The organism is Polynucleobacter necessarius (genome assembly GCF_900095215.1).
In the GTDB taxonomy this organism is placed as follows: Bacteria; Pseudomonadota; Gammaproteobacteria; order Burkholderiales; family Burkholderiaceae; genus Polynucleobacter; species Polynucleobacter necessarius_H.
Window position 1 is genome coordinate 507609 of the sequence record NZ_LT606949.1, and the last position, 53351, is coordinate 560959.

At 46.3% G+C, this 53351-nt stretch carries 67 protein-coding genes and 15 pseudogenes (1 of these 82 only partly in view); 41 read left to right on the top strand and 41 right to left on the bottom strand.

What is annotated here, in order from left to right; translation table 11 throughout:
• Positions 1–152 precede the first annotated feature (152 nt).
• The 3 genes from DXE35_RS10155 to DXE35_RS02845 form a co-directional block, all read right to left on the bottom strand.
• Positions 153–416: a VOC family protein gene (locus DXE35_RS10155; protein WP_231969952.1), complete on the bottom strand. Its 264-nt coding sequence runs from the start codon at positions 414–416 to the stop codon at positions 153–155.
• Positions 417–430: 14 nt separating this feature from the next.
• The gene (locus DXE35_RS09215) at positions 431–583 is read right to left on the bottom strand and encodes a hypothetical protein (protein WP_162784946.1); all 153 of its coding nucleotides are present in this window, start codon (positions 581–583) and stop codon (positions 431–433) included.
• 63 nt (positions 584–646) lie between these two features.
• Positions 647–1123, bottom strand: coding sequence for a TetR/AcrR family transcriptional regulator (locus tag DXE35_RS02845; RefSeq protein WP_114689508.1), 477 nt, complete (start codon positions 1121–1123; stop codon positions 647–649).
• Between the two features lie 93 nt (positions 1124–1216).
• On the opposite strand from DXE35_RS02845, the gene DXE35_RS02850 reads away from it, so the two are divergent.
• From DXE35_RS02850 to DXE35_RS02875, 10 genes and pseudogenes are all read left to right on the top strand, one after another.
• Complete coding sequence (locus tag DXE35_RS02850; protein WP_114689509.1) at positions 1217–1567, top strand: CoxG family protein; 351 nt, start codon at positions 1217–1219, stop codon at positions 1565–1567.
• Positions 1568–1795: 228 nt separating this feature from the next.
• A complete protein-coding gene (locus tag DXE35_RS10160; protein WP_231969953.1) occupies positions 1796–2284 on the top strand; it encodes an FAD binding domain-containing protein in 489 nt (162 codons plus the stop codon).
• Entirely contained in the window at positions 2211–2564 is a 354-nt protein-coding gene (locus DXE35_RS10165) for a hypothetical protein (RefSeq protein WP_231969954.1), read from the top strand. Before DXE35_RS10160 ends, DXE35_RS10165 begins: the two co-directional genes overlap by 74 nt.
• A 43-nt stretch (positions 2565–2607) precedes the next feature.
• Entirely contained in the window at positions 2608–2844 is a 237-nt protein-coding gene (locus DXE35_RS11145) for a (2Fe-2S)-binding protein (protein WP_331851924.1), read from the top strand.
• A gap of 12 nt (positions 2845–2856) precedes the next feature.
• A pseudogene (locus DXE35_RS11150) lies at positions 2857–3117 on the top strand ((2Fe-2S)-binding protein); the annotation flags it as partial.
• A 20-nt stretch (positions 3118–3137) separates the two neighbouring features.
• Complete coding sequence (locus tag DXE35_RS10170) at positions 3138–3410, top strand: hypothetical protein (protein WP_231969955.1); 273 nt, start codon at positions 3138–3140, stop codon at positions 3408–3410.
• Positions 3334–3936 carry a xanthine dehydrogenase family protein molybdopterin-binding subunit gene (locus DXE35_RS10915; RefSeq protein WP_269459855.1) on the top strand — a complete coding sequence of 201 codons (603 nt, stop codon included), beginning with the start codon at positions 3334–3336 and terminating at the stop codon, positions 3934–3936. Before DXE35_RS10170 ends, DXE35_RS10915 begins: the two co-directional genes overlap by 77 nt.
• Before the next feature lie 46 nt (positions 3937–3982).
• A pseudogene (locus DXE35_RS02865) lies at positions 3983–5511 on the top strand (xanthine dehydrogenase family protein molybdopterin-binding subunit).
• Between the two features lie 207 nt (positions 5512–5718).
• Positions 5719–6432: a 3-hydroxybutyrate dehydrogenase gene (locus DXE35_RS02870; RefSeq protein WP_231969956.1), complete on the top strand. Its 714-nt coding sequence runs from the start codon at positions 5719–5721 to the stop codon at positions 6430–6432.
• 199 nt (positions 6433–6631) lie between these two features.
• On the top strand, positions 6632–7225 hold the full coding sequence (locus DXE35_RS02875; protein ID WP_114689510.1) for a urate hydroxylase PuuD: 594 nt from the start codon (positions 6632–6634) through the stop codon (positions 7223–7225).
• A gap of 64 nt (positions 7226–7289) precedes the next feature.
• On the opposite strand, the gene DXE35_RS02880 is transcribed toward DXE35_RS02875, so the two are convergent.
• From DXE35_RS02880 to DXE35_RS10175, 3 genes are all read right to left on the bottom strand, one after another.
• On the bottom strand, positions 7290–8459 hold the full coding sequence (locus DXE35_RS02880; protein ID WP_114690359.1) for an NAD(P)/FAD-dependent oxidoreductase: 1170 nt from the start codon (positions 8457–8459) through the stop codon (positions 7290–7292).
• A 63-nt stretch (positions 8460–8522) separates the two neighbouring features.
• The gene (locus DXE35_RS02885) at positions 8523–8690 is read right to left on the bottom strand and encodes a rubredoxin (RefSeq protein ID WP_114689511.1); all 168 of its coding nucleotides are present in this window, start codon (positions 8688–8690) and stop codon (positions 8523–8525) included.
• Between the two features lie 217 nt (positions 8691–8907).
• Complete coding sequence (locus tag DXE35_RS10175) at positions 8908–9240, bottom strand: rubrerythrin family protein (RefSeq protein WP_231969957.1); 333 nt, start codon at positions 9238–9240, stop codon at positions 8908–8910.
• Positions 9241–9301: 61 nt separating this feature from the next.
• Between DXE35_RS10175 and DXE35_RS02895 the strand changes: the two genes are divergently transcribed.
• A complete protein-coding gene (locus DXE35_RS02895) occupies positions 9302–10201 on the top strand; it encodes a hydrogen peroxide-inducible genes activator (protein ID WP_114689512.1) in 900 nt (299 codons plus the stop codon).
• Positions 10202–10217: 16 nt separating this feature from the next.
• Here DXE35_RS02895 and DXE35_RS09355 read toward each other — a convergent pair whose 3' ends face one another.
• The 4 genes and pseudogenes from DXE35_RS09355 to DXE35_RS02910 all read right to left on the bottom strand — a co-directional run bounded on the left by DXE35_RS09355 (position 10218) and on the right by DXE35_RS02910 (position 13027).
• Complete coding sequence (locus tag DXE35_RS09355; protein ID WP_174220936.1) at positions 10218–10391, bottom strand: hypothetical protein; 174 nt, start codon at positions 10389–10391, stop codon at positions 10218–10220.
• 24 nt (positions 10392–10415) lie between these two features.
• Positions 10416–10988 (bottom strand): cytochrome b, encoded by a 573-nt coding sequence (locus tag DXE35_RS02900; protein WP_231969958.1) that lies wholly within the window; start codon positions 10986–10988, stop codon positions 10416–10418.
• A 289-nt stretch (positions 10989–11277) separates the two neighbouring features.
• On the bottom strand, positions 11278–11955 hold the full coding sequence (locus DXE35_RS02905; protein WP_231969959.1) for a bestrophin-like domain: 678 nt from the start codon (positions 11953–11955) through the stop codon (positions 11278–11280).
• 84 nt (positions 11956–12039) lie between these two features.
• Positions 12040–13027, bottom strand: a pseudogene (locus DXE35_RS02910) (alpha-hydroxy acid oxidase).
• Between the two features lie 291 nt (positions 13028–13318).
• Between DXE35_RS02910 and DXE35_RS11155 the strand changes: the two are divergent.
• The 3 genes and pseudogenes from DXE35_RS11155 (at position 13319) to DXE35_RS02920 (ending at position 15394) form a co-directional block, all read left to right on the top strand.
• Positions 13319–13651, top strand: a complete 333-nt coding sequence (locus tag DXE35_RS11155) for a DMT family transporter (RefSeq protein ID WP_331851925.1) — start codon at positions 13319–13321, stop codon at positions 13649–13651.
• Between the two features lie 60 nt (positions 13652–13711).
• Positions 13712–14008, top strand: a complete 297-nt coding sequence (locus DXE35_RS11160; protein ID WP_331851926.1) for a hypothetical protein — start codon at positions 13712–13714, stop codon at positions 14006–14008.
• A gap of 240 nt (positions 14009–14248) precedes the next feature.
• Positions 14249–15394 (top strand): annotated as a pseudogene (locus DXE35_RS02920) (alanine--glyoxylate aminotransferase family protein).
• A 91-nt stretch (positions 15395–15485) separates the two neighbouring features.
• Here the strand turns inward: DXE35_RS02920 and DXE35_RS02925 are convergent.
• Positions 15486–16115, bottom strand: a pseudogene (locus tag DXE35_RS02925) (FABP family protein).
• A gap of 80 nt (positions 16116–16195) precedes the next feature.
• On the opposite strand from DXE35_RS02925, the gene DXE35_RS02930 reads away from it, so the two are divergent.
• Entirely contained in the window at positions 16196–16456 is a 261-nt protein-coding gene (locus DXE35_RS02930; RefSeq protein WP_114689514.1) for a protein tyrosine phosphatase, read from the top strand.
• Positions 16457–16467: 11 nt separating this feature from the next.
• Here DXE35_RS02930 and DXE35_RS10180 read toward each other — a convergent pair whose 3' ends face one another.
• Genes DXE35_RS10180 through DXE35_RS02940 form a run of 4 tightly spaced genes read right to left on the bottom strand, consistent with a single transcriptional unit; the run spans position 16468 to position 18234 of the window.
• Complete coding sequence (locus DXE35_RS10180; RefSeq protein WP_231969960.1) at positions 16468–16734, bottom strand: DMT family transporter; 267 nt, start codon at positions 16732–16734, stop codon at positions 16468–16470.
• Positions 16709–17086 (bottom strand): hypothetical protein, encoded by a 378-nt coding sequence (locus tag DXE35_RS10185; RefSeq protein ID WP_231969961.1) that lies wholly within the window; start codon positions 17084–17086, stop codon positions 16709–16711. The genes DXE35_RS10180 and DXE35_RS10185 overlap by 26 nt, the downstream gene beginning before the upstream one ends.
• Before the next feature lie 32 nt (positions 17087–17118).
• Positions 17119–17445, bottom strand: a complete 327-nt coding sequence (locus DXE35_RS10190) for a hypothetical protein (protein ID WP_231969962.1) — start codon at positions 17443–17445, stop codon at positions 17119–17121.
• 6 nt (positions 17446–17451) lie between these two features.
• Positions 17452–18234, bottom strand: coding sequence for an ADP-dependent NAD(P)H-hydrate dehydratase (locus tag DXE35_RS02940; protein ID WP_231969963.1), 783 nt, complete (start codon positions 18232–18234; stop codon positions 17452–17454).
• 167 nt (positions 18235–18401) lie between these two features.
• Between DXE35_RS02940 and DXE35_RS09520 the strand changes: the two genes are divergently transcribed.
• The 4 genes and pseudogenes from DXE35_RS09520 to DXE35_RS02955 all read left to right on the top strand — a co-directional run bounded on the left by DXE35_RS09520 (position 18402) and on the right by DXE35_RS02955 (position 21069).
• Positions 18402–18590 carry an MBL fold metallo-hydrolase gene (locus DXE35_RS09520; protein ID WP_197713939.1) on the top strand — a complete coding sequence of 63 codons (189 nt, stop codon included), beginning with the start codon at positions 18402–18404 and terminating at the stop codon, positions 18588–18590.
• Positions 18584–19315 carry an LOG family protein gene (locus DXE35_RS02945; protein WP_231970139.1) on the top strand — a complete coding sequence of 244 codons (732 nt, stop codon included), beginning with the start codon at positions 18584–18586 and terminating at the stop codon, positions 19313–19315. The genes DXE35_RS09520 and DXE35_RS02945 overlap by 7 nt, the downstream gene beginning before the upstream one ends.
• Before the next feature lie 255 nt (positions 19316–19570).
• Positions 19571–19852, top strand: a complete 282-nt coding sequence (locus tag DXE35_RS10195) for a hypothetical protein (RefSeq protein WP_231969964.1) — start codon at positions 19571–19573, stop codon at positions 19850–19852.
• 26 nt (positions 19853–19878) lie between these two features.
• A pseudogene (locus DXE35_RS02955) lies at positions 19879–21069 on the top strand (BaiN/RdsA family NAD(P)/FAD-dependent oxidoreductase).
• A 20-nt stretch (positions 21070–21089) separates the two neighbouring features.
• Here the strand turns inward: DXE35_RS02955 and DXE35_RS02960 are convergent.
• On the bottom strand, positions 21090–21812 hold the full coding sequence (locus DXE35_RS02960; RefSeq protein WP_331851927.1) for a TerC family protein: 723 nt from the start codon (positions 21810–21812) through the stop codon (positions 21090–21092).
• Positions 21813–21916: 104 nt separating this feature from the next.
• Here DXE35_RS02960 and DXE35_RS02965 point away from each other — a divergent pair, with 104 nt between their 5' ends.
• Complete coding sequence (locus tag DXE35_RS02965; protein ID WP_114689515.1) at positions 21917–22894, top strand: Bug family tripartite tricarboxylate transporter substrate binding protein; 978 nt, start codon at positions 21917–21919, stop codon at positions 22892–22894.
• A 5-nt stretch (positions 22895–22899) separates the two neighbouring features.
• Here the strand turns inward: DXE35_RS02965 and DXE35_RS02970 are convergent, their stop codons facing one another.
• The gene (locus tag DXE35_RS02970; RefSeq protein ID WP_114689516.1) at positions 22900–23289 is read right to left on the bottom strand and encodes a group II truncated hemoglobin; all 390 of its coding nucleotides are present in this window, start codon (positions 23287–23289) and stop codon (positions 22900–22902) included.
• A 127-nt stretch (positions 23290–23416) separates the two neighbouring features.
• Between DXE35_RS02970 and DXE35_RS02975 the strand changes: the two genes are divergently transcribed.
• Complete coding sequence (locus tag DXE35_RS02975; RefSeq protein ID WP_114689517.1) at positions 23417–23941, top strand: hypothetical protein; 525 nt, start codon at positions 23417–23419, stop codon at positions 23939–23941.
• A gap of 54 nt (positions 23942–23995) precedes the next feature.
• On the opposite strand, the gene DXE35_RS02980 is transcribed toward DXE35_RS02975, so the two are convergent.
• Positions 23996–24220: a TIGR02450 family Trp-rich protein gene (locus DXE35_RS02980; RefSeq protein WP_114690361.1), complete on the bottom strand. Its 225-nt coding sequence runs from the start codon at positions 24218–24220 to the stop codon at positions 23996–23998.
• A gap of 299 nt (positions 24221–24519) precedes the next feature.
• Here DXE35_RS02980 and DXE35_RS10200 point away from each other — a divergent pair, with 299 nt between their 5' ends.
• A complete protein-coding gene (locus DXE35_RS10200) occupies positions 24520–24747 on the top strand; it encodes a hypothetical protein (protein WP_231969966.1) in 228 nt (75 codons plus the stop codon).
• 2 nt (positions 24748–24749) lie between these two features.
• A pseudogene (locus DXE35_RS02985) lies at positions 24750–25429 on the top strand (fumarylacetoacetate hydrolase family protein).
• Positions 25430–25471: 42 nt separating this feature from the next.
• Here DXE35_RS02985 and DXE35_RS02990 read toward each other — a convergent pair.
• The 4 genes and pseudogenes from DXE35_RS02990 to DXE35_RS10215 all read right to left on the bottom strand — a co-directional run.
• A pseudogene (locus DXE35_RS02990) lies at positions 25472–27066 on the bottom strand (rhodanese homology domain-containing protein); the annotation flags it as partial.
• Between the two features lie 56 nt (positions 27067–27122).
• Positions 27123–27281, bottom strand: coding sequence for a hypothetical protein (locus tag DXE35_RS10205; protein ID WP_231969967.1), 159 nt, complete (start codon positions 27279–27281; stop codon positions 27123–27125).
• An 8-nt stretch (positions 27282–27289) separates the two neighbouring features.
• Positions 27290–27484, bottom strand: coding sequence for a tripartite tricarboxylate transporter substrate-binding protein (locus DXE35_RS10210; RefSeq protein ID WP_231970140.1), 195 nt, complete (start codon positions 27482–27484; stop codon positions 27290–27292).
• A complete protein-coding gene (locus tag DXE35_RS10215; protein WP_231969968.1) occupies positions 27481–27900 on the bottom strand; it encodes a tripartite tricarboxylate transporter substrate-binding protein in 420 nt (139 codons plus the stop codon). Before DXE35_RS10215 ends, DXE35_RS10210 begins: the two co-directional genes overlap by 4 nt.
• Before the next feature lie 355 nt (positions 27901–28255).
• On the opposite strand from DXE35_RS10215, the gene DXE35_RS03000 reads away from it, so the two are divergent.
• A complete protein-coding gene (locus DXE35_RS03000) occupies positions 28256–28444 on the top strand; it encodes a hypothetical protein (RefSeq protein ID WP_114689518.1) in 189 nt (62 codons plus the stop codon).
• 80 nt (positions 28445–28524) lie between these two features.
• On the opposite strand, the pseudogene DXE35_RS03005 reads toward DXE35_RS03000, so the two are convergent.
• Positions 28525–28773, bottom strand: a pseudogene (locus DXE35_RS03005) (DUF1330 domain-containing protein); the annotation flags it as partial.
• 426 nt (positions 28774–29199) lie between these two features.
• Here DXE35_RS03005 and mmsB point away from each other — a divergent pair.
• Positions 29200–30045 (top strand): annotated as a pseudogene (gene mmsB / locus DXE35_RS03015) (3-hydroxyisobutyrate dehydrogenase).
• Position 30046: 1 nt separating this feature from the next.
• Here mmsB and selD read toward each other — a convergent pair.
• The 9 genes and pseudogenes from selD to DXE35_RS09530 form a co-directional block, all read right to left on the bottom strand.
• Positions 30047–31120, bottom strand: coding sequence for a selenide, water dikinase SelD (selD, locus tag DXE35_RS03020; protein WP_114689520.1), 1074 nt, complete (start codon positions 31118–31120; stop codon positions 30047–30049).
• Positions 31121–31154: 34 nt separating this feature from the next.
• Positions 31155–31325, bottom strand: a complete 171-nt coding sequence (locus DXE35_RS09220; RefSeq protein WP_162784948.1) for a TlpA family protein disulfide reductase — start codon at positions 31323–31325, stop codon at positions 31155–31157.
• Positions 31326–31347: 22 nt separating this feature from the next.
• A complete protein-coding gene (locus DXE35_RS03025) occupies positions 31348–31698 on the bottom strand; it encodes a TlpA disulfide reductase family protein (protein ID WP_114689521.1) in 351 nt (116 codons plus the stop codon).
• 28 nt (positions 31699–31726) lie between these two features.
• The gene (locus tag DXE35_RS10220; RefSeq protein WP_231970141.1) at positions 31727–32332 is read right to left on the bottom strand and encodes a transglutaminase-like domain-containing protein; all 606 of its coding nucleotides are present in this window, start codon (positions 32330–32332) and stop codon (positions 31727–31729) included.
• A pseudogene (locus DXE35_RS10225) lies at positions 32312–33394 on the bottom strand (DEAD/DEAH box helicase); the annotation flags it as partial. The pseudogene DXE35_RS10225 and the gene DXE35_RS10220, both read right to left, overlap by 21 nt.
• A gap of 101 nt (positions 33395–33495) precedes the next feature.
• Positions 33496–34117: pseudogene (locus DXE35_RS10920) on the bottom strand (cysteine dioxygenase family protein).
• A 19-nt stretch (positions 34118–34136) separates the two neighbouring features.
• Entirely contained in the window at positions 34137–34571 is a 435-nt protein-coding gene (locus tag DXE35_RS03040; RefSeq protein WP_114689523.1) for a YbgC/FadM family acyl-CoA thioesterase, read from the bottom strand.
• Between the two features lie 11 nt (positions 34572–34582).
• Positions 34583–34810, bottom strand: a complete 228-nt coding sequence (locus DXE35_RS09525; RefSeq protein ID WP_269459896.1) for a GNAT family N-acetyltransferase — start codon at positions 34808–34810, stop codon at positions 34583–34585.
• Positions 34811–34825: 15 nt separating this feature from the next.
• Complete coding sequence (locus DXE35_RS09530; RefSeq protein ID WP_231969972.1) at positions 34826–34963, bottom strand: GNAT family N-acetyltransferase; 138 nt, start codon at positions 34961–34963, stop codon at positions 34826–34828.
• Between the two features lie 215 nt (positions 34964–35178).
• Between DXE35_RS09530 and DXE35_RS03050 the strand changes: the two genes are divergently transcribed.
• Positions 35179–35760: a hypothetical protein gene (locus DXE35_RS03050; RefSeq protein WP_114689524.1), complete on the top strand. Its 582-nt coding sequence runs from the start codon at positions 35179–35181 to the stop codon at positions 35758–35760.
• A gap of 66 nt (positions 35761–35826) precedes the next feature.
• Here DXE35_RS03050 and DXE35_RS03055 read toward each other — a convergent pair.
• Positions 35827–36641 (bottom strand): annotated as a pseudogene (locus DXE35_RS03055) (ABC transporter substrate-binding protein).
• A 169-nt stretch (positions 36642–36810) separates the two neighbouring features.
• Between DXE35_RS03055 and DXE35_RS03060 the strand changes: the two are divergent.
• Entirely contained in the window at positions 36811–37746 is a 936-nt protein-coding gene (locus DXE35_RS03060; RefSeq protein WP_231969973.1) for a substrate-binding domain-containing protein, read from the top strand.
• 54 nt (positions 37747–37800) lie between these two features.
• A pseudogene (gene modA, locus DXE35_RS10240) lies at positions 37801–38538 on the top strand (molybdate ABC transporter substrate-binding protein).
• A gap of 24 nt (positions 38539–38562) precedes the next feature.
• Here the strand turns inward: modA and DXE35_RS03070 are convergent.
• A complete protein-coding gene (locus DXE35_RS03070; protein WP_114689526.1) occupies positions 38563–39189 on the bottom strand; it encodes an FMN-binding negative transcriptional regulator in 627 nt (208 codons plus the stop codon).
• A gap of 181 nt (positions 39190–39370) precedes the next feature.
• Here DXE35_RS03070 and DXE35_RS03075 point away from each other — a divergent pair, with 181 nt between their 5' ends.
• The 3 genes from DXE35_RS03075 to DXE35_RS03085 all read left to right on the top strand — a co-directional run bounded on the left by DXE35_RS03075 (position 39371) and on the right by DXE35_RS03085 (position 41987).
• Positions 39371–39616, top strand: a complete 246-nt coding sequence (locus DXE35_RS03075) for a FeoA family protein (protein WP_114689527.1) — start codon at positions 39371–39373, stop codon at positions 39614–39616.
• Entirely contained in the window at positions 39609–41522 is a 1914-nt protein-coding gene (feoB, locus tag DXE35_RS03080) for a ferrous iron transporter B (protein WP_114689528.1), read from the top strand. The genes DXE35_RS03075 and feoB overlap by 8 nt, the downstream gene beginning before the upstream one ends.
• A 147-nt stretch (positions 41523–41669) precedes the next feature.
• Positions 41670–41987 (top strand): c-type cytochrome, encoded by a 318-nt coding sequence (locus DXE35_RS03085; RefSeq protein ID WP_162784949.1) that lies wholly within the window; start codon positions 41670–41672, stop codon positions 41985–41987.
• Between the two features lie 184 nt (positions 41988–42171).
• On the opposite strand, the gene DXE35_RS10245 is transcribed toward DXE35_RS03085, so the two are convergent.
• Together DXE35_RS10245 and DXE35_RS11315 are read right to left on the bottom strand one after the other, a co-directional pair.
• Positions 42172–42321 (bottom strand): tripartite tricarboxylate transporter substrate-binding protein, encoded by a 150-nt coding sequence (locus tag DXE35_RS10245; RefSeq protein ID WP_231969974.1) that lies wholly within the window; start codon positions 42319–42321, stop codon positions 42172–42174.
• Positions 42273–42728, bottom strand: a pseudogene (locus tag DXE35_RS11315) (tripartite tricarboxylate transporter substrate-binding protein). Before DXE35_RS11315 ends, DXE35_RS10245 begins: the two are co-directional and overlap by 49 nt.
• A gap of 12 nt (positions 42729–42740) precedes the next feature.
• On the opposite strand from DXE35_RS11315, the gene DXE35_RS03095 reads away from it, so the two are divergent.
• The 3 genes from DXE35_RS03095 (at position 42741) to DXE35_RS03105 (ending at position 44783) form a co-directional block, all read left to right on the top strand.
• On the top strand, positions 42741–42992 hold the full coding sequence (locus DXE35_RS03095; protein ID WP_415070274.1) for a SemiSWEET transporter: 252 nt from the start codon (positions 42741–42743) through the stop codon (positions 42990–42992).
• A gap of 35 nt (positions 42993–43027) precedes the next feature.
• Complete coding sequence (locus DXE35_RS03100) at positions 43028–43720, top strand: fumarylacetoacetate hydrolase family protein (protein WP_114689530.1); 693 nt, start codon at positions 43028–43030, stop codon at positions 43718–43720.
• 226 nt (positions 43721–43946) lie between these two features.
• Positions 43947–44783: an alpha/beta fold hydrolase gene (locus tag DXE35_RS03105; protein WP_197713944.1), complete on the top strand. Its 837-nt coding sequence runs from the start codon at positions 43947–43949 to the stop codon at positions 44781–44783.
• Between the two features lie 17 nt (positions 44784–44800).
• On the opposite strand, the gene DXE35_RS03110 is transcribed toward DXE35_RS03105, so the two are convergent.
• Positions 44801–45580: an enoyl-CoA hydratase/isomerase family protein gene (locus DXE35_RS03110; protein ID WP_114689531.1), complete on the bottom strand. Its 780-nt coding sequence runs from the start codon at positions 45578–45580 to the stop codon at positions 44801–44803.
• A gap of 117 nt (positions 45581–45697) precedes the next feature.
• Between DXE35_RS03110 and DXE35_RS10260 the strand changes: the two genes are divergently transcribed.
• From DXE35_RS10260 to DXE35_RS03130, 7 genes are all read left to right on the top strand, one after another.
• Positions 45698–45850, top strand: coding sequence for a DUF5993 family protein (locus tag DXE35_RS10260; RefSeq protein WP_231970143.1), 153 nt, complete (start codon positions 45698–45700; stop codon positions 45848–45850).
• Between the two features lie 75 nt (positions 45851–45925).
• Positions 45926–46225 (top strand): disulfide bond formation protein B, encoded by a 300-nt coding sequence (locus DXE35_RS11320; protein ID WP_415070276.1) that lies wholly within the window; start codon positions 45926–45928, stop codon positions 46223–46225.
• A gap of 11 nt (positions 46226–46236) precedes the next feature.
• Positions 46237–46425 carry a hypothetical protein gene (locus DXE35_RS11325; protein ID WP_415069892.1) on the top strand — a complete coding sequence of 63 codons (189 nt, stop codon included), beginning with the start codon at positions 46237–46239 and terminating at the stop codon, positions 46423–46425.
• Between the two features lie 31 nt (positions 46426–46456).
• Positions 46457–46747, top strand: a complete 291-nt coding sequence (locus tag DXE35_RS10925; protein ID WP_269459856.1) for a Bug family tripartite tricarboxylate transporter substrate binding protein — start codon at positions 46457–46459, stop codon at positions 46745–46747.
• A 119-nt stretch (positions 46748–46866) separates the two neighbouring features.
• The gene (locus tag DXE35_RS10930) at positions 46867–47451 is read left to right on the top strand and encodes a tripartite tricarboxylate transporter substrate-binding protein (protein WP_269459857.1); all 585 of its coding nucleotides are present in this window, start codon (positions 46867–46869) and stop codon (positions 47449–47451) included.
• A gap of 133 nt (positions 47452–47584) precedes the next feature.
• Entirely contained in the window at positions 47585–48031 is a 447-nt protein-coding gene (locus tag DXE35_RS03125; protein ID WP_114689532.1) for a hypothetical protein, read from the top strand.
• 36 nt (positions 48032–48067) lie between these two features.
• Complete coding sequence (locus DXE35_RS03130) at positions 48068–48529, top strand: glycine zipper family protein (RefSeq protein WP_114689533.1); 462 nt, start codon at positions 48068–48070, stop codon at positions 48527–48529.
• A gap of 20 nt (positions 48530–48549) precedes the next feature.
• Here the strand turns inward: DXE35_RS03130 and DXE35_RS03135 are convergent, their stop codons facing one another.
• The 4 genes from DXE35_RS03135 to rho all read right to left on the bottom strand — a co-directional run.
• Complete coding sequence (locus DXE35_RS03135) at positions 48550–49941, bottom strand: MATE family efflux transporter (RefSeq protein WP_114689534.1); 1392 nt, start codon at positions 49939–49941, stop codon at positions 48550–48552.
• A gap of 3 nt (positions 49942–49944) precedes the next feature.
• On the bottom strand, positions 49945–51663 hold the full coding sequence (locus DXE35_RS03140; RefSeq protein WP_114689535.1) for an ArnT family glycosyltransferase: 1719 nt from the start codon (positions 51661–51663) through the stop codon (positions 49945–49947).
• 89 nt (positions 51664–51752) lie between these two features.
• Positions 51753–52100 (bottom strand): type B 50S ribosomal protein L31, encoded by a 348-nt coding sequence (locus DXE35_RS03145; protein WP_114689536.1) that lies wholly within the window; start codon positions 52098–52100, stop codon positions 51753–51755.
• 170 nt (positions 52101–52270) lie between these two features.
• Positions 52271–53351, bottom strand: partial view of a transcription termination factor Rho gene (gene rho, locus DXE35_RS03150; protein WP_114689537.1) — the 3' portion only. The gene runs 176 nt beyond the window's last position; the window shows 1081 of its 1257 coding nt (coding positions 177–1257); its start codon lies off the right edge, out of view; its stop codon occupies positions 52271–52273.

Consider the following 53351-nt stretch of genomic DNA (forward strand, 5'->3'; position numbering starts at 1 on the left):
GTAGTTTAGTTCAATAACGACACCATTGGGATCATCTAGAAATATTTTGTGAAGCTTTAAAACTGGTACTGTGCGTTCGCGATAAGGAATCTTGAGCTCTTTTAAAAGCGCAATTTTTTCCTCAAGCCCATTTGCGAAGAAGGCGATGTGATCTACCGCGCCGGATCCATGTAGAGAGCTAGGAGCACGATCTCCAAAATATTTCTTAAGTCCGCTAGGATCATTTTATCGATGGCAATTAAGTGCAGCACTGCGTTTGCCAAGCTGCTTTCATCACCGTTATAGAGCCAGACCCCTGGAAATGGAAATTCTGGCCTTGGACCAACAGTTAAGCCTAATACCTTGCTAAAAAATTCAGTGGTTTTTTCGATTTCCAGACTGCGAATGGAACAGTGATTTAGGCTTAAGTTAGACATGATGATCCTTTGAATTAAGCGAATAATGATTTTGCGGAATGGAGGTAAGACTGCACTCGATCACGAATGATTTCTTGTTCTGTATTGTGGCTTTCAGCGCCATATATGGCTTGGCCATAGATCCAACGGCGTATGCCGATGTAAAAGATGCCGCCATGTAAGCCCATTAAAAATTCAAGCTCGCGTTGCGTTGGTTTGGAGGTATCCGCTCTGCCGCAATACTTGCGTGTTTAGCGAATAAGTCTCGGCAATAAACGCGTACGCAAAAGCTCAAAGAAGCGATCGCTAATTGAGTGATCACTTAAGCCAGAGAAAATCAGGATGCGAACAAAGTCATAAGCCAATACTGTGTTGGAATAGTCCAGGTAAAATGCATTGAATTTTTCTTCGGGTGTCAGTGATTCGTCATCCAGCAACTCTTCCCATTCTGGTTTCCAGCGAGATTCAAAAACTTCTTTGTAGACTTCTTGAATCAAAGCATCTTTAGTGTGGAAGTAGTGATAGAGCAGGGTATGGGTGATTTCCAGCTCTTTAGATAAATTTCTGAGTTGGTCATCAATGCCATTTCTGGCAAAGAATTGAATGGCGCTATCGAGGATTTGACGCTTACGTTCGGCTGTGCCCATTCGCTTTCTGGTTGGCATTGATCCGCCTGCTGAAATTTCAGCATTATTTTCGCTGGAAACGTGATCTTTAGTAAAACGCATGGGTTCTCAGAGTTGATCCGAATTTGGACTTATTGACCAAAAGTTAAAAATTGGTAGATAAGACTCTATTCGTACAAACCCCAAGGAGATCGTATGGAACTGAATGGCGAACAATTGATATCCGCTTCAATCCCTGATATTTGGAGGGGTGTGAACGATATTGACGTTTTAGCCAGGTCTATTCCAGGTTGCGAGGAGATCAGCAGAATCTCACCGGAGGAGGTTCATGCCAAGGTGATGTTCAAGATTGGGCCTTTTAGAGCCCGTTTTGCCGGGAAATTGCTCCTGAGTGACATCATTCCAGATCAGTCTTGCTCGATGGCCTTTGAGGGTTCTGGTGGTGCGGCCGGGTTTGCTAAAGGTAAGTCCCGGGTTGATCTGAAGCAAGCTGAAGTGGGCGCATTAGTTTCATGCACAACCGAGGCGTCCATTGGCGGTAAGTGAGCGCAAATTGGTGGACGTTTGATCAGTGCGTCAGCAAAAAAGATCGCGGATGATTTTTTTCAAAAGTTCGCAAAAGAATTAGGCGGGGAGACAGTGGCGTTGGAATCAGACGTCAGTAGTAACTAAAAAAGCAGCATCAAAACTAAAAAAGTAGTTGCAGTAAAAAAATAAAGTAGTGAAAAATAAAAAGCTACAAAAGCTTATTACCTTGGTTGTGGAGGAGACGTAATGCAAGCCGCAGCATTTGAGTATGTAAAGCCGAAGGCATTGCAAGAGGCTTTATCTTTGCTTGAAGAAGCTGGCGAAGATGCCCGCTTAATCGCGGGTGGACAAACATTATTAGCAACACTCAATATGCGTTTGTCTGAACCTAGTGTGTTGATTGATATCTCTGATGTCGCAGAGCTAAAAGGTATCTCGATTGTTGGCGATAGTTTGCGTATTGGCGCTTTGGTTACGCATACTGAAATTGAAGATTCGGAATTGGTAGCAAAACACGCGCCATTGTTAAAGGCCGCTGCGCCGCATATTGCACATCGCGCGATTCGCAATCTCGGGACATGGGGCGGCTCTTTAGCCTATGACTATCCTGCCGCCGAATGGCCAGCCTGCAGGCTGGCATTGCGGGCTACGATGATTATTCATGGTCCAACAGGTGAGCGCCGCATCTCCGAAAAAGATTTTTTATTTTCACGAGCTAGCCAGACGTCATGGTGATTATGCCGTTTCTGGGCTTGCAGCGGTTGCGCAAACACAAGGTGATGTTTTAACTAATTGCGCTTTCACATTCTTCTCGGTTGGCGCCACACCAGTGATGGCTATAAAAGCACAAGATTTGGTCGACGGCCAAAAGTTAAATAACGAATTGATTGCTCAAGCTGTTGCTGCTGCGCGTAATGAAATTGAAGCTATCGCGGATATTACTAGTGGCGCGGAAGCCAAGCAACACCTCATTGGTGTTTTGCTTGAGTGCGGCCTTAAACACATGATTGCTTAATGTTCAGCATAAAAATTAGCCGCGGAAGAATTTGGAGATCAGAATGACTTTGAAGAAGAAAATTGCAATGACCGTGAATGGTCAACTCGTCAACGCCGAAGTTGAGCCACGCAGACATCTGGTCGATTTTTTGCGTGAAGACCTTCATCTAAAAGGCCCTCATTTGGGTTGCGAACAGGGCGCTTGCGGTGGTTGCACAGTCGAGGTGGATGGGCAAATTATTCGCGGCTGTCTCTTTTTGGCCGTTCAGGCCGATGGTAGCGTGGTTGAGACGGTCTAGGGGCTTACAAAAAGCGGTGTTTTAACCGACCTGCAAGAATCTTTTATGCGGCATAACGCAATGCAATGCGGCTTCTGTTCTTCGGGCATGTTGTTGGCTGCGGCGGAATTAATAGAGAAGCAGCCGAAAGCAACGCGCGAACAAGTGCGCGAATGGATTTCTGGAAACTACTGCCGTTGCACTGGTTCCCACTCTATTGTGGATGCCATTCTCGATGTATTGGATGCTCGCGCTAAGGGTCAAAAAATTAAACCTGTCCTTGCTAACGCTTAAGGTATTAAGGAACACGCATTATGAATAAGTCAAGTGATTTGAAGGAAATGGTTCTGGATCCCGTAACAAACGATCAGCGCTATATTGGCCATAGCGAACCAAGACATGGCGCACGTCGCCTGCTCGAGGGTCAAGGAACTTATATTGATGACATTCAGTTGCCACGTATGGGGCATGTTGTGTATTGGTGCTCACCTGTAGATGAAGATCGGAAACATGCATACAGAGCACGCAAGCAAGATGCCAGGGGTATTGGCGGTGGTAGATGGCGTGCAAATGGCAAAGATTTGTAAACCTTGGGTGGCTACGTTAGGTCACTTGGCCGGTATGAAGTCTGCGCCTCAATATGCTTTAGCAATTGATCGTGCTTGCTGGCAGGGTGAGCCGGTAGTTGCGGTTGTTGCGGAAACTAGGGCGCAAACAGAAGACGCGCTTCAGCATATTGAGGTTGAATTGGAGGAGTTGCCTGCGGTGGTTTCCATGGAGACAGCGCTCGATGCAGAAACACCATTCATTCACCCAGAGCTTGGTGACAATTTATGTTTTACGCGAAGCTTAGATGTTGGTAATATAGATGAAGTATTTGCGACGGCTGATGTAGTGGCGGAGGCCGTATTTGGGTTCGGTCGTCATACTGGTGTCACGCTGGAACCTCGTTGTCAGATTGCCGATTACAACCCAGGTGATCGTCGCCTAACCGTGTATCACTCACAGCAAGCGCCCCACATGATGCAGGATTTATATTGTCGTCAGTTCGGATTATCCGAGTCTGATGTGCATGTCATCTGTAAAGATGTTGGCGGTTCTTTTGGCAATTAAGGTTCACGCATATCCAGATGATTGCGCGACTGTGGGTCTGGCAATGATGTTGCAGCGCCCAGTGAAATTTGCTGCTGATCGCTTAGAGTCATTTACGAGCGATATCCATGCACGCGAGCATCGTATTAAGGGCCGTATTTCTGCCAATACAGTAGGGGATATCTTGGCATTTGAGATTGATGAAGTAACTGCTATTGGTCCTTATTCTATGTTTTCTCGAACAAGCGCAATTGCAGGAAATCAGGTGGTGAACTTGGTTGGTGGCCCTTATAAGCATCAAAACTATCGCGCTCATCTAAACGTCGTCTTCCAAAATAAAACCTCAACCTGTCAGTATCGCGGGGTTGGTCACCCAATTGCTTGCGCGGTAACCGAAGGTTTGGTTGATTTAGATTCCAAGAAATTGCAGATGGATCCGCTGGAGTTTCGTAGGCGAAACGTCATTCCTGACGACGCTTATCCATGCTCCGGAATTTCTGGTATCAAGCTAGCTGTTCTTTCCAATGAGCAATGCTTGCAGGCAATTGAAAAGATGATGGACTACCCAGCTTTGCGTAAAGAGCAGATGGAATTACGCAAGAAGGGTATTTATCGCGGCATTGGATTTGCAACATTGATTGAGTTAACAAATCCAAGTCCTGCATTCTATGGCGTGGGTGGCGCGCGAATTGCTTCTCAGGATGGCGCCACTGTTCGCATGGATCCTAGCTGGGTCATTTCAGTATTAAGTGGCGTTGGCGAACAATGCCAAGGAACGGAAGGCATCTACACCCAAATTGCCGCTGATGCAGTAGGTGTTTCAATCGATCAAGTACGCATTGTCACTGGTGATACAGATGTCACTCCATACGGCGGAGGTACTTTGGCATCACGCGGTGCTGGCGTAGGGGGGAAGCGGTTCTTTTAGCTTCTCAAGCCTTGCAAGAAAATATTCTGAAGCTTGCTGGAGCGATTTTGAATCGCCCAGATGCTGAATTGATCGCGCGTCGTGGCCATGTTTTAGATAAGGCGACTGGTGAGCAGTTATTGCCATTTAGAGAAGTAGGCAGGGTTTGGTATTTCCGCACGGATACTTTGCCTGCAGGTTTTTCCGCTGACTTAATGGTGACGCGTCATTACACGCAAAAAGATGATCCATTTATCTTGACGAATGGAGTTCAAGCTTCTTACGTTGAGGTGGATCCAGAAACCGGATTCGTCAAATTATTAAAACATTGGGCGGTTGAGGATTGTGGACGAGTGATCAATCCCACGTTGGTAAATGAGCAAGTTCGCGGCGCAAGCGTGCAGGGTATTGGCGGTGTCTTATTTGAAGAGTGTCTCTACGATGAGAGTGGCTTGCTGCGTAACGGCAGTATGGCCGATTATTTGGTACCGATGGCCAATGAGATGCCTGATATCGAAGTAGCTCACGTAGAGACTCCTACACAGTCATCTAAATTAGGCGCCAAGGGCGCGGGCGCACCAGGCGCGGTTCAAAATGCGATCAATGATGCTTTGGCGCCATTTGATGCCACTGTTTTTGATCAGCCAATCACCTGCGAAAAGATTTTGCGCGCCCTCAAAAAGATTTAATAAAGACCAACTAGACCTCATTTTTAGTGGATTTAAGCTGCCATGGATGATGCTCCCCCGGGGCGGTTCACCACATCCTGTAACATCAAGTTTTGGGGTAAATCGTGATGAAAACCATCTGGTTAATTTGATACGGTAAAAGAAATGTCTACATTAAAAGGTAAAACTGCCCTAGTCACTGGCTCTACCAGCGGGATTGGTTGAGGAATGGCCATTGCGTTAGCAAAGCAAGGTGTCAATATTATGGTGAATCGTTTTGGTGAGAAGGAGGAAGCAATTGCCAACATTAAAGCATGTGGGGTAGAAGTCGATTATCATGGCGTTGATATGAGTAAGCCTGCTGAAATCGAAGATCTCATCAAGCAAACAGAAAAGCGTTTTGGTTCGTTAGATATTCTGATTAATAATGCCGGCATTCAATACACTGCGAATATTGAAGAGTTTCCGACGGATAAATGGGATGCCATCATTGCCATTAATTTGAGTTCTGCGTTTCATACAACGCATCACGCGTTGCCTGGTATGAAAAAGCGCAACTGGGGTCGCATCATCAATATTGCCTCAGTACATGGATTGGTGTCTTCAACTCAGCAGGCCGCCTATGTCGCTGCTAAGCACGGTATTGTTGGTTTGACTAAAGTGACTGCCTTAGACAACGTACGTACTGGTATTACCTGTAACGCAATCTGCCCAGGCTGGGTTTTAACGCCGCTTGTTCAAAAACAGGTGGATGCTCGTGCGGAGCGTGAAGGCATTTCTAACGAAGCCGCTAAGACCGCCTTGGTGTCGGAAAAACAACCGTCTGGGGAGTTTGTTACGCCCGAACAATTGGCGACCCTAGCGGTATTCCTTTGCGGGCCAGATGCTTCCGAAGTTCGTGGTGTGGCTTGGAATATGGATGGTGGCTGGACTGCTCAATAAGCCAAAAAGCCCTCTGGTATTCAATGCCGGCAAGCTTCTTGCCGGCATTTTTTTATTTGATCTCAGCAAACAAGAATAAGAGGCGCAATGAAGGCTAAGTCTCTATTTTCAGTAAGAATTCTTAATTTTGGCGCGTACAAACAAAATTGACAGAATCGTTTATAGTTAGACCCATTATTTACTCATAGGAGATCCTTCCATGGCATCAATTTTGACATCTTTAGGGCGCACCGTTTTTGCGGGTTTCGTTCTTCTCGTTTTAATTATTTTGGCTTTGGGCGGTAACTTTAGTTCTGTCGAGCTCCCATTTGTTTTCCGTTGGTTGCACGTGATGTTTGGCGTAATGTGGATTGGTTTGCTCTGGTACTTCAACTTTGTGCAAATTCCTTCTATGCCAAAGATTCCTGATGAGCAAAAACCAGCGATTGGTAAAATAATCGCACCAACAGCATTGTTCTGGTTCCGTTATGCCGCTTTGTGTACTGTAGTGACTGGTTTGATCGTTGCTGGTTTGAGTGGCTACTTGCACCAAGCTTTCACATTACAAGCCCCATTCCGCGCAATCGGCTTAGGTATGTGGATTGCTTTGGTGATGGCGTTTAACGTTTGGTTCATTATTTGGCCCAATCAAAAACGCGCTCTTGGCATCGTTGCTGTTGAGGCTGATGTAAAAGCAAAATCAGCTCGCGTTGCAATGTTGACATCACGCTTGAACACCTTGTTATCTGTACCAATGTTGTTCTTGATGGTTGTGCAATCGCACAACACTACTTGGTTTGTGATTGTTTCTTAATCACCACGGTTTGTATACAGAAAAGGCCCGCAATGCGGGCCTTTTTGTTTCCAGGGAGGGCTGCTTAAGCCAGAATTGCTGGGAGTTCCTTGGTAAGGGCGCCACGTTGCGTGGTGGCTGTGCCCATTAGTGCAAAACCCAACAACTTACCATCCGCAGATTCAAAACGAGCCGCTAGGCCACCTTCAATGGCGGTAGTTAACCATTTGCCTTCGGCGCCTTTCGCTGGTGGAGAAACTACAGTAGCTAAAGCGGGGGTCTTCACCATTACTGGCATGGCGGGATAGCTTAATGACGTAGTTTGTCCAATCAAGGTTGGCGCTAATGCTCTTGCTGCCTGCATGATCGGCATGACGTAAGGCAAAACCAAACCCTCAACTTCTGCGCAATCACCAATGGCAAAGATATTTTTAATATTGGTTTCAAGCTCGCGATTTACTTGTATGCCTATACCAGTATTGATGCCGGTTGATTTAGCTAAATCTATTCTCGGATTTAAACCAACGGCGGACAAAAATACATCACTAACAATCGTATTGCCATTTGCTAGTGTTATCGGTAAAGATTCGCCTTCGCGGTCAATTGCTTCTACGGTGGTGGAAAGATGCCAGCGCACTCCTGCGTTACTTAACTTTTGTTGTAGCTCTAGAGCTGCGGCTTCCGGTAAAAGACGTCCTAAGGCTTGAGGTGCCAAGTCTATTACGTCAACCTCATACCCGCCGAGTGCAAGATCGTTGGCGAATTCACAGCCAATTAAGCCTGCGCCTAGAATAACAATTTTCTTTTTCCCGGCAATGGCATTTCGAAAATGCGCATAGTCCTCAAGATCATTCACGGCAATAACTTCATTGGCTGCGTTGCCTTGTAGCGGTAGGCGAATCTGATCCGCACCCAGAGCCATCACTAGTTTTCCGTATGACACTTCACCGTTGCTAGTTTGAATAGTTTGCGCGTCAGGGTTGATTGAGTTGACATCGCAATTACCAAAAATGGTCAGCTCTAGTTGTGCTGCCATACCATCCGCGGGGGTGGATATTAACTGCGCCGCTTCTTTCTTGCTAGCGAGCGCAGTGGAGAGCATTGGTTTGGAATAGAAATAGCCAGGCTCCCGCGTTATCAGTGTGATGGGAGCTGTTTTATTTAGCTTGCGCATTTCTCGTATCACGGTATAACCAGCCAATCCACTGCCAATAATGACAATTGAGGATTGGGATTGAGGGGTGGTCTGATCCAAGGCTGGGTTCTCCAAAATAACGAGCAGTTAAATAGTTAAGCGGTAAAAGATGGTGTGGGAGTATTAGCTTATCTGAACCATTTCAAAGTCAGCCTTTGCGACGCCGCAGTCTGGACATTCCCAGTCTTCAGGCACATCAGTCCAGAGCGTTCCTGCGGGAATGCCATCTTCTGGAACACCCTTAGCTTCGTCATAAATATATCCACACACGATACATTGGTAGGTTTTCATAATAATTCCTGAAATAGATTGTTAATTTTAAATTTAATTGTGAATTGTTTCTGTGTATGACTTATTGGGCGGCAAATGCCTTGCTTTTTCCAAAGCTTGTTTATAGTGATTTGCATGACGCTCTTCAACATTTGCCAAGGCTGTGAAACGCTTTGCTGCTTTAGCCAATACCGCCTGAAATTGTTCTGCATGCTCTTTTGATTCCGCGATTTGCTCATCAATCTCTTTCTTGTATTCCGGCAGTATTGCCTGCTTCTATTGCCGTTTTACGGAATGATGGATACATTTCGGTATATTCATATGTTTCCCCTTCAATCGCAATCTCTAGGGCGCGTGTAGGAGTAATGGTGTTAGCGGGGTATAGTAAGTCTAAGTGGCCAAAGGCGTGCATGACTTCTTGATCGGCCGTAGCTTCAAATATCTTCGCCGTTTCTTCATCGACAGCAGCGCGCGCTAATTTAGCGAAATAGCGATACTTGATGTGAGCCATGGATTCCCCAGCAAAAGCTAACTCCAGGTTATGGATGGTTTTAATTTCTGGACGTGTCATTTTGATCCCTTTCAATTTGCATTCAATTTGTTGAGTCATATAAATCGATAATGAGGGAGATATGGCTTATTTACCGTCTTTAAGGCAGTTGGGTTATTTCGTTGCTTTGGCCAAGGAACTCAACTTCACACGGGCGGCCCAAGCCTGTTTTGTCGGGCAGTCCACTTTGAGCGCAGGCTTAAAAGAGTTGGAGGATGCGCTGGGGATTCATTTGGTAGAGCGCGATCGCCAGAATGTATCTATCACCCCGATTGGATTGGAGGTGCTTGAGCGCGCTAAGCTGATTTTGGCCGCCTCTGAGGATTTAGTCGAATATGCAGACGCCACTGGTAAGCCAATGACTGCGACGATTCGGCTGGGCGTCATACCAACGATCGCCCCATTTTTACTACCAACAGTCTTACCAGAAATTCGGCGGCGTTTTCCGGAGCTCAAAATTACTCTAAGAGAAGATCTGACTGCACACCTACTTTCAAGATTGGCTGAACATACGCTGGACTTTGCTTTAATTGCGTTGCCATATGATGTGAGCGGCCTTCTGGTCGAAGAGTTATTTGATGATCATTTTTGGCTTGTTGCAACAGAGGGAGATCCAGCTTTAAAGGGTAAGGAGGTTACCTTGCCGGCCAAGATGGCTGAGCGACTCTTATTGCTAGAAGAGGGGCATTGCTTGCGGGAACATAGTCTCCAAGCCTGCAAGCGTGCTGATATTCGTAAGGCTGAAGGCTTGGAAGCGACTAGTTTATTAACCTTGTTGCAAATGGTTGAGTCTGGCTTTGGTATCGCATTGCTCACCGGCATGGCGGTAAAAAGTAGCTTATTAAATAATTCTGAATTAGTGGCCAAGGAATTGGCGGCGCCAGCCCCAAAAAGAGTTATCGCCTTGGTTGCGCGTGCTGCTACCGCGCACACTCAGGAGTTTCAGGCCTTATCTAGCTGTATTCGCGAGCGGTATTCTTAAAACGGTAACGAGTTGCTTATTTATCTTCTGGGTCTTTTAAAAGATCGTATTGATTAGCTACGAGCAAAAGAGTAAGGGATGCAAAACCCATGGCAAAAAATTGCCACTGATGCAACATGGCGGTCCCCACCACAGTCATCAAGACAGTCCAGCCGATAGCCATCTTGGCTTTTTTGGAAAGTGGCTTCATTTATTTTTTTACTCCAGATTTAGTTTAGCTAGGAATTTTATTCAACATGCGACGCGGTGTATCGTCCTTTAAGGCGTAATGTTGCCATAAGCCCGCCAAAGCATGAAGCCCGATAAGGAAATAGAGTGAGTTTCCTAACAATTCATGAATGCCTGTAACCATTTTTTTCATTTCTGGATTGGGGGTCACTAATTGAGGCCATATCCAGCCAAAGAAATGGAGTTCTTTTCCACCATACTGAAAATACAGAATGCCAAAGCTGGGCGATATCAGGAGTAAGGCATGCAGCAACCAATGCATCGACTTGGCTAGAGTCACAAAAACGGGTTTGGGATTTGTGGGGGTGGGTACATCGAATATGAAGCGCGCACCTAAACGCAATCCCATCAGCAGACCAAAGAGGCCATGAATAGTTTTGCACGATTCTCTTGTTTCACTACCTTTGGGGTATTGGCCTTTTAGTTCGATGGTTACAAAAGCTGAAACTACCAGCCAAAAGATCAACCGATGAAAAAAGATAGAAATCCGGTGGTATTGAGTTTTCGACATGGAGATAGGTTGTTGAATGAATTCAAAATAAATGATAATGAATCTCATTAACATTATCCACGTTATGGGCAATTTCCTCGACCAGCTGCTAAGCCTTAATTATTGAGTCTGACTTTCGCGCTCAGCTCGTTGACTGCACCTCGTTTATCTACTTGAGAGAGTCTACGGGTTTCAACCTCAAAGTCGAATTGTCCCGGGTGAAATTCTTCATCATTCTGCAGGTGAATGGCATAGGTCCAGACCAGTTCCCGGCCTCGGTTTTTTAAATACATCAACTACACGCTTCATCTGAGTTGCCTTTGTGGTGATGCTTATTTGCTACTGATGGATGGGGTGGCTATATTTGTTTGTTGGGTAAGACTATTTTTTTTAATGCCACCAAGTTTCTAGATTCAATGCGAATCGCTCCGCTCCTTGGGCTATCAATATCGGCAATCAAAAAGAAGGATACCGAGATCACGAAGGGAAAGATCATGAAGAGACCGGTGCTCTTCTTAAAATTCCGGGCGCCAAAACCCACCACTGCAATCGCTGCCATTAAAGCCCATGCCGTATAGGGGATGCGATTCCACCAAGAAGCCTGCACGTAGCCTTGGGAGTTGATGACATCATGCATGCCGGATGCAACCAGTGCGATCGTTGGAGAGGGTTGTGTGCGAACGGTCGGAAGAATTTCATTCCAAAGGGCTGTTTGCAGCTTATCCATTTGATTGCGTATCTCCTGAATCTTGTCCGGACTTTGCTTGGAGTAAAACAGAATGCGTTGATCTATATATTGAAGCAAAAGATCCTTGGTTGCGGCAGCCGCCTTAGGAGGTAAAAAGTCGGCGCGTAAGTATTCGATTCCAATAGCATTTGCTTCGGCTTCCTCATATCTCTCTCGTTGATCATGGCGATCAATGGCCCTTGAGAATGTGAAGCCAATAATTAGGCCGAGCAAAGTTAAGGTGGCCGTCTGGATGATGCCTAAATCTTGAGAGGTCTCCGTGTCTTTAGAGCGGAAAGGACTGAGCACGGCGAACCCAAACCAAACGGCAAGGGCGAGCGTTAGGAACGTTACCCCAAATAGGATAAGAGGGTGGTTTAGAAGGTGAAAAATTTAAAAAGTTCCCGGATACAAAATATCTTTAGTTATATTCTGAATGTCACGATGACCTGTAAATGCCATGGCGATATCTAGCTCGTTATGAATGAGTTCTATGCACTTGGTTACACCGGCTTCACCCATAGCCCCTAAACCATATAAAAATGGGCGACCAAGCATCGTGCCACGCGCACCCAAAGCCCATGCCTTGAGAACATCTGGACCGGAGCGAATGTCGCCATCCATCCAGACTTCAATATTTTGGCCAACAGCATTGACGATCCCAGGTAAAGCATTGATGCTAGATACCGCACCATCTAATTGACGTACACCATGGTTAGAAACAATTAATGCATCTGCGCCAGAATTTGCCGCTAAGCGTGTATCACCTTCATCCAAGATGCCCTTGATAATCAACTTGCCGCCCCAGATTTTTTCATCCACTCCACATCGCCCCAATTGCGGCCTGGCTCAAATTGTTCCGCAGTCCAGGAGGAGAGAGGACATATTGATCATATTGGCAATAGTCAGTTTGGGAGGGGCTGAAAGACCATTCTTTCACTCTTTGTGGCGTTGGCCCAGAATTTGTAAATCTAAGGTGAGAACAAGCGCGGAGCATTTAGCTGCTTTGGCACGTTCAATAAGACGTTCAATAAAGCCGTGATCTTTCATGACAGAGCTGAAACCAAAATGGTTTCGTAGTGCGCTCCGCCACATCCTCAATGGCACAAATACTCATAGTGGATAGGCAGAATGGCACACCAAACTTCTCAGCGGCCTTAGCGGCCAAAATTTCACCATCAGCATGCTGCATTCCAGTGAGGCCAGTGGGTGCGAGCGCTACCGGCATTGCAACCTCTTGACCAACCATGGTGGTCTTGGTAGTGCGGTTTGTCATATCCACCGCTACACGTTGGCGCAATTTAATTTTTTGAAAGTCAGATTCGTTGGCGCGGTATGTAAACTCCGTCCAAGAGCCCGATTCTGCATAGTCATAGAACATCTTGGGGGTACGCTTTTGGTGGAGGACCCGCAAGTCTTCTATATTGGTAATGATTGCCACAATGTATCCTTCTATTAACGCTATTTAGTTAAAGCAAATGCTTCATTTAAGCGCTATCTTAGCAATACCAGGCATTTGTTTCTACAATGCTAGGGTATCCCTTGTCTGGGGACCTCAAATAACTACTTCCCGCTAAGCCGCTGAATGCAACAACTGAATTTCGCCACTATTGCCTACTGAATCACCGCCACCGCTTTATGGGCGGGTAATGCGATTGCAGGCCATGTATTAGTGGGCAGCATCTCTCCAATTACCTTAAGTGCAGTTCGCTTGGGATTGGCTGCCTTGCTCCTGCTTCCTTTGGGATGGTGTGTGTTCATGCCCAGCAGCGCGTTGTGGCTGAGCAAAAAGCGCTTTTTGCTCTTGGGCTTGTTTGGTGTGTGTAGTTATAACGTGCTCTTGTATCTTGCTTTGCAAACTTCTACCGTAATCAATGTCACCTTGATTGGCGCAAGTATGCCTATTTGGATGCTCTTTATTGGTGGCGTTTTTTATCAAGTAAAGCCAAGTCTATTGCAAATGATTGGCGCAATCGTCAGTTTGCTTGGCGTGGGAATAGTCTGAACGCGCGGTGATCTCGCAGTATTGCTATCCATGCAAATGGTTATTGGAGGTCTTTTGATCATGCTGGCCACGATTTTGTGGGCTTTTTACAGCTGGATGTTAAGTCGCCCAGGTACGAGTACGGAGCGTCAATGGCCATGGGCAGAGTTTTTGATAGCTCAAGTCATGGTTGGTCTTTTGTGGACAGGATTTTTTGATGGCTTTGAAATTGCCACCGGCCATGCTTTTATTGAACTTAACTGGTGGACAGCCTCTTTGATTTTGTTTGTTGCGATTAGCCCATCTCTGATTGCTTATCGTTGCTGGGGTTTGGGTGTAAGTGGGGCGGGGCCAACGGTTGCCGCTTTTTGTTGCTAATTTCATCCCTTTGTTTACCGCGCTCCTATCGGCCGCGATGCTGGGTGAACCCCCGCAATTCTTCCATGGTCTTGCATTCGCGCTGATTGTTGCCGGCATCGCCATTTCCTCTAAAACGGGACAATAAATTCACAAAGCACCAAAAAAGCCCTTTTCAATAGGGTTTTGACGTGATTCGCCCAAAATACCCTTAAATCAGTATCATTTAGGCCTTATTACAGAAATTCCTAGGCAATTACTATGCCAGGCTTACTCCCTAATGTTGATCCAGACGGTTTATTGGAGTTCTCGGTCGTTTACACGGACCGATCTTTAAATCACATGTCTGAAGAGTTCAAGCGCGTGATGGTGGATATTTCTGGTGTGCTCAAAGATGCCTATAACGCAAGTTCTGCAGTGATCGTTCCCGGTAGCGGCACTTTTGGTATGGAGGCTGTTGCCCGTCAGTTTGCCAATAATGAAAAATGCTTAGTTTTGCGTAATGGTTGGTTTAGTTATCGCTGGACACAAATTTTTGATTTAGCTCACATCACTAATGACGTCACTGTTCGGAAAGGCCATCAGTGAGAGGATTCGGCGCAGGGTGTTTTTGCTCCAGCTCCAATTGAAGAGGTGGTGGCGTTTATTAAGAAAGCAAAACCAGCCGTAGTATTTTCGCCGTATGTGGAAAGTTCCGCTGGCATCATTCTTCCGGACGATTACCTTAAGGCGGTTGGTGAATCGGTTCGCTCTGTTAACGGCTTGTTTGTATTGGATTTTATTGCTTCTGGGGCAATGTGGGTTGATATGAAGTCCTGCAATGTGGATGTTCTTATTACAGCGCCACAAAAAGGCTGGAGTAGTTCTCCATGCTGCGCATTGATTGCCCTCGGCGATCGCGCGCGTGAGCGTATTGACGCAACGCAAAGCAGCAGCTTTTCTATGGATCTGAAAAAGTGGCTACAGATTATGGAAGCTTACGAAAATGGTGGTCACGTGTATCACACCACGATGCTTACGAATGCCCTCAAGATTTTGCGTAACGTCATGAAAGAAACTCAGGCCCTTGGTTTTGCCGTGCTAAAAGACAAGCAAATAGAGCTCGGTACAAAAGTGCGTAACCTCTTGGTTTCAAAAGGATATAACTCTGTATCGGCTAAGGGGTTTCACGCTCCAGGCGTAGTTAGCTACACCAAAGATCCTGATATTCAATCTGGCAAGAAGTTTATTGCGCTTGGTTTGCAGACTGCTGCTGGGGTGCCCTTGCAAGGCGACGAGAGACCAGACTTCCGCACTTTCCGCATCGGTTTATTCGGCTTAGAAAAATTGGCGCATGTGGATCGCACCGTGGGACACCTTGCCGCCGCTTTAGAAAAAATTACAGAGACTGAAGCGCAACCCGCGTAAGGGCTCCGGTAGTTAAGCGATAAAGATAAAGGCCATCAGATGATGGCCTTTATTACTTTGCCCGCAATCCATTTTGCATTGATCTAGTGGCTTACCTCGCCAAGGGATTGGGGGTCGCCTCTCCAATTTTAATCAAAGTATTTTTATCTACGTGATGAAACAATTCAGCCTAACCTTTAATTTTCATGACGCTATCTTGTTCGTAAGACCAGATGCCGTCATTGTGTATGGATACCTGAATACGAAACTCGACCGTCTTAAATGCGTAATCCAAGAAAGGGTTTGAGGAGATTCACGCGCAACGATCGTCTTCTTTTGCGATCAGCTCAAATTGTTTTGCATCTGGCGCGGCGTTACCGGTTGCCATCGTAATCATGCCTCGAGGAATCGTTAGGGTGTGAATGATATTGCCGGTTGCGGGTTCCCAAAGCCAGTATCCCACCTGGTCGTGATAGGTCTTTACTTGATCTGGTTTGGTAATGTGGGAGTGATACCGTAGGCCATAAAACAATTGAGGCCCATGGGTTTGAGTGTCGATAGGTTGGAGTTCAATGCGCTCAACATAGGCTTGTGTTTTTGGGCCGTCGGCTTTAGGTTTGACATCCAAGCCCCTCACACCTTCCAAGATGCCGGCCATGCCCGTCAAGGGCCCAAGCTGCTCCAAGGTATTCAGTGAATAACCCTTGAGTTCGGTAAAGATGTCGCTCGGAAAATCACTCATAGCCTACTTTTTAAAAAGAAGTATTTATCTCAATTTTTTGAGTATTATTAAATAATCCACAAACCATCTTGGAGAATTACATGATTTCTCGTATCGCACGCCTTAGCCTAGCATCTCTTATTTCTGCCGCTATCGGTATGACTCCAATCTCTGTAATGGCTGCTGATCCAGCCCCCGCTCCAGCGCCAGCTGCCGTACCAGCTCCGGCTGCCGCTCCTGTCGCCACCACGACTGAGAAGGCTACTGAGAAGCAAGCTAAGAAAAAAATCAAGAAAGAAAAGCAAGCCGAGAAACAAGCGAAAAAGAAATCCAAAGCAGCCGCTGATTCTGCGGTTCAGTAATTCAGCACCCCTTAATTGAGGGGTGCTGCGCCATCAAAGTCATCAGCTCTTTTTTGGGCTGGTGACTTTTTTCTTGGAGCATCGTGACGCACTAAGAGCCACATTGCTGTAATCACTAAAGTCATGCCACTGATTTGTGGCCAAGTAATAGGCTCTGCCAGAATGAAGTAACCCATCAAGATGGTGGAAACTGGGCCCAGTATTCCAGCCTGTGCCACCAGTGGTGAGCCAATTTGATTGAGGCGATCATAATCAGCAGCATTGGTATTGCTGTGCATAAGCTTGCATTGAGCAGGCTATACCAATAGAGATTTGCGGCAGTTGCTCAAAGATTGCTTTCGGACTATGAATGGTGGATTGCAATATGCTTAAAACCGCAGAGGCTGAGCTGGCATAGACAACAAGACGTACGCTGCCAATCCGTTTGACCATCTCACCAGCGCCAAGCATATAGGCGGCATAAGAGCATACGCTTCCAAAAACGAGAAACATACCCAGCCATGCGCTGATCCCTGTTGAGCTGGCATCTTGAATAAAGACAATAAAAACCCCGATGTAGCCAACGACCAGCGAATAGCGTTGCAATTGAGAAACAGGCTTTCTCAAAACAAAGTAAGAAATAATGAGCACGATGGTTGGCGTGAGATAGAGAACGATGCGTTCTAGACCAACGAGATATGTTGAAGTCCTAACAAATCAATATAGCTTGATAGGAAATAGCCTAAAAATCCTAGGAAACATAATTTACCGCGATCAAGCCAGGAAATAGGACTCATTGCTTTACGGCGAGATTCCCACCAGAAAATTCCCCAAAATAAGGGGAGCGCCATGAGCATGCGTAGAGCCACAAGCGTTTCCGCATTAGCGCCGTAACCAAAAGCCAGTTTTACTAGAATCGCTTTTCCTGAAAACAGCATCGATCCGATCCCGGCCATGAGGATGCCGTAGAGATAGCGTTGACAATGATGTGCTGCGCTTACTGAATGCATAACGATTTATGGCAGCTTATTTGACAGGGATCGCATCTCTAAAATAGTCTCTGACGGTGTAGGGCCAATAGGGCAAATGCCTTTATCAATCAGGCTGTCGGCTGCTCTGGCATGAAACTCAACTGCAATTCCGTTCGCCTCCCATAGATCTAGATGGTGCCGAACTCCCTGACCAGCAATGGCTGCAATGCTTCCCGTCAGCACATCACCCATGCCTCTCGTTCCAATGCAGGGGGTTCCCGCCATGCATTGCACTGGGGGATGTTGTGGAGAGGCGATGAGGGTGTGTTGCCCTTTCAGGACTATGATCGATTGGGTTAATTCCACTAACTGTTGAATGGCTTTTAAGCGATTGGATTGCACTTGTTCAGTTGTGGTTTTTAAAAGTTTCGCCGCTTCACCGGGATGAGGGGTGAGTGTGGTAAGGCCTGGGTATGTTGTATTGCGTTCTCTGAGTTGCTCAAGTAACTCAGGTGATTCACTAATCAGGTTAAGGGCATCGGCATCAATGATCAATGGAATCTGCGGATAGGAGAGTGATGCGCACAAACACTGGTATGCAAGTTCGGATTTTCCGGGGCCAGGGCAAATCGCAATGAGATCGGGTTGGGTGGCAATCCATGTTTTCTGGATATTCTTTTCCGCAAGACGAATCATCAGTTCAGGATGATGAATGTCGACACGAGTCGATGCGGGATCTAGAGTTTCTAAGATGGTCCAAGCCTGCGCCTCAATGCAAACACGCGTTGCCTGCCAATAGGAGTGCGCCAGCCATGCCAGGCGCACCACCAATTAAAACCACCTTGCCTGCATTGCCTTTATACTCTGCGGTTTCGCGCTTAAGAAGCTTTGCTAGCCCAAGCGTATTTAGGTTTGCTGGTGGAGAGTTCATCGGAATAGTATCGCTCTGATTTCGGGGGTATTGAGTCAATTATAGGAAAGAGTATGCTAAACACATGAAGATCCAATTTCTTGGCGCTGCAGGTGAGGTTACCGGATCACGCCATTCGGTTGAGGTGATGTTGGCTGGAAAGCCAAGACATTTCATGGTTGATTATGGAATGTTTCAAGGCGGTCGCGAGGCGACCAATAAGAATCTTGAGCTCTGCTATTCCCACCAAAAGACCTTGATTTTGTGGTGCTAACGCATGCCCATATCGACCATAGTGGGTTACTACCGCGTTTATGCGCTCAAGGCTGTACTGGGCTCATTTACTGCACAAATGCTACTTTTGAGCTGTTGAAAATTCTTTTATTAGATAGCGCCCATTTGCAGCGTGCGGATGTCGAGAGGGCGGAAAGAAAGAAGAAGGCGGGCAAATGGCGCGGAGAAATGCCCGTGGCTTTGTATTCTAAAGAAGAGGTCGAGGTCACTCTTAATCAGTTTGAGCCAATTGAATATGGGCAACGTGTAGAGTTGGCTTCGGGTATTCAATTGGAGTTTCGTAATGCTGGACATATTTTGGGTTCAGCAATTGCCGTACTTGATATTACTGAAGATGGGCACCAGAAAAAACGTTGCGTCTTTTCTGGTGACGTTGGCATGAAGGGCAAAGTCTTAATGCCGGATCCTGATTTAATTAAAGATGCTGATGTGGTTGTGGTGGAGTCCACTTACGGCGGTCACCTACACCGTAGCTTGCAAGATACCGAAGATGAGTTGTTTGAGGTGTTAACTTTGATACAAACCAAGAAGGTGGTGCGTATCCCGGTGATGCTGGTAGGTAAGGATTGTTGGAGCGAGATGGTGAATGTCAATCACATGATGGAGTTTGGCGTGATTGATGAGGAGGATATGCGGAGCATTCATTGTTCAGAGACAGCGGTAGAGGCCTGGCAAGTGATACAGAATTGGTATCAATTGGGCTAACCGCCCCTGTAAAATGGGCGGATGAACCCTACGCAACCTAGCCTCAGTGTCTCGCTTGATATTCCCCAGCTACCTCTTGGGTGGGATTATGCTCTTATTGGTAATGGTGTTTCATGGGGTGATGTTGTTGCAGATTGCGAAACGCTATGAGGTAAAGACCTTTTTATATTTGGCCGAGAAAAAATACTCCGCTATTGCAGTCTGTTTCTACATTAGTGTGTTTCTCCTGTTTTTTTAACGCATATCGCTGAAATCTTGATTTGGGGTATTGCTTTATATGTTTTTAAGTTGCTGCCGGCGCTAGGTCAAAGCATTTTATTTGGCGGGAGTACCTATACCGCAATGGGATTTCTTGAGGACATTCTTCCAGACGGTTGGCAAATGTTTGCGGTGATTATCGCTTTTTCGGGAATGTTCGCTTTTGCATGGACTGCTTCAGTCATGATCTCGATGACTAAAAACTTTCGTCAAGCCTACATCAAACTGCATATGGGAAAACTTAAAATCCCATCCGAAATTATTGATCGCTTCGAGTAATTCATGAGTAAAGGGATTCCGTCATTATCGGCGGCGGCGCGGCGGGTTTATTTTGTGCTGGAGTAGCTGGCAAGCTGGGCAAGAGAGTGCTTGTGCTTGATCACGCAGAAGTATTGGGTGAAACAATACGTATTAGCGGTGGTGGGCATTGTAACTTTACCAACAATCACAGCAACCCATCTAATTTCCTTTCGCTTAATCCACATTTTGTTAAGAGCGCGCTTGCTCGGCATCCCTCTGCAGAATTTATCAAGCTCGTTATCTTATCCGGCATTGATTATCACGAGAAACACCAGGGGCAATTGTTTTGCGATGACTCCGCGAAACAAATCATTGACATGCTTTTTGATGAATGCGCTAAAGGGAGGGTGGCTGTGCGCAATCCAGTTTCTGTCCAATCTATTAAGCGGGATGCCAATCAATGGATGGTGCATACCGATACCGGCATTGAAATATCGAAAGCAGTTGTAATGGCCACTGGTGGGTTGCCAGTGCCTGCGATCGGAGCTAGCGCTTATTCTTTAGATATTGCAAAGCAGTTTGGTGTAAATGTAATTGACCCAAGACCAGCTCTGGTGCCACTTTCATTTACTGCGGATACTTTTGGCAGTCTGAATGAGCTTGCTGGCCTAAGTGTCCCCGTTAGGATTGCGGCGGGTTCAAAAGGTCGTCATTATGGCGCCTGTAGATTTACTGAAGACCTACTGCTCACGCACAAAGGACTATCTGGTCCGGCAGTGTGACAAGCAAGCAGCTATTGGGAAGAGGGCGAACCCATTCATATTGATTGGCTTGTGGCTATAGAGCGCCCCGGTGGTTTTAATTGTGACGAGTTATTTAATAACGAAGAGAATCGTTTAAAGCTGACCGAAACCATTTTGGGCTCAGTCCTGCCGCAGCGCTTAGCCAAGGCATTCTCGGATCAAAGAAATTTAACGGGTCGTAAGTGGGCGGAGGTGTCCAAAAAAGATCGTCAAGCCCTCAAGGAATTAGTGACAAACTGGTCGGTAAAGCCCGCAGGCACTGTAGTCTGGAAAAAGGCTGAAGTGATGTTGGGCGGCGTTGATACTGAAGAGCTCGATGGGCGGACAATGATGTCACGCAAGTACCCAGGACTATTCTTTATTGGTGAGTCCGTAGATGTCACTGGCCATTTAGGTGGACATAATTTTCAATGGGCTTTGGAAAGCGGCTTTGCTTGCGCACAGACCTTATAAGTCATTTATTAAGTTAAAGATTAGTTCAACCTTTTTCTTTTTTCACGCGAGCGAATATTGAGAAGCTCAACTGATAGTGAAAAAGCCATAGCTAGATACACATATCCTTTTGGAATGTGAGCTCCCATGCCTTCCGCGATTAAAAGGACCCATACTACCGTGAGAAAAGACAGTGCCAACGCTTTAATCGATGGATGGCGATGAACAAAATCTCCAATCGGTTTTGCGGCGATTAGCATAATGAGTACTGAGGCTAAAACTGCCGCAATCATTACGCTAATTTGAGCAACCATACCTACCGCAGTGATCACGCTATCCAGTGAGAAGATGATATCGAGTAGGCCGATTTGCACGACTGAGCCAATAAATAGAGCCATCATAGATTTGCCACCATTTTGACTGCTGGCATTGCCCTGTTCATCGCTATGATCGCCAACTTCCACCTCAACATAAATTTCTTTTGAGGCTTTCCAGATGAGGAAGAAGCCGCCTAGCAAGAGAATTAAATCTCTTCCGCTAATGGCTTTTTCAGCTATGCTAAACAGAGGGGCTGTAAGACCCATAACCCAAGACAAGCTCAGAAGTAACAAAATGCGCGTGACTAACGCAAAGATCAACCCAAAGCGGCAGACTCTTTCCCGAATTTCTGCGGGGAGCCTGTTGGCGATGACGCTGATGAAAATAATATTGTCTATTCCTAGAATAATTGCTAGAGCAGAGAGTGTTAAAAGAATGCGATCCAAGCGTTAGGGTTGCTGAGAAGTTGCAAGAGGCTGTCGATCATTTTTTACTTTGCGATTAAGGGCTTAAGGTAAAGTGTATCCAAGTAAATTTAATATTGCCTTTTATGTATAAGCCCACACAAATTTTCAGGATATTTTTGCTTTACACGCTGTTATTTATTGCATTTGGCCCTGTAGAAGCGGCCAATCCTGATAAACCTATCAAAATCATCATTGGTTTTCCAGCGGGCGGGCCCTTAGATGCGCATATTCGTCTTTTGGTCGAAAAACTGCAATCCTCATTGGGTCAAACGGTAATTGTTGATTACAAAGCAGGCGCGGGTGGTGCGGTTGGCGCTCAATATGTGATGCAATCCCCGGCTGATGGATATACAGTACTGTTGGCCAATACAGGAACGATGGTGATTAATCCTGCGATTTACACTAAATCACCTTACGATACCTTGAAAGATTTTCAACCTGTTGCTAGAACGGCGCAGCAGCCGATTGCATTAATAGTGAATAAGGACGTGCAGGCCAATACTTTGAAAGAATTTGTGGCTTACGCAAAGGCAAACCCGGGAAAATTAAATTATGGTTCAGCGGGCAATGGTGGGGTTTCTCATTTAGTTCCAGAAATGCTCAAGAGTGAGACATGGATATTGATGGTGCATATTCCATTTAAAGGAAGCGCGCCAGCATTAACAGATTTAATTGTGGGTCATGTGCAATTTATGGCGGAGTCTGTTCCACAGGCAGCAAACTACGCGAAACAAGGCAAAGTTAAAGCTCTGGCTGTTACTAGCGCTAAACGTAATCCCGCCTTACCAAACACACCGACCGTCCTGGAAACTGGAGTTGCTACTTTAGATGTGGTTGGGTTTTATGGAATTTTGGCTCCCAAGGGGACGCCACCTGAGGCTGTTAATAAATTAAGCCAAGCCTTTAAGAAAACGCTAGAGTCACCGGAGATTCAGAAAAAAATGATTGATCAAGGTGCTGATCCCGCCTATTTAAATGCGGATCAATTTTCCACGTGTCTCGCTGCGGAAATGCCACGCTGGGCTAAAGCGGTTAAGCAGGCTGGTGCCCAGTTTGACTAAGAAGGCTAGTTGGGTTGGTTTCTCATCCAATCCGCGGTATTGAAAAAAGATTCCTCTAGCTGCTTGGCAGCGTTGCCATCAATGTTGCATTCTTCCATTGCTTTATATATGCAGGCAAGCCACTGATTGCGTTCTTTTAAACCAATTTTGAATGGTAAGTGGCGGGCTCTAAGCATAGGGTGTCCATACTTAGGTGAGTAAATATCCGGGACACCCATCCATCCGGTTAGGAAAAACTTGAGTTTTTCTCGGGAGCTCGCTAGGTCTTGTGGGTGCATTGCACGCAAATCGCTAAAAATGGGCTCCAGGGCCATTAAATCGTAAAAACGGTCCACTAATTCATCGATTTTATCGATTCCACCTATGGCGTCGTAAATAGAGTTGCTTTGGGTTATTACCGTATTTTAATGCTGGAAATTAGGGTGATTGGCAGCCCTTCTAATTCGGTATAGATTTGAACTTGGAAGTCTTATCAATCTGTTGTGAACCCTGAATGAATACTTGCTAAGTAGTAGAGTTGGAATGGACGCAAAAGATCTGCAAAAGCGGCAACAAGAAAAAGCAAACGAGTTATTTGATTACTCACATAAGCTATTAGATGCGGCTAAGCAATTAAGCGAGCACCACATTGCTGAAATGGAGTGGGACATGAAGAATGCTCTCGATAGTGCGAAGTCAACAGCTAAAAATGACTTGGCCAAATTGAAAGGTTTGCAGGAAGAGGCGGCAAAAGAGGCTGCGAAGCGCGCTGCCGTTTACCAAAAGAAGGTCAAATCGGTTCTGAAAGATATTGGCGAGAGCGTTGCCGATGAAACAGAGAAGCATCTTGAAAAGGTTCGCAGCTCGCTGGTAAGTTGGCTAGAGGATACTGAAAATAAAATGCCGTCCCATGCCGACAAACTTTGTAAGGTAGTTAATGAGATGTCTACTACCCGTCAGAAGATGTTTAAAGAAGGGCGACGTATAGTGAACCAAGTGGCAGATGCTGCCGAAAAGAATATTGATGACTTGGTTAAAAAAACCGGAGTTAAAAAGAAGTCTGCTTAAGCCAGCTTGTCATAGCGCTGCTTAAAAAAACCGCCTTGAAACTGGGGCGGTTTTTTATTTCCAGCCCTGTATCCAAAGCTCGCTATTGCTGAGGTCGCGCCAGGAGATTACTGATGTTTTCTGAGAGTAGACCGCTTCAATTTCTACAAGCTCAATTTTTTCGCTTGGGGGCTCAAGCAAAATTACCTTGCTGATCAAAAAATGCTTTTGTTTGGCAATCGGTTTTACCGCTGTCCATTTGGTCAGCAATAATTTCTTGGGACTCAATTTATTCGTCATAGGGCAGCGCACTGAAATTCTTTCCCCTTGATGAGAAGTGATCCTGAGGATGGTGTGAATGTAACGCTTGATTTGGTAGTCTGAGGTGGGCATTCTTGGTCAAAATAACTTTGATGTCCTAGGCTGCCACAATAGCTCAATTTATCCCCCTTGAATTCCATTATCGCTTTACGCAGCACCATGGAAACCTTTGTGTCTGAAGGTGAGTTGCAGCTCCAGCTCGTGTAAGTTTCACGTTCGCAGGCGCCAAGCCCCAGCAAGGTGAAGATGCAGGCTAGAAGGCGAATGTAGGTCGACCCTTGAAAATGGCGCATGGTCCAAGAATAGTGAATTTTTCAATATTGGGATTGGTAACAAATGATGGCATGGTGGTGGATATCCCTGCTGAGGCAGCCCGCCAAAAGGTACAGCTATCATTCGACCCAAGTTCAACAATTTCTTTGACGGCTTCTGGCAATAAAGGGCTGGCTGAATTAGCTATCCTCTTTAAAGGTCGCGGATCAAATTTGCAGAATGTGAACAGGTAATTTTGCTCTCACCAATTTTTAAGCCTCAAAGCAATATTTACTGCGTTGGCTGGAATTACTTAGATCATTTTGATGAGGGCAAGGATAGGTGCGCTGATCAGGGCGTTACGGAATATCCAAAAGTGCCAGTGCTCTTTACTAAGGGTACGCAAACCATGAATGGACCTTTTGACTCCATTCCTTATGACGGCAGCTATTCCACCATGATCGACTGGGAGGCCGAATTGGCTGTGGTAATCGGCAAGAAATGCAAAAACATTTCCGAAGAGAATGCGATGGACTATGTTTTGGTTATGCTGCATACAACGACACTACCGCACGCGATGTTCAGCAAAAACGTCATTCTGGACAATGGTTTAAGGGTAAAAGTTTAGATGGCCACGGCCTTATGGGTCCATGGAGTGTGACTGCTGGTGGCGTTAATTTGGACGACACTCGGATTATCTGTCGTGTGAATGGCGTAGAGAAGCAAAATGCCAGCTACAAACAAATGTATTTCAAAATCCCCGTGGTGATCGCCGAGCTCTCTCGCAGCCTAACTCTTTTGCCTGGTGACATCATTGCTACTGGTACGCCATCAGGTGTGGGTTACAGCAGAAAGCCGCCAGAGTTCTTGAAGCCAGGAGATAGCATGGAAACAGAGATCACTGGTATCGGCATCATTCGCAACACGATTGCTTAGTAAAGCAAGTTGGATAAGCGCAAGGACGAATATAGTGTTGTATAGAACCCAGAAGTGATGGGTTCCGTGCTTGCCTAGTTGTTTTACTAAACCAAATTCCCAATCTAGGTAGGCCTGCATTGCGGCTGGGTCAACGCTAGTGCCTTCATAAGGTCGCTTGTAGCGGTCCAGGGAAGGTGATGCTAAATGGCTTGGCCCTTTTTCAAGCTCTAGGCCGGCATTTGTCCAGGCGCCATTACCTCCATCTAAAACAAGTACTTCAGAATCGGTTAGTGTTTGCAGTTCTTGCGCTGCAAAGAGGCTGAGTTCGCTTGGCGAGCTAGTGATGACCTAACGATCAGCTTGTGGAATGTTTTGGATGGCTGGCACAAGTTGTGAGCGTAAGGCATACCAACTTCCCGGGACATGTCCTTTAATGTAATTGGTGTGTGTACTGAAATCGATGACAATCGTATTGCTATCATTTTTTAACCAACCCGAGAGGGTTTTTGCATCTACGCTTTCTATTTTTGGAAGCGCGGGCAAAGGTGCTTGCCAGGAGCCATTTTCAGTGAGGTTAGATGTGTGAACATCATCAAGAACATAAACATCCCATGCCATCTGCGCTAACCATGAGGCTGGCATATTGGCGCGAACTCCACCACAACTGGGATCTACGCGCACCACGCGGGCGCCTCGAACAGGGGCGACCATTTCAGTTTCTTGCACAAGCTGTCCGCCTGGCACAGATTTAAATCCTGGAGTGTGGCCCGCCTCATATTCTTCTGGGGTGCGAGTATCGAAAAAATAAGTGGTTCGATCGGCTTGCGCTTTCCAAGCCTGTACATCATTTAGATTCGCGCGCTTGACGCCAGCTCTATCGGCAACGCTACGAGCGCGAACCGCTGCTTCGTTCTTGGTGTCATTGCTTACTTCGTGAAATCTTCTGCTTTGACCTTTGTCCAGCTCTTGTCCCGCAAGAGTCAAGCCGATCGTGCCATTCCGCAGCGCGTTGGCTTCATTTGGAATGCCGGCGTTAATGAGTGATTGGGTTCCGATAATGCTACGGGTTCTGCCTGCGCAGTGCACAATCACCTTCGTTTTGGGATTGGGGGCTAACTCAGGGAGTCTGAGGACTAGCTCCGCTCCAGGAACGCTAATTCCGATTGGAATACTCATCGTGTTGTATTCATCAAAGCGGCGAACGTCCGCAACCACCACATCCTCTTTGCTATCGATTAAATGTTTTACTTCTTGTGCTGATACAGACGGAGTATGACGCTTGAATTCCACGTATTCACCAAAAGACTTACTCGGGACATTAACATCCTTCAATACTTCGCCGCCTGCCGCCTTCCATTTTTTTACGCCGCCTTCAAATACGGAAACATCGGTATAACCCAGGCTCGTTAATCGTTGCGCAGCTAATTGCGCATATCCTTCGATCCTTCGCCATCATCTAGCGTGACGATGGGCGTATTCTTCTTAGGTAGCTTGCTGTAAGCATCAATCTCAATTCTGGATAGAGGAAGGTTTGCGGCAACAAGAGGATACTCTTGAGCATGGGGATCTTCTTCGCGCACATCCAAAAATCCAATCTCCTCTTTGTTCAGAAGTTTGTCGCGGATAAAAGAATATTTTTTAGTTTGAATGGCCATGTTGTCTCTGAATTATTTTTTTATTAATGAATTTAATTGGCTAATGAAATTTCTGATTAGTCTAGTTTTGCACCAGACTTTTTAATGGCCTCTCCCCAGCGCGAAATTTCATGATTGATATACGCCGCAAGTTCAGGGCGAGTCATTTTGGGAGCGCTTGCACCAATGGCTGCCCAGCGTTCTTTAAGTTCTGGAGAGGCGAGTGCTATTTGCACCTCGACACTCATTTTGTCGACGAGATCTTTGGGTGTGCCCACATCGCATACCAGCTAGACACGATGAAATTGGATATTCCTAATTCTTGAGCGGTTGGAACATTTGGAAAAGCATCAACTCGTTTTGAAGTCGCAACCGCAACCGCAATGAGTTGACCATTCTTGATAAATGGCGCCGCGCCTGCTAGGGCGTCAAACATCATATCCACTTAGCCTGCGACTCAATCCTGCAAAGCAGGACCTGTGCCGCGATAGGGAATATGAGTAATGAATAATTTGTTCTGCATCTTAAAGAGAGTTCGCCGGTTAAATGCTGTGATGTGCCATTGCCGGTGGATGCGTAGTTATCTTTTCCTGGATGCTTACGAATCTCTTCCATGATTGACTTCAAATCATTTTTTGGAAACTTCTTTGGGTGCACCACAATGACATGGGGAACGCTGCCGATAATGGCGATAGGCTCAAAATCTTTGGTGATGTCATAAGGAAGATTGGAGCACGTGCTCGGTGCAATTGAATGATGCACCGCACCAAGGAGCCAGGTGTAACCATCTGGCGCCATTTTTGCCGCAACAGCAGCACCTAGAGTGCCTCCTGCGCCCCCGCGATCGTCTGCCACGATGGAATCATTTAATTGGGTTGATAGTTGCTTAGCTAGAGCGCGTCCAAAGGCGTCTACAGCGCCTCCTGGTGGGTGGGTGGAATGGGTTTATGAAGGTGATGGGCTTGTTTGGGCTTGGCCAGGAGCTGGTTTGAGCAGTGGCTAGGCATCCAATGAGTGAGCCAATGAGTAGTAGTAGGATTTTTCTCAACATATTGGGCTTTCCAGGCTATTTTTCATGAATTGAGCTATTTTGGCTGAAGCCTTAAATATAAGAGTTATCCCTGATTTAGGGGGCGATTTTCTATGGTTTTTATAGAGATATACTGACTTGGCTGTCGGTATGAATATTCATTTGTTAATAGGAGACGAGATGTCACAACACGATACATTGTTGGCTGCTTTGGAAACATACAAAGCTGAAAACGAAAAATTTATTGAAAAAGGTATTAAGGCATCCGCTGCGCGCGCACGTAAGGCCTTGCAAGACATTGCTGGTGCATGCAAAGAGCGTCGCAAAGAAATTACAGCCGCCAAAGAAGCAATGGAAGCTAAGAAGTAATTTTTGCTTCAGAATATTGATAGGCCTAGCTTTCGCGAGCTAGGCTTTTTTATTTACGGTATCCAGAATTCCAGATTGTCTTAGACAGAGACGCTAAGTAAAGTGAGCTTCATCGCTTTGCTCCGAATGGATAGAAGTGATTGATACTCTGGGCTGTTGGCCCAATTGTGAGCATCTTGCGTGCGTGAAAATTCAAGCTCTACAAAAGCGCTAAAAGGCGTGCAACCGAGTTCATTCCAGAATAGCTCGGCTATTGAGCCCCGGTTTTGAATCGTACCCTTATAGAGTTCAACAGTTTGACCTACCTGAGATCGGTATTGTTCAAAAGCGTTTTGATCGCTTAACTACATCAGCCAAATGACCTTGACCATCATGCTCCTTTGTATAGATTGCTAACACTAGGGAAGTATATCCACGCTATAGTTAAGGTATGGATAGAGAGCAATTTTTGTAGAGACTTCGTGAGAATGGGTTTCCTGAGCCGGTAGAGGTTCAGCAGCCCCCTAACGGTCATCTTGATACTCACGAGTACCCATTTGAAGTTAGGGCGCTCGTTCTTCAAGGCAGTATCGATATTATGGTTAGCGGAGTGAATAAGGTATATACCGCTGGTGACATTTTTCGACTGGACTGGAAGCAGCCTCACTCAGAATCATATGGGCCTGAGGGCGTGAAATACTTGGCCTCCAGAAAACATTCACACTAGGAGCGCTATGAAAATCGGATTTATTGGTTTGGGAAATATGGGCTGACCAATGGCCCTGAATTTATTAAAAGCAGGTCATCAAGTATGTGGCTTTGACTTGGTCAAGGCTCAGTTGGATCCATTTTCAGCTGCAGGGGGTGTTGTTGCAGCGAATGCCAATGAAACCGCCCAAGATGCCGATGTGTTGATTAGTATGTTGCCAGCATCACGCCACGTAGAGGGTTTATATCTTGGTGATAAAGGTATTTTGGCTAATGTGAATCCTAAAACACTTCTCATTGATTGCTCAACTATCGCCCCCAAGGTTGCGCAGGGTGTAGCCACGGCTGCTAAGGCCGCGGGTTTTACGATGATCGATGCGCCAGTTTCTGGTGGTACTGCGGGTGCCAGGCTGGCACATTAAGATTTATGGTTGGCGGTGACGCGGGAGCGGTAGGGAGCGGTAGAGTGCGCGCGTTCTTTATTGGAGAAGATGGGTAAGAATATTTTTCATGCTGGTGCAAATGGGGCAGGTCAGATCGTTAAAGTCTGCAACAACATGCTCTTGGGAATACAGATGTTGGGAACGAGTGAGGCGCTACGCTTGGGAATCGCCAACGGCATGGACCCTCAGGTTTTATCCGACATCATGGCAAAAAGTTCTGGGCGCAACTGGGCTTTGGAGTTATACAACCCATGTCCAGGCGTCATTGAAGATGTGCCATCTTCCACAGGCTATATGGGTGGCTTTGGCGTCGATCTGATGCTGAAAAATCTTGGCTTAGCAGTTGAAAATGCGGAGAATCTGGACGCCAGCATTCCGCTTGGAAAATTAGCGCAACAACTTTATGAAACTCACAGCAAAGCAGGTAATGGGCAGCTGGATTTCTCAAGCGTATTTAATCTGAGAAAATAACTTAAACAATCACCCAGGAAACAACCAGTAGTTTTTCTTGCCGCTTGCTCATTTTGCCAATGACGCGGGCGCCCAAGAACTGGTGTTGATTGAATATTTCCAATACCTCTTTCACATTCTCAGGGCTGCAAGAGACTAGCAATCCGCCGCTAGTCTGTGGATCAGTTAATAAAGCGCGTTGCGCTGATGTGAAATTTTCTGGAATGCCGACTTCATCTCCATAGCTCAGCCAGTTTCTATCTGATGCGCCTGTAATGACACCATCGTTTGCTAGCGCTTCTACGTTGGAGAGTAGCGGCACCTGACTCCAGTCGATATGCGCTGTACAGTTGGAGCTGCGGGCCAATTCTAACGTGTGTCCAGCCAATCCAAAGCCGGTAACATCGGTTAGGGCATGCACGCCAGGTAAGTTGGCTAGATCCGGTCCCGCAGAGTTGAGCTTAGTGGTGTTGGCGATCATTTCTCGATATCCGTCCGGACTCAACAGATCTTTTTTTAAAGCAGCCGACAGAATGCCCACACCTAGCGGTTTACCGAGAATGAGTACGTCGGCTGGCTGAGCGCTCGCATTACTCTTGACGCGCTTTGGATCAACGATTCCAATCGCTACCAAACCATAGATGGGCTCCACTGAATCAATCGTATGTCCGCCTGCGATGGGGATGCCAGCGCTGCGACAAGCTTCAGCCCCACCTTCTAGAATTCGAGCGATCGTTTTATTGGATAGCACTTTAATTGGCATTCCAACCAAAGCAAGAGCGAACAAAGGGGTGCCGCCCATCGCATAGATATCGCTGATCGCATTGGTGGCGGCAATTTTGCCAAAGTCAAAGGGGTCATCCACAATCGGCATGAAAAAATCGGTCGTTGCTACGACCGCTTGAGATTCATTAATCTGGTAAGCAGCGGCATCGTCAGACGTCTCGATACCAATGATTAATTCTTTTGGAAATGGGAGTTGCGGAACGTTCTTGAGGATTGCAGAGAGAACGCTGGGGGCAATCTTGCAACCACAGCCTCCGCCATGCGACAGGGAGGTGAGACGTGGTTCGGTGGAGATATTGACTGTGTTCATGTGGTGAGGTTATCAGATATAGAAGGGAGTCTAATTATTGGCGTAACAGGGTTTCTATCTTTCCCTTAACTTCATCGCTATTGACATTCTCAATCGCACCAATCCATACTCCTTTGAGCTTGCCACTTTTGCCAACAAGAAAAGTGGTTGGCAATCCTCGCGCTTTCCAAGACTTATAGACAGTGCTATTGCGATCGAGCAGCATCTCAATGCTGCGCTAAAAACCATTACCCTTTAGAAACTGTGTGATACGGGGGTTTCATTTCAGCAAGGTTTACCGCGAGAACGACAAGCCCCTTAGACTTATAACTTTCTTGAAGTTGCGTCAGCTCTTCAAATTCTTCGCGGCAAGGTTCACACCAGCGCGTCCAAAAATTCACTACAACCACTTTGCCTTTCAGGTTAGCTAGATCCACCGGTTTACCCGAGAGATTATTGAGTTGTAGTGGAGGCGCTATTTGCGATAGGCCTAGCTGAGCGACAGGACGCCACTCAGCCTTCGCTGAATAACTAGAAAGTGCAAGCAAAGAAAAAGCCAGCGTAAGAATCAGTGCTCGCGCTGGCTTATATATAAACATACCAATTAATAGCTTTCTAAAAACTCAATTAGCCAATGCGTCTACTAGTAGTTTTGTATTTGAAGTTATCTGGATCGAGCGAGTCAAAGCGACCTTCAGTATTTTCCGCCTGGGGATACATCAAAAATGGAATTTCACCTTTCTTGCCAAGCGCTGAACCGGAGAGAGTAAGGTTATGATTATAGTTATAGGCCATCCAATTCATCTCCCAATTACCAAAGAGGTAGTCGCGAATAGCGATGACTTTAGGATCAGTGACCGCTAAAACACCGGTCTCTTCAAGAATCATTTTACGTACGTCGGCTGGATCAACAGGCACCCAGCCAAAGCCTGCGGCATAGAATTCTGCACGACAGTGTTGCGCTTTAGTGATATCGCCACCTTTGCCCAAGCTCTTATAGCCACGTGCCGAGTTAGCAATGCGGATACCGTAAACGTCGCGCGCAGGTAGCCCAACTGAGCGGGCAAGGGCTACAAATACTGCGTTAATGTCTGCGCATTTGCCGCCTAGATTATTGGTCTCCAACATGAGTTTGACATCGCCCTGTCCGCAGCCCAGAGTTTTAGGGTTGCGATGAGTGTTGCCCGCTACCCAGTGATAGATAGCCTGAGTCTTGTCAATGTCTCTTAGCATTTGATGTTCATCAACACAAACTAAGGACACAGCTACACCGTTGGATCCTGCTCGACCGGTACGCCCAATGCGGTGCACATAATCTTCCGGGACATTCGGTAGGTCGTAGTTCACTACATGGGGTAGTTGGTCGATATCAATACCGCGCGCAGCAATATCAGTCGCAATTAGCGCGGTTAACTTGCCTGCTTTGAAATCAGCCAATGCTTTAGTTCGAGCGGATTGGCTTTTATTGCCATGAATGGCCATGCTGGTGATGTCATCTTTCTCCAGCTGCGTCACTAATTTATTGGCGACATGCTTAGTGCGTGTAAAGACAAGTACTTGTTTCCAATCGTGGCTCTTAATGAGGTGAGCTAGCAAAGGATGCTTCTTAGTTCTATCAACTGGGTGAATCAATTGAGCAATGGCTTCATTAGTGCTATGGCTACGAGCTACCTCAATTAACTCTTGGGTATTTAATAAGCCATCAGCTAGTGCTTTGATCTCAGTGGAGAAGGTTGCTGAAAATAATAAGTGTTGACGTTGTTTAGGAAGCGCAGCCAAGATTTTTTGAATGTCGCGTAAGAATCCCATGTCGAGCATGCGATCCGCTTCGTCGAGAACTAATATTTCAATATCTTTAAGAGGCACACAATTTTGTGACATCAAATCTAGCAGCCGTCCTGGTATAGCAACCAAGATATCAAGACCACCGGCAATTGCTTTGATTTGGCGGTTTGCGCCAACGCCACCAAAAATCACTGTGGACTTCAAGCCAGTGTATTTTCCGTACGTTAGCACAGATTCTTGAACTTGAGCGGCTAACTCTCTTGTTGGAGTGAGAATCAAAACACGTAAAAGACGTTTTCCGGAGCTTGCTTTGTTTGAAGGTAGGCGTTGCAGAATTGGCAGCGTAAAGCCAGCAGTTTTTCCGGTGCCAGTTTGTGCTGCCGCCAATAAATCTCCGCCCTTCAGAACGGCGGGAATGGATTTTTCTTGAATTGGGGTTGGGCTGGTATAGCCTTCTTCTGCAATAGCGCGAAGAATGGATTCTGATAAACCAAGATCTGTGAATAACATAGGGGCCAATAATGTATTGACCCGTATTCAACGTATTTAAAAATCGACTATCCCGGTCAATGTGGTGATCTGCCACGCTAGTGCGTTTGCAGTAAGAAGGCCTATTTTAAGTCATCCCCTCCAAAAGTCAGGGATTTGGTGAATGAAGCTGAATTCCAGAGGTTTGGTACCACTGTATTGGCATAGCCGGAAACAAAAGATTTCTCCGTTCCAGTTTCGGGATCAAAGACTGAGCGATGAATGCGTCCAATATTACCGCCATAGACATGAATGCTGATCGCAGTCTGATCGCTCAAGCTGTTCTCTACAACATGAATATCATGGGTGTTAGGTGAAACCAGGTCTACGTGTCCTGGCAAGCTGGAACATGCTTCACCGGGCCTTAAAGCTCTGGTCAGGCTGGCGGCAGTAGGGCGTTCCTGTTTCTTTGCCACGCAACTGTCCAATCATTCCCCAGACTGTGTGATTGTGTAGCGGTGTTTTTTGTCCGGGACCCAAAACAAAACTTACTACGGAGAATCGATCTAGTGGATCAGCATAAAGGAGGTATTGTTGATAGTACTGCGGGTGTGGTTTGGTAAATTCTTCAGGAAGCCAGTCATCCACAGCAATGAGATTTTCGAGTAACTTTTTCCCTTTGGTAAAAATCACCTCCTCGCTTGGTCCTTGCTCAAGCAGGAGGCTTAGCGCTTTTACAAAAGTAAGCAGCTTCTCATCGGTCATATTGCGCTCCATTATTTTGTTACTCAGTTAAGAAAAGCCAGTCTGGCCATGCTTTGGGTTTTAGTGTATTGGTATCAACGCAAACAATATGCAATACAGCGCTGGCTATGACTTGCAGCTCCTCGCTATCAAGGAGTTTTCTTTGCGCGGTTTGCTTAGCTGTGACTTGAGTGCGGCCGCGATGCTCAATGACTTGATTAATGTGAAGTAAGTCGTCTAAACGCCCTGGCTTGTAGAAGTTCATTGTGAGCTCACGTATCGGCATCACAATATCGAACTCATTCATCAGTTTGGTGGGGCTCAATCCGCGTTGAGCAAGCCACTCTGCGCGACTGCGTTCAAAAATTTCCAAATAGCGTCCGTGATAGACAAAACCAGCCGCATCAGTATCGGAGTAGCACACCCGATGAATATAAGTAAAAGCAGAGGGATCTGGATTGATGTTGGTGGTCATTGGCAAATAAATTATTTTGGTAATAAGAGCATCATATTACGGTGCTGAATGCCAGCTTCTTCATAGCTATCCCCATATGCTTGAAAGCCTAGTTTTTCATAAAATGGAATAGCGTTCTCTTGGGAGTGTAGGACGATGGATTGGACCCCTTTTGATGTGGCTAACCCGGTTAATTCTTCCAGAATTTTCATTCCAATGCCCTGATTTCTGTATCGGGCTAAGACAGCCATTCGCCCAATTTGGGCTTGGGCACCTCATAAGTCCATCAGTCGGCCTGTGCCAATGCACTTGCCATCCTTAAGTGCCAGTGCGTGAGCGGCCAAAGGGTCGAATTCATCTAATTCAAGTTCAGCCGGAACGCCTTGCTCTTGAATAAAGACTTTCTGACGCACCAAAAAGGCCCCTGATTTTGCTTCTTCCCAGGGTTTAATCAGTATTTCCAATGTTTGAAGACCCCCACGAGAGATTGCCCATTCAATTTACCAAAGAAGGGGTGGAATAGGCGGATGGTTCGAAATGGCATTAAAACTGCCTAAATCGATGGTTACAATGAATCGTGGTCTTGAATTAGACCCATCTGAAACCTTTTACTTAATTAGGAGTCATCTTGAAGAAATCTTTATTAGCTGGTTTGTTTGCTGCGGTTGGTATCGCCAGCGCAGCCTCTGTTTTTGCGCAAGTACCTGCAAAAATGTTGCCTTTAGCGGCTGATGTTATAGTGCTGAGTGCAACGGTTGACTCTGTTGATGCTAAAAAACGCATTGTTGTGTTGAAAGATGCGGACGGTAACTTGGCGCAAATGAATGTAGCTAAATCCATCAATGATTTAGATAAAGTTAAAAAAGGCGATGTGTTCTTGGTTGAGCATGCGCAAGCGGTTGCTGTTGGTTTGACTGCCGCCGGCAAAGATCAAAAGCCAGGTGTTTCTGGTGTGCGTTCTGTAGTAGTGGCTGGCAAAGGTTCTGCTAAGCCCTTTGAAGAAACGGTAGATACTGTATATGCAACTGTAAAGATCTCCACGATCGATCAAAAGACACGCATCGTTACCTTCATAATGCCTAGCGGTGAGAAGCAAAAAGTAAAAGTAGATCCATCTGTTCTTGGTCTTGAGAAATTCAAAGCTGGCGATGATGTCATGGTTGAGTTTGTTGACGATACAGCTATTGGCTTCGTAACACCGAAGAAATAACTATTCAAAGCAACGAATAAATTGGCACTGAGCGAGTTGTAAAAAAGCCCGCTACTGCGGGCTTTTTTATTTCTTGGCATTTGGGAAGAAGAGTTGCTCGCCATCACTCTTGTAGCTGGCAATGACATCTTGACCACTCTTAGAAATAAGCCAACCAATGAATTCCTGTCCTTGTGCTTTTTTCACATGAGGGAATTTCACTATGTTTACTAGCATCACCCGATACTGGTTAAATAGTTGGGGTCGCCCTGAACCAGCATGACAAGATCGCCACGATTTTTAAAGCTAAGCCAAGTGCCGCGATCAGCCAAGATGTAGCCATTCATTGCGGAAGCGGTATTCAGTGCGGGACCCATTCCGGATCCGGCTTCTTTGTACCAGGATGGTCCTGGAGAAATGGAGATGCCGGCGCCTTTCCAGTAGCGCAGCTCTGCTGCATGAGTACCGCTTTTATCAGAGCGCGATACAAACGCCGCTTGAGCGGCGGCTATTTTCTGGAGTGCAACTTGAATATCTTGGCCACCACCGACTTTTGCTGGATCTGACTTCGGTCCTACCAGAATAAAGTCGTTGTACATTACTTCGTAGCGTTTAGTGGAGTAACCTTCTTCCACAAACTTTTCTTCAGCGGGTTTGTCATGCACAAACCCTACCTCTGAATCACCGCGACGACCAATATCTAATGCCTGGCCTGTGCCAACAGCAACAACCTTGACTTCAATACCTGTCTTCATCTTAAAGATCGGCAACATGTAATTAAAGAGGCCGGATTGTTCGGTGGAGGTGGTGGAGGAGACCACAATACTGCTCTCTTGGGCGTAAGTTGAAAGTGATGTAACTGATAAGGTCGTTAGGATGGTGAGGAATAGTCTGCGCATCATTGTTTGGCTGAATTTTTAAGTGGTTGATTAAATGGTTATCATCTCATACATTAATACTTATTGAATATGCAAAATATTGCATATGCAAATTGAAGCCCGCCCAACCCTGATTGTTAAAAGCCAGACTGATGGCAAAAGCTCTATAGATCTCATCTGGATTTGCCAGTTATTGCAGGATATTGGCCGCGGCAGCTCCTTAGTTGTTGCCAGTAAAAAATCGGGTGCTTCTTACAGGGGTTCATGGGGGAAGCTGAATCAAGTTGAGCATGAGTTAGGTATGCAACTCATTTTTAGAGCCAAGGGACATGGCTCAAAGCTTACTGAATTCGGACATTTTTTCATTCAGTTTATTGAGGATATGCAAGTAGGATATTTAAAGCATGACGCTCAGTATCAAGAAATTTTGCTAAAAGAAATAAAGAAAATACAAAAAATAGAAAGTATTCGTTGGAAATTTTTCTCGAGCAGTGATTCATTAATTCAAAAAGCCGCTGGAGCAATCAAGGGGGTGGAGCTCAAGATCGCTGGATCAGGCGAGTCCCTCGAGAGACTTTTAAATAATGAAGCGCACATTGCTGGATATCATGTTTCTTGTCCAGTGAGTTCAAGAGCAATTTATCAACGTTTGTCTAAAAACAATATTGCAATTTATCCCGTAATGAAGAGAACACAGAGATTGATTGTCAACAAAGGGAATCCGCTGCATATTCGCACGGTAGAGGATTTGGTTGATAAAAATGTGTGTTTTATTAATCGGCAGATCGGTTCTGGAACGAGATTATTGCTCGATAGCCTACTCATGGAAGAGGGGATTGATCCGCTGGAGGTGAATGGATACCTACATGAGGAATTTACCCATTCAGCTGTGGCCAACGCTATTCTTGCGGGTAAGGCGGACGTGGGATTGGGGGTGAAAAACATTGCCATTGAAAATAATTTGGGTTTTATCCCCTTAAAAGATGAAATTTTCTTGATCGCAATGCACAAAGAAATGGCGGCTCAAGTCATATCTTCTAAGTTGATACGCAAGATTCGCAGTTATTCTGGGGAGACTCCTGGATATAAGGCGGTGAGTTTAAATAGACAAATTCGGGACTGGCTGTAGACTTCTCTGATCTCAAAGTGTGCGTGAATCCGCTAGAATGAATTTCATATGGCTATGAGACTTCTGGCTTTATTTGCGACATTATTCTTGTATGCGGGATCTGCGTTTGCGCAAATCTCTGCTATTGCTGTTGCGGCCAATATGAAGGATGCTTTTGCGGAGATTGCAGTTGCATTTAGATCTACAGGCAAGCCTGAGATGAGGGTGGTGTATGAATCCTCCGGTAATTTCACAGCACAAATTCTCAACGGAGCGCCTTTTAATTTATTTATCGCAGCAGACGAGCAGTTCCCGCTTGAGCTCTACAAAAATGGCAGAACTAGTGATGAAGGCGCTATTTATGCCATTGGTCAATTAGTCATCATCACCAAAACATCCTCAGGTATTTCTTTGTTAAATGCCAAGGCGGATATCGCAAAAGCGATCACTAAAGCAAACAAGATTGCTATCGCAAAGCCTGAGCTTGCGCCCTATGGCAGGGCGGCGGTGTAGTATTTAAAATCGGAAGGGCTTTGGGAGCTCGCTAAAGATAAGCTGGTTTATGCTGACAATATTGGCGCGGCGACAGCTTACGTTGTCAGTGGCGCCGTTGATCTAGGGTTTACTGTTTTTTCTTTGGCTAAAACACCTGAGGTAGCTAAGCAAATGAGCCTCTTGCTAGTAGATGCAAAAATGTATGAGCCTATTAAGCAGCGCATGGTGCTGATGAAAGGCGCTCCTCAAGAAGCCGTTGATTTATATTATTTTATGCAGAGGCCTCAATCTCAATCCATCCTGCAAAAATTCGGCTAAACCACTCCTTAGTCGCCTATTGATTTATCCGGTCGCCTTCATGTATTGAAGCATGTCATGCAAAGTCCCTTTAGGTGATTTCTGTAATTGCTCTACTACTGCATCATAGTCTTGGGCGGGGCGACTCTGGCTTAGTTTGAATTTGCCAATCAAGCTCTTGATTTCAATCTCAATGCCGATAATCGCTTTGAGCATCGTTTGCACATATTCCTCCGGCGCGTCATCAAGCTTCCATGTGGATTGATGGGTTGGCTCATGAATGTCTGTCATTTGCGCGACATGACTTCTAGGCCATTGCGGAGCATCAATTAATTTCATAGCGCCTTCCGCGTGGACAACCGCATAGTTCCACGTTGGAACTACTTTTCCAGTCTCTTGTTTGGAGAGATACCAGGCGGGGGTGATGTAGGCGTTTGGTCCATTAAAGATGACGGTGACAGAAGCATTGCTGCTGGACGCAACTTGAGTCAGTGGATTCATTTTGGCAATGTGACCATAAAGCTTGGTTCTATCGTCACTCAACATGAGGGGCAGGTGATTAATTTCTAGACGACCATCTAAGTTGCCGACAATAGTAGCGAGGGGGTATTCGGAAATGAGTTGAGCCAGCACTGCGGGGTCTTCAACTAAAAAATGGTTTGATAAGCACATAACTCAGTAGCGTAGGTGAGATGTGAATCGGTATGCATTAAGCGCGCTGATTTTGTCCTGGATCAAGCTCCGAGTCTCTTAAATGGTTCATTATTGTCAATGAAATAACCATTTAAACGAATGATATTCATTCTCATTTATCGTTATAATAGGCCTTAAACCAGCAAAAAGCACATATTGAATGAATTTAGACCAGGTCGACTTAGGCAGTCTTTATCGCGTCAGTGAAGTAAATGCCCCTAAAGGCGCTCCTCAAATTAAGGGGCAATTGGAAGATATTGGCTTTTTACCTGGCGAGCATGTCACCGTACTCCGCAGTGGTTTGTTGGGTAAGGGGCCATATATGGTTCGTATAGGGGCCTCCACTTTTGCATTGCGCCAATCAGAGGCGCGCTTGATTTTGGTTGAGCCCCAATCGCATGCCTGAATCCAAGGTCCATTTCTTCCCCAGTGAGCCCCTGGTCGCTTTATTGGGTAATCCTAATTGCGGCAAGACAGCCTTATTTAATTTATTGACCGGTAGTCGTCAGAAGGTGGCTAATTATTCTGGAGTGACGGTTGAGCGCAAAGAAGGCCGTTTAACCTTGGAGTCGGGGAAAAATATTCGCATCTTGGATTTGCCCGGCGCTTACAGTCTTTATCCTAGGTCTTTAGATGAGCGTGTAACTTGCAATGTGTTGCTTGGCAGAGCGGAAGGTGAGAAGCGGCCAGATTTAGTCATTTGCGTATTGAGTGCGATGAACTTACGTCGTAACCTGCGTTTGGTGTTGCCTGCAAAACGCCTTGGCTTGCCCTGTATTGTTGTTCTCAATATGCTCGACATCGCTAGGCGTCAGGGCCTACAGATTGACACTGCCGCACTCTCAAATGAATTGGGCCTGCCAGTTCTCACTAGCATCGGTATTCAATCAAATGGCGCGGATGAGATCAAACATTTTTTAGCCACTCTCGACTGGCGTAATTTAAGCAATCTGCGTACTGGTACGGGCGATGCTACTTTAGAAAATGTCGCGTCACATATTGCGCATGCTGAATCTGACAACATTCAGGTGCAACGAATTTTGCAAAACCTCACACTAGATCGAATCATTCCGGATGATCTAAGTGATCGCCTGGATGCGGTATTGCTTCACCCAGTTTTTGGTCCATTGATTTTGGTAGTGCTTCTTTTTTGTATCTTCCAGGCGGTATTTAGTTTGGCAACCATACCTATGGACCTCATTAAGTCTGGGGTTGAATACACTGGTTGTCAAATCATCGAGTTCTTACCCAATACTTGGTTACGCAGTTTATTAATCAATGGGATTTTGGCGGGCTTAGGTAGTGCGGTGATTTTCTTGCCCCAAATTTTGATCCTGTTCTTCTTTATTCTTATGCTTGAAGAGTCTGGGTATCTACCGAGAGCCGCTTATCTGCTGGATAGAGTGATGGGCTCGGTTGGGCTCTCTGGTAGGTCTTTTATTCCACTGCTCTCTAGTTTTGCTTGTGCGATTCCTGGGATTCTGGCCACCAGAAGCATTTCAAATGCGCGCGATCGCATGGTAACAATCCTCATTGCGCCCATGATGACGTGTTCTGCCCGCTTACCTGTCTATGCCTTACTAATCGCCGCGTTTATTCCCGAGCAAAAGCTTTGGGCTGGGATTGATTTGCAGGGTTTGGTTTTGTTCTTATTATACCTCGCAGGAATTTTAGGCGTCATGACGGTGGCATGGATTCTGAAGCGCTTCACTAGCGAAGAATTTAGGATGAATGCGCTTATGATGGAATTACCAAGCTATCACTTGCCTCGCTTTGGTAATTTGGCAATCAGCCTATGGCAGCGCGCTGAAATATTCTTACGTCGTGTCGGTGGAATTATTTTGCTGATGACAATTGGCTTGTGGGTTTTATCCAGCTGTCCATTTCCGCCAGAAGGCGCTACCGGTTCGCCCATTCAATATAGTTTTGCCGGCATGCTAGGTCAAGCGCTAGCGCATGTGTTTTCTCCGATTGGCTTTAATTGGCAAATTAGTATTGCTTTGGTGCCGGGGATGGCTGCTCGCGAGGTGGTGGTGAGCTCATTGGCAACGGTATACGCCTTATCAAGCTCAAGCGTGGATGCCGCCGACGCACTGATCCCATTGATTTCCAGTGGCTGGTCTTTAGCTACTGCGTTGTCCTTGTTGGCGTGGTTTGTATTCGCACCCCAGTGCTTATCCACCATAGCGGCAGTCAAGCGGGAGACTGGAGGATGGAAGATTCCAGTCATCATGTTGAGTTATTTATTCGGACTAGCGTATTTTGCCGCATTTATTACCTATCAAATTGCTAGCGCCCTTGGCTTGGCTTGATTGATATCAGAGCAAGTTTTTCTAATTTCGGATAATCTCTTAACATTCCTTGTTTAAGAGAACATTCCATGCCCTTTAAATCCTTTTCCTTCCTTCTGTGCTGCATGACATGTGTGTTTATCTCTAATTCGGCTTTAGCTCAGTCTGGTGAAAATACTTTATAAGCAAGTTTGCGCTAACTGTCACGGCACGGGAGTGCTAAATGCTCCAAAGTTTGGTGATCAAGAAAAATGGGCGCCTTTGGTCTCCGAAGGTCGGGTTACGCTAACTGCGCACGCTTATTTTGGGGTTAGGGGGATGCCGCCTAAGGGTGGAAATCCCAATCTCGGTATCGAATGGTTTTCGGATGCCTTGGTTTATATGGTAAATAACTCAGTCGGGAGCTGGAAGTCACCAGATGCAACAACAATTGTCGCCATCAACAAAGAGGTCGATGCACGCAAAGCGGGTCTAAATCAGACTTAATTAAGCAGAGCCAATCAAGGGCCAACGCTTTAAGTGAAAAGCGTTGGCGTACGAAGCGGCATTAATCCACTTTAATATTGGCATCCTTCACTACTTTACTCCACATCGTTAACTCCCTTTGAATGCGTTTGGCGGAATCCACTGGAGAGAGGTAATTCACATACACCCCAGCTGCTAATATGCGCTATTGAACTTCGGGGCGCTGCAAAATAATTTTGATATCCGCACTGAGTTTATCGATAATGGGTTTGGGTGTTCCCGCTGGAACCAACAGTCCAAACATACTCACCACATCGAAGTTAGGCAGGCCGGTAGCTTCCGTAACCGTAGGCACATCTGGTAGTTGACTAATGCGCGTTTGGCGGTGGTAACCGCGAGCGGTCTTAACTGACCGGCCTGGATAAATTGCAGGGCTGCCGGTACGGTTTCAGACATTGTTAAAACCTGTCCGCCTACTAAGTCAGTCATCTCAGGGCCACTACCCTTATAAGGTACATGCAATCAATCTAAACCAAGCTGATAGCGAAACATTTCCATCGCCAGGCGTTGTCGAGCAACGGCACCGGAGGAGGCGAATGTGAGTTTGCCGGGGTTTGCTTTCGCATAGACAATGAACTCTTTCATATTCTTTACCGGCACAGAAGGATTTACTACAAACACCAGTGGCCAAACACCCACCACATCGACGGGCGTGAAATCTTTTTCCAAGTTGTATTTGATCTTATCTTTATAGAGACTCACCAAATAGAGATTATTGGTTATTGCGCCGCATTCCTAACCACCATTGCCTTCTTGCCTCAGGCGGTTCGGTCTTGGCGTACCAAAGATCTATCGGGGATTGCCTTTGGCATGTATGCGTTATTTACTTTTGGGGTTGGTTTATGGCTGATCTATGGCTTGATTATTGAGAAGTTGCCCCTCATTCTGGCAAATGCGCTGACCTTCATTTTGGCCTTGAGTATTTTGTTCTTGAAATTGCGCCGTATTTCTACCCAGCGGAAATAACACACTAATTCACCCTAATTCATACAAAGGCTTTTATGTCTTCAGTATTTGTGATTGACTCACCACCAGTTATCTCATTGCCTGTAACAGGTGATACTCGTCGTTTTGCTGTCAATCGCATTTATTGCGTTGGGCGTAACTATGCCGATCATGCGCGTGAGATGGGGCATGATCCCGATCGTGAGCCACCATTCTTTTTTATGAAGCCGGCCAATTCGATTGTGGCTGATGGTAAAGATATGGCTTATCCTAATTTATCGAATGATGTCCATCATGAAATTGAAATGGTTGTGGCGATCGGCAAGGGTGGCGCGAATATTCCCGCGGATAAAGCGCTAGAGCATGTCTATGGTTATGGGGTTGGCTTGGATATGACTAGACGCGATCTTCAGGGTGAGGCCAAGAAGATGGGGCGCCCCTCGGATAGTGGCAAAGCATTTGATCAGTCTGCGCCATGCGGTGAGATAACTCCGGTAAGTCAATGCGGTCATCCCGCCCAAAGTCCTGTGAAGTTATTGGTGAATGGTGAGGTTCGCCAAGAGGGTGACCTCAATCAACTCATTTGGAACGTGCCTGACACCATCGCCTATCTCTCCACCTTATTTACTTTAGAGCCTGGCGATCTCATTTTGTCAGGCACTCCGGCAGGTGTTGGCCCCGTGAAAAAAGGCGATGTATTGGAGGGGAGTGTCGTTGGCATACCGAATTTAAAGGCAAAAATTATCTAAATTTAAAACAGGCCCATTGATGAATAGTTTGCTCAAGAGATTGGGGCTTTTGTTGCTGGCGGCAGGACTACCATTTTTGCTTGCCTCTTGCGCTTCTCAACAAGCGGCCAATCCACCAGCCAGCCTCTATGCAAACGCAAGTCCATTGGATTTGCGTTTAAGCAAAGGGCCCTACCCTTATCCCTTAAAAGAATTTAAGACCTCCTTATAGGGGCAGCCGGCAAGCATGGTTTACATGGATGTCGCTGCACTCGGGAGGCCGAAAGGTGTAGTTGTGCTATTTCATGGGAAGAATTTCTCTAGCGACTATTCGGCCCCAACAATCGCGGGCTTATCTAAGGATGGTTATCGAGTGATTTCTCCAGATCAGGTTGGTTTTGGCAAATCCTCCAAGCCTGATGTGGCCTACCACTTCGATGATCGGGCTGCTAACACCCAAGCTTTATTGAAATCTCTTAACATTCAACGAGCTTCGGTCGTTGCCAATTCAATGGGTGGCATGGTCGGCATTCGGTTTGCTCGCCTGTACCCGCAAACTGTGCAACAGTTGGTTCTTGAAAATCCTCTAGGGCTTGAAGATTACAGCAGAGATATTCCGACTCAGAAAAATGATGATTTGCTTAAGCTCGAAATGGCGCAAACCGAGACCAGTTATCGCCGCTTTCTACAAAGTTACTTTCCAAACTGGCAACCAAGTTATGAAAAGTTTGTAGAGGTTTATGTTCGAGTGCAAAAAGACCTGGATTATCCGGCTTACGCAAACACTTCAGTATTAACATATCAAATGATCGTGGAAAAACCGGTGGTCTCCGATTTGTCAGATTTAAAAATGCCAGTGTTATTGGTGATTGGTCAAAAAGATCCCACTGTATTTGGTCGACGCTTTGCGCCACAAGAAGCAGTGAAGTCACTGGGGAATTTTCCGGAGTTAGGCAAAAAGGCGCAGTCAGTGATTCCGAATGCGAAATTAGTGCCTATTGAAAATGTAGGCCATGTGCCCCATGTCGAGGTGCCAGATCAGTTTGTGAAAATCGTAGTGGAGTTTTTAAACTCCAAGAGCTAAAGCATTAGCGCTGGTTCTTACTCCCCGAGCCACTGCGGTGAACGACATTCTAAAAAGGCGTTCACTCCCTCCATAAAGTCTTTGCTGTTATAGGTTTCACGCATGAGATCTGTGCAATCAGGCAGATTATTTTGAAGTAAGCACGCTATGGCAAGTTTGCTTGCTTTTTGGGTGATTGGCGCAAGGACTGCTAATTTTTTTGCAAGAGCATCTGTTGCTGCGCAAATCTCCGTTGTCTCTACGGTTTGATAGAGAAAGCCGGACTCCAGTAACTCTGGCGCCTTAATTAACTCTGCAGTGAGTAGCATCTTTTTGACTGCGGGCACTCCCAGATGTGCTGCAAGCCACGATAAATTGTTTGGTGACAAACAATTGCCGAGAGTTTTGGCTACTGGTATACCAAAATGCGCATCAGGCGTAGAGATTCGAAAGTCGCAGGCAGTGGCCATTAACAGTCCGCTTCCTACTGCTAAACCTTCGATCATCACTATGGTTGGTATGGGTAGTTGCTGTAGGGGGGCAAAGATATGATCGACCGCTACTTCATATGCTTCGTTTTCTTTGAGGTCAACAAACTGCTGAATATCGCTTCCAGAAACAAATGCTTTATCACCCGCCACATGAAAAATGGCTACTCGAACATCCGCATTGGTGGCCAATGAATCGCAAATCTGCTTAAGCTCTTCATACATGGGCCAAGTGAGGGCATTACGAGCGGCAGGGTTATTAAAGGTAACCCGCGCAATCATTCCATCGATTTCTAGGTTCAAACAGGGTGGGGTGGAGTTCACAGTCATGGAACTATTCTATACAAAAGCCAGTATCTCGACCCCTCAAAAAAGACCTTTTCGTAAGCGCTGTCATATAGTTTTAGTCAGACGGAGAGTGTCCTGGGATAGCATTCTCTTATGTATATGTCCCTACCTTTTCTGACAGTTTTTATTGGACTGGTTTTAGTCTGGTTTGAGAAGCGTCTTGCGGGTTTGGTGGTTTTAGCGATCACTGTCGGAATTCTTTCATGCTGGTCTCATTTCCATGCAACCAGCCATCTCAATATCAGTCTGTAATTGATTGTGAGTAGGCATTCTTTTCCTTCGTTAGCGGCTTTAGGTAATCAGCTTGCGTTATTGGCCATTGTTGGCATGCTGTCCTATGCGTTTATCGATCAACTCTATTTTGGTGAATTACCTTGCCCGCTGTGTTTGATGCAGCGCATTGGATTTGTCATTATTGGGTGTGCTTTGGTTTTGAATATTCGTTGTGGCGCTCATTCATCTCACTATGGTTGTGGGATTGTTGGTGGCCTAGTGGGCATGATGGTTTCTTTGCGCCAAGTGCTTTACATGTTTTGCCTGGCGATCCAGTGTTTGGTAAAACTTTTTTGGAATTGCATTTTTATGCTTGGGGTTATGTTGGCTATACCGGTTTTCTACTGGGATTGACTATCTTGCTAATGCTGCCTAATCGAGCAGTGCGCTCGCGCTCTTGGTTTGCGAATACGATTCTTATTCTTTTTATTCTTTTAGTTTTTGGAAACCTTGTTTCCACTTTGCTTGAGTGTGGTATTGGTCCTTGCGCTGATGATCCTGTGAAGTATGAGGGCTTGTTATGGCTGCGCTCTCGCTTTGGTTTTTTAATCTAGACCGCTCGGTCTAGTTCTGAGTTGATGAACCATGGAATTCTCTAAAGTGCTGAAGAGCTTTTTGTTTGCAATTGCGGTATGTCTAACTTTTCTTGCGCATGCGCAACCAGGCTCAGTAGCGAATGCAAAATGGCCAAAGCAATCCGTTCGGATTATTGTGACATTTACTCCTGGGGGTGCGCCTGATATCTTGGCGCGCGTTTTGTCGGAAAGTTGGCAGCAGAATTTGGGTGTACCCGTATTGGTGGAAAATAAACCAGGGTATGGCGGTAATATTGGTGCCGATCTGGTTGCTAAGAGCGAGCCCGATGGCTATACCTGATTAATTGGTACCGTTGGCATTCATGCGATCAACGGCGCGCTTTATGAAAGGATCGCTTTTGATCCTGTAGAGGATTTCACGCCGATTAGTTTTTAGCTAGTACGCCGAACGTTTTGATTGTGAATAAGAAATTGGGCGCGAGCAATCTTCATGAGTTAATTGATCCAGCGAAAGCCAAGCCTGATCAACTCACTTTTGGCTCTCCAGGAGTCGGCACTTCACTACACATGTCTGGCGAATTATTTAAAGAGATGGCTGGTGTGCAAATACGCCATATTCCCTACACAGGCCGCGCCCAATCATTGCCGGACTTATTCAGCCGTCGGATCTCAATGCTGTTTGATAATTTATCTTCCTCTTTGGCTCTAATTAAGGCTGGTGAAGTGCAGGCGCTGGGAGTTACTACGCCGAAGCGCTCTCATGCAGCCCCCGAGATCCCCACTTTAGCCGAGCAGGGCATGACTGGATTTGAGGCGATATCTTGGTTTTCATTAATGGCGCCAGCCAATCTGCCGCCCCCCATTCAAAAGCGTCTAAATCAAATGGTTCGTCAGACCTTGAGCAATCCCGAGATTAAGTCTCGACTGTTGGCAAATGGTTTAGATCCTGCGCTCAGTAGCCCAAAAGCGCTTTCTCAGTTAATTTCTTCCGAGGCTGCTAAATGGGGTAAGGTGGTACAGCAATCGGGTGCAAAATTAGAGTAGCAAAACATTTGCTATAAATAATTGATTTTCTCGTCAGCCTAACCGTATTTAAGGCGTTATTGCTAGTAAGGCTAGTAAAAACTAAAATGGACTCACTAGGAAATGCAAGACCAATATATTATAGGGGTCGATCATGAAAGTATTCAATAAATTCAGTATTTTAGGAGTGGCCTTGTTGGCTTTATTGTCGGCTTCACCGGTGATAGCCCAAGCAGGTAATGTAGGCTGGAATGTATCGGTTGGCGGGGGTTATGGCGGTGGCTGGCGTCCAGCGCCATACGGAGCTTATGGACGTGGTTGGGATCCTGGATGGGGAGGTAATTGGGCTTATGCTGGCCCTTATTACGGACCTTATGGCGGCTATTGCGCTCCACCCGTAGTGTATTCACCACCAGTGGTGACTTATCTCCCACCATCTCAGCCTATTGTTTTGGCTGCTCAACCCCAACCTGCGGTTTGGTATTACTGTCCCGCTAGCGGAAAATATTTTCCATATTTACAAGAGTGCCCCAGTGGCTGGCAAACTCAATCCGAAACTCCACCGGCGAGTAACGCTCAGCCTAGGCAGCCACAGCACTAATTTTTTTAGAATTTCAGAATAGTTAAAGGTTTTAATATGAAACGATTGACTCGCACCGCAGTATTAACTGCATCTGTTATTGCATCATTAACCGCATGCGTATCCGCGCCAACTGGTCCGACTATCGCCGTCATGCCACGCGAGGGTAAGCCTTTTGAGGTATTTCAACAAGAAGATCAAGTGTGCCGACAATTTGCTGCAAATGCAGTGAAAGATACAGGCGATGCCGCTCTGAAGGAGGGTGTTACCAGTGCAGCTCTTGCTGCAGCCCTAGGCGCTGCAGCTGGCGCCGTCATCGGTGGCGGTAGTCATACTGGTGTTGGAACTGGCGCAGGTGTAGGATTATTGGGCGGTTCTGCAATTGGTGCTATGCATGCATCTGGAAAGCAAAACCAAGCACAAATCCAATACAACATTGCTTATCAGCAGTGCATGTACTCTAAGGGTAATCAAGTTCCTAGTTATGCAGTGCCTGCTTCAGGCCAAGGTTATCGTTGATCCCGAGGTGTACTCGCTTTTTAGACCTCAACTGGCGGATGGGTCTTCTCATAGCGCTCCGCTGTTCTTCTAAAGAGGTAGAGCAAGAGGCATGCAGCGAGACCTAGGCTGAGACTATTGCCGGCCCAGAAGCCGTTGGCACCTTGCAAGAATGTTGGCGTATTGCCCAATACATTGAAGCCCATGAGGTAGCCCCCACCTAGGCCCACACCCCAAAGTGAGCCGGCATAAATCAACATGGGCCAGAACGCGACGCGGTACGATCGCAGAATAAAGGCTGCTGTGATTTGCAGGGCATCAAACACTTGATAAAACGCAATAAACAGAAAGAGGGGAATTGAGAATGCCTTTACCTCTGCTGGCGGATCGTATAAGTCCAACATCTGAAATCTAAAAATCCAAACAACGATACCAATGCCGATACAGAGTGTAGTGGTAAAAAATACCGAAGACCAACCGATCTCTTCAGCGCGCTTGGGTTTGTTCGCGCCAATCGCTTGAGACACTAAGGTCATCGTGGCGATGGAGAGGGATAGTGGCACCATGTAAATAACAGTCCCAATATTGGCCACAATTTGGTGTCCTGCTAATGCGGTAGTGCCAAGACGCGCAATAAACAGAGACATAAAAGTGAAAGAGCTCACTTCAATTAAGTAGCTAAATCCAATGGGGGTACCAAGCTTTAGCAAAGTCCAAATGCGATGCCAGTCCGGCATGCTGAAGCGCGCGAAGATCTTAAATGGTCTATAAAAGCGATCAAATAACACAAACCCTAAAGTCATGAGTAGCCATGACCAGTTGATGATGACGGTGGCAACTGCGCATCCAGGGCCACCCATGCCTTCAAAGCCTAGACCACCATAAATGAAAAGTAAATTGAGTGGCAATTTGAGTGCTAGGCCAATAATCTGCACCACAGTGATTACAGTAGGGCGTGATACCGCATTGTGAAGGGCCATTAACACGCGCATGCCCATGCTCGCCGGTAACCCAATTGCCAATATGCTGAGGTATAGCTTTGCCTTGCCTTCAATGCTGGCATTCATTTGGGAGATGGCAAGCAAGTGATCCGCATTGAGCAAAATCAGGCAGCCGAAAATAGTCAGACCTAAAGCAAGCCAGGTCGCTTGACGAACTTCTTCACCGATTTCTGAAAAGCGTTTAGCGCCAAAGAGTTGGCCGACAATCGGGGCGATGGCGGATATGACCCCAGTCAAGCCAACGTAAATGCTAATGAAGATGGCTGAAGCCATTGCTAGCCCGGCTAGGTCATCAGCGGAGTAGCGCGCTGTCATCGCGGTGTCTAAGACGCCAAACGCAATCACAGCCAGTTGACCAATGAGCAAAGGCCCGGCAAGTTTTAATAGAGAGGGGATGTCCTCGCGTAGGCGCGATAACTTAAAGTGCAGCACGATTTATTCTTGGACGACTTTGTAAAGACGTAAATGTTCATCACGGTCAACTGCGCGACGATCTTCCCAAAGTAGATGAAGTTTTTTATTGTTGTGCTCAGCGTACGTCTTTGCCTCGGATTGACTGTGAGTGAGCATCCATGGGCAATTGGCGTCATCGCGCAGATTGAGTTTGGAGAAGTACTCAAAAGAGGCGAGCTGAGCAAAGCCAAGGTTGCTCGTATTAATGCAGCCGCCACCCGATGGAATGACTTGGGTTAATCGCGCCGATACATGGCGATAAGTTTTGGCGTAGTTAATGGTTGGCAGCCAGAGAGTCATCAATAAGACCCACATCAGCGTAGTGCCTGAAGCGGAGATGATCAGGCAGCGCCAAATCTCCTTAGGGGCGCGAGAAGTCCTCCAGAGAACTATCGCAAGCCATGGGCCGGTAATGACGAGTGCGATAAAAAATGCCAGAACATTAAACTGACCTTCAAATCCGGGAAGTAGGCGAGCGATATTAGCAGCAGTAGATTCTGGGTAACCCGTGACCTTTGCTAGCCAAATAATCCAAATCGCTAGGGCGATGAGCGTAAAGCTAAACATCGCAAACCAATCGATAAAACTAATGACGCTTCTCTTGAGAATGGGCAAGCTAAATGCGGCAATAATAGAAAGGCTGGGAATCAAAATCATTAAATCATGTTCTTTTGCCTCAAGGCGGCACAGAACATAAATCAAGCTACCAATAAATAAACTGAGTGGTATGCAAAGATGTGGGGCGCGCCAAGCACCCGCTTCCTTAACGCGCCCCCAATGGGCTAATGAAACAATAGCCAACGGCCAAACAGGCCAGGCGTAATCCCAGAAGTTCACACTCAAAAATCCCATGGATTCAATGGATGGAGTGGCGCGCATTTCCGGCATATTGCGCCATCCCTTTGCGGCGATATGACGCCAATATGGAGATAAATCTGCAACGTACCAAATGAGTGGCCAAATGGCAAAACCCATTAAACCTAAAACAGTGCTGGTAAGTGTCCAGCGAAAGCGTAACTTTGCGTTGCTAGCAATGACCGAGATGATAGTGGAGGTGACAATAATCAAGCTGAGAGTGAGGTTGCTAGATAGTGCGACGATGGCAATACCAAGGCCAGTCCATAGCCCGCCTTGCCAAGGCTTATCTAGGCCGCGCACAGTGCCGTACAAAACAATGCTGATGCCCATTAGTTGCGCCATCATCGGCGTGGTTTCGTGAGCGCGTTGAGCAAGACCAACGCAAGCCAGGAAGATCAGCAAGGCGCCATCGGCCAATGTCATGCCATAACTCTTCATGTCCGGTTGGCCGCCAACAGCAAGCGCCATTGGCTGGACTTCACGACGACGCCCAAATAAATAGGTTGCGTACCAAATCGCTAGCGCTGCGGAGAAGAAGCAAATTGCCGCATACAAACGCGCTGCGTTAGCAGCGCCAATAAATGGACCAAACCATTCAATTAATGTGGCGCCCATCCAGTAAGGAAGCGGCGTTCCAAGTGAGATATCTCGACCAGCTAGGTGCGGAACAATCCAGTCGATGGAGTTACCGCGAAAGAGAGTCCACATGCCACCAAAGCCAATGGCGTCCTCATTCTTCCAAGGATCTCGAAAGAAGAGTCCGGCGAAACCGTAAACCAAAGTCAACGCAAAAATCACAATGCGTGGAATTGATTTGGTGGCGGCGGCGGTAAGTTTAACCATGGGTAAAGTTCAAAATAAAAAAGGCAGCAAACGCTGCCTTGCTTATCTCGCAGAGCAGGTATTTCACATACCCCGCGAACAGAAGTGGTTTAAGCCTTCTTATTGCTTGTCTTTTCAGCAGCTTTTGCTTCTGCGGCTGCAGCTTTTTTCTCAGCTGTTTTAGCAGCGCCATCACCGGAAGCTTTAGCAACAGCTTTAGTACCGAATTTCTGACGGAATTTCTCAACACGACCAGCGGTATCCATAATTTTCTGGGTACCAGTGTAGAAAGGGTGTGATTCAGATGAAGTTTCGATCTTAGCAAATGGGTATTCATTGCCATCGTCCCACTTAATGGTTTCTTTAGTGGGCATTGTGGAGCGAGTCTTGAAGCTGAAGTTATTGGAAACGTCTACAAAGACGATTTCACGGTAATCTGGGTGAATGCCAGGTTTCATTATAAGTCCTATAAGCGGGTAGCCGTTTGAGTCAAATTCACTTAAATACTTTCCCAGGTTTTAAGGTTTTAAAAGCGGTAAAGGCGACATTATGCCATGAAATCAATAAAAGAGCGCATTTTTGAGGTCCAAAAAGTGGCAAAATGACCCTCTGGACCTCTAAATTAGCCTCAGCGACGCATTAAGTCGAAAAATTCACCATTGTTTTTGGTGGATTTAAGCTTATCGACGATGAAATTCATCGCCTCAATATCGTCCATGTCGGCCAGCAATTTACGTAATACCCAGATCTTCTGGAGATTTTCGGCTTTAACAAGCAATTCCTCGCGGCGGGTACCGGACTTATTCAGATTAATAGATGGGTACACACGACGCTCGGCCAAGCGGCGCTCGAGGTGAACTTCCATATTGCCGGTGCCCTTGAACTCTTCGTAGATGAGGTCATCCATACGGCTACCAGTTTCAATCAGGGCGGTAGCAATGATGGTTAATGAACCGCCTTCTTCAATATTGCGTGCCGCACCAAAGAAACGTTTTGGACGTTGCAATGCATGCGCATCCACACCACCAGAGAGTACTTTGCCTGATGAAGGAACTACGGTGTTGTATGCGCGCGCAAGACGAGTGATCGAGTCAAGCAAGATGATCACATCTTTGCCCATCTCCACTAAACGTTTTGCTTTTTCAATCACCATCTCAGCAACTTGTACGTGACGAACTGCTGGTTCATCAAAGGTGGAGGCAACCACTTCACCGCGAACAGAGCGTTGCATTTCAGTGACTTCTTCAGGGCGCTCGTCAACGAGCAGCACAATGAGAATGGCATCTGGATTGTTTGCAGAGATTGCGTGCGCAATGTGTTGCATCATCACGGTCTTGCCGGATTTGGGTGACGCTACGATCAAGCCGCGTTGACCGTAACCAATAGGAGCGATCATGTCGATGATGCGGCCAGTCAGGTTCTCTTCGGCATTGATATCACGCTCTAAGCTGATTACGCGGTTCGGGTGTAATGGTGTTAAGTTGTCGAACATGATGCGGTTCTTGAGGGCTTCTGGAGCCAAACCGTTGATCTTGTCTACCTTTACCAATGCAAAGTAACGCTCACCATCTTTAGGTGCGCGCACTTCACCTTCAACGCTGTCGCCAGTGTGGAGGTTAAAGCGGCGAATCTGCGCAGGAGAAATGTAGATGTCGTCTGGAGAAGCCATGTAAGAGGCTTCAGGTGAGCGCAAGAAACCAAAGCCGTCA

Bases quoted from the DNA above. Each gene is read 5' to 3' on its own strand.
- DXE35_RS10155 (WP_231969952.1), bottom strand. From the start codon at position 416: ATGTCTAACTTAAGCCTAAATCACTGTTCCATTCGCAGTCTGGAAATC.
- DXE35_RS09215 (WP_162784946.1), bottom strand. From the start codon at position 583: ATGGGCTTACATGGCGGCATCTTTTACATCGGCATACGCCGTTGGATC.
- DXE35_RS02845 (WP_114689508.1), bottom strand. From the start codon at position 1,123: ATGCGTTTTACTAAAGATCACGTTTCCAGCGAAAATAATGCTGAAATT.
- DXE35_RS02850 (WP_114689509.1), top strand. From the start codon at position 1,217: ATGGAACTGAATGGCGAACAATTGATATCCGCTTCAATCCCTGATATT.
- DXE35_RS10160 (WP_231969953.1), top strand. From the start codon at position 1,796: ATGCAAGCCGCAGCATTTGAGTATGTAAAGCCGAAGGCATTGCAAGAG.
- DXE35_RS10165 (WP_231969954.1), top strand. From the start codon at position 2,211: ATGGTCCAACAGGTGAGCGCCGCATCTCCGAAAAAGATTTTTTATTTT.
- DXE35_RS11145 (WP_331851924.1), top strand. From the start codon at position 2,608: ATGACTTTGAAGAAGAAAATTGCAATGACCGTGAATGGTCAACTCGTC.
- DXE35_RS10170 (WP_231969955.1), top strand. From the start codon at position 3,138: ATGAATAAGTCAAGTGATTTGAAGGAAATGGTTCTGGATCCCGTAACA.
- DXE35_RS10915 (WP_269459855.1), top strand. From the start codon at position 3,334: ATGCATACAGAGCACGCAAGCAAGATGCCAGGGGTATTGGCGGTGGTA.
- DXE35_RS02870 (WP_231969956.1), top strand. From the start codon at position 5,719: ATGGCCATTGCGTTAGCAAAGCAAGGTGTCAATATTATGGTGAATCGT.
- DXE35_RS02875 (WP_114689510.1), top strand. From the start codon at position 6,632: ATGGCATCAATTTTGACATCTTTAGGGCGCACCGTTTTTGCGGGTTTC.
- DXE35_RS02885 (WP_114689511.1), bottom strand. From the start codon at position 8,690: ATGAAAACCTACCAATGTATCGTGTGTGGATATATTTATGACGAAGCT.
- DXE35_RS10175 (WP_231969957.1), bottom strand. From the start codon at position 9,240: ATGACACGTCCAGAAATTAAAACCATCCATAACCTGGAGTTAGCTTTT.
- DXE35_RS02895 (WP_114689512.1), top strand. From the start codon at position 9,302: ATGGCTTATTTACCGTCTTTAAGGCAGTTGGGTTATTTCGTTGCTTTG.
- DXE35_RS09355 (WP_174220936.1), bottom strand. From the start codon at position 10,391: ATGAAGCCACTTTCCAAAAAAGCCAAGATGGCTATCGGCTGGACTGTC.
- DXE35_RS02900 (WP_231969958.1), bottom strand. From the start codon at position 10,988: ATGAGATTCATTATCATTTATTTTGAATTCATTCAACAACCTATCTCC.
- DXE35_RS11160 (WP_331851926.1), top strand. From the start codon at position 13,712: ATGCTGGCCACGATTTTGTGGGCTTTTTACAGCTGGATGTTAAGTCGC.
- DXE35_RS02930 (WP_114689514.1), top strand. From the start codon at position 16,196: ATGATTTCTCGTATCGCACGCCTTAGCCTAGCATCTCTTATTTCTGCC.
- DXE35_RS10180 (WP_231969960.1), bottom strand. From the start codon at position 16,734: ATGCACAGCAATACCAATGCTGCTGATTATGATCGCCTCAATCAAATT.
- DXE35_RS10190 (WP_231969962.1), bottom strand. From the start codon at position 17,445: ATGCATTCAGTAAGCGCAGCACATCATTGTCAACGCTATCTCTACGGC.
- DXE35_RS09520 (WP_197713939.1), top strand. From the start codon at position 18,402: ATGAAGATCCAATTTCTTGGCGCTGCAGGTGAGGTTACCGGATCACGC.
- DXE35_RS02965 (WP_114689515.1), top strand. From the start codon at position 21,917: ATGTATAAGCCCACACAAATTTTCAGGATATTTTTGCTTTACACGCTG.
- DXE35_RS02975 (WP_114689517.1), top strand. From the start codon at position 23,417: ATGGACGCAAAAGATCTGCAAAAGCGGCAACAAGAAAAAGCAAACGAG.
- DXE35_RS02980 (WP_114690361.1), bottom strand. From the start codon at position 24,220: ATGACGAATAAATTGAGTCCCAAGAAATTATTGCTGACCAAATGGACA.
- DXE35_RS10210 (WP_231970140.1), bottom strand. From the start codon at position 27,484: ATGATGTTTGACGCCCTAGCAGGCGCGGCGCCATTTATCAAGAATGGT.
- DXE35_RS03000 (WP_114689518.1), top strand. From the start codon at position 28,256: ATGTCACAACACGATACATTGTTGGCTGCTTTGGAAACATACAAAGCT.
- selD (WP_114689520.1), bottom strand. From the start codon at position 31,120: ATGAACACAGTCAATATCTCCACCGAACCACGTCTCACCTCCCTGTCG.
- DXE35_RS09220 (WP_162784948.1), bottom strand. From the start codon at position 31,325: ATGCTGCTCGATCGCAATAGCACTGTCTATAAGTCTTGGAAAGCGCGA.
- DXE35_RS03025 (WP_114689521.1), bottom strand. From the start codon at position 31,698: ATGTTTATATATAAGCCAGCGCGAGCACTGATTCTTACGCTGGCTTTT.
- DXE35_RS10220 (WP_231970141.1), bottom strand. From the start codon at position 32,332: ATGCTAAGAGACATTGACAAGACTCAGGCTATCTATCACTGGGTAGCG.
- DXE35_RS03040 (WP_114689523.1), bottom strand. From the start codon at position 34,571: ATGACCACCAACATCAATCCAGATCCCTCTGCTTTTACTTATATTCAT.
- DXE35_RS03070 (WP_114689526.1), bottom strand. From the start codon at position 39,189: ATGTGCTTATCAAACCATTTTTTAGTTGAAGACCCCGCAGTGCTGGCT.
- DXE35_RS03075 (WP_114689527.1), top strand. From the start codon at position 39,371: ATGAATTTAGACCAGGTCGACTTAGGCAGTCTTTATCGCGTCAGTGAA.
- feoB (WP_114689528.1), top strand. From the start codon at position 39,609: ATGCCTGAATCCAAGGTCCATTTCTTCCCCAGTGAGCCCCTGGTCGCT.
- DXE35_RS03100 (WP_114689530.1), top strand. From the start codon at position 43,028: ATGTCTTCAGTATTTGTGATTGACTCACCACCAGTTATCTCATTGCCT.
- DXE35_RS03105 (WP_197713944.1), top strand. From the start codon at position 43,947: ATGGTTTACATGGATGTCGCTGCACTCGGGAGGCCGAAAGGTGTAGTT.
- DXE35_RS03110 (WP_114689531.1), bottom strand. From the start codon at position 45,580: ATGACTGTGAACTCCACCCCACCCTGTTTGAACCTAGAAATCGATGGA.
- DXE35_RS10260 (WP_231970143.1), top strand. From the start codon at position 45,698: ATGTCCCTACCTTTTCTGACAGTTTTTATTGGACTGGTTTTAGTCTGG.
- DXE35_RS11320 (WP_415070276.1), top strand. From the start codon at position 45,926: ATGCTGTCCTATGCGTTTATCGATCAACTCTATTTTGGTGAATTACCT.
- DXE35_RS11325 (WP_415069892.1), top strand. From the start codon at position 46,237: ATGCTGCCTAATCGAGCAGTGCGCTCGCGCTCTTGGTTTGCGAATACG.
- DXE35_RS10925 (WP_269459856.1), top strand. From the start codon at position 46,457: ATGGAATTCTCTAAAGTGCTGAAGAGCTTTTTGTTTGCAATTGCGGTA.
- DXE35_RS03125 (WP_114689532.1), top strand. From the start codon at position 47,585: ATGAAAGTATTCAATAAATTCAGTATTTTAGGAGTGGCCTTGTTGGCT.
- DXE35_RS03130 (WP_114689533.1), top strand. From the start codon at position 48,068: ATGAAACGATTGACTCGCACCGCAGTATTAACTGCATCTGTTATTGCA.
- DXE35_RS03140 (WP_114689535.1), bottom strand. From the start codon at position 51,663: ATGGTTAAACTTACCGCCGCCGCCACCAAATCAATTCCACGCATTGTG.
- DXE35_RS03145 (WP_114689536.1), bottom strand. From the start codon at position 52,100: ATGAAACCTGGCATTCACCCAGATTACCGTGAAATCGTCTTTGTAGAC.